We start from the raw sequence: 47,958 nt of genomic DNA on the forward strand, positions 1-47,958 counted from the left end.
GCGCGCAGCTTCAGCCAGGCGTAGCCCTTCTCGGCCGTCTGCAGCAGGTAGGCGCGGACGTCCTCGCCCTCCTTCTTCGGCAGCGTGATCGAGTAGCCGCCCACCTCGCTGATCGCCTCGGTACAGCCCGCGAAGATCTCCGGGTGGTGCTCGATCAGCCAGCGGGACCCGTAGGTGCCGCCCGCCTCCTCGTCGGCGAACATCACGATGACCAGGTCGCGCGGCGGCTTCTGCCCGGTGCGGGCGAGGTGGCGGACGACCGCGAGGATCATCCCGTCCATGTCCTTCATGTCCACGGCGCCGCGGCCGTAGAGCATCCCGTCGATCACCTCGGCGGCGAAGGGATCCACCGACCAGTCCTCCGCCGCGGCGGGCACCACGTCGAGGTGGCCGTGCAGCACGAGCCCGCCGCGCTCGCGGTCCTCGCCCTCGAGGCGCACCACCACGTTGGCGCGGCCCGGCGCGGACTCGAGGATCTGCGGCTCGAGCCCCACCTCCTCGAGCTGGGCGACGACGTAATCGGCCGCCTCCCGCTCCCCCGGGCCCCAGGTCTCCGGGTCGTGCCCGCCGTAGTTCGAGGAGTCGATCCGGATCAGGTCGCGGGTGATGCGCACCGCCTCGTCCTGGACGAGGGCGAGCTGCTCGGGGGTGGGGTCGGCGAGGGTCACGCGGTGGGTCCTTCCAGCGGGGTCGGGGTTGGGGCGGCGGTCAGCTCCGCGAGGAGCCGGCCGACGGGGGTCTGCACGGGGCCGAGGCTGACGGCAGACGCGGCGGTGTCCACCCCCAGCAGAGCACGGATCTGCGCGGCGCGGGAATCGTCCCCGGTCGCGGCGGCGAGCTTCGCGCGGCGGGCGTCGGCCGAGAGCGGGTTTCCGGGGGCACCGTGGGGCCGCTGCACCGAGGCGCGGTGGACGGCGCCGCCTGCGGCGTGCACCTCGACCTCGGCCCAGAAGTCGCGGCGCCCGCCGGGCAGCGGCTCCCCGGGCACGTGCTCGCGGCGCACCCTGGCGGCGAGGGCTGTGACCTGCGGGTCCAGGGGGCTCGGGGACAACTCGGCGAGGTCCGGGGTGCGGCCCAACAGGATCAGGGCGAGGATCGCCTCGGCGCTGAAGCGGGCCTCCTCCCCGGTGACGGGAGCGGTGTGCACCAGGGCGGCATCGGCCCCCGGGCGCACCCGCACGACGACCTCGCGGACGGTCTGCGGGTCGAGCACGGGGACGAGATGCGCAGCGGCATCCGCCATCGACATGGCGGCCGAGCAGAACGGGAACCGCTTCTGCCAGATCCCCGGGCTGAGGGTCGCCCAGCTTTCCCCGAACCCCTCGACGAGCGCCGCCCGCTCCGCCTCCCCCACGCCGAAGGCCGCGAGCAGACCGGAGGGGCCGGTGACCGCGGCGTCGGCCGTGTGCAGACCGGACTGGGCCCACTGCACCGCCTCCACCCCGGCCTGCGCGGCGAGACCCGCGTGCAGCGGCTTGCCGGGGGTGCCGAACTGGGCCCGCACCCCGCCGGAGCGGGACGCGGCGATCGAGAGGGCGGTCGCGGTCTGCTCGGCGTCCAGGCGGAGCAGGTGCGCGCCCGCGGCCGCCGCGGCCACCGCCCCGGCCGTGCCGGTGGGATGCCAGCCGGCGGCGTAGTGCGCCGGGCCGAGGGTGCGGCCGAGGCGCGCCATCACCTCGAGGCCGACTACATAGGCCCCGTAGAGCTCGTCGAGCGGGCGGTCGTCCGCGGCGAGGGCGAGGAGGGTGGGGACGAGCACCGCGGAGGGATGGCCGCGGACGTCCTCGTGGGTGTCGTCGAGGTCCAGCAGATGCGCCTGGAAGCCGCCGACCAGTGCCGCGTGCGCCGCGGTCAGCCCCGGGGTCGCGGGGTCCGTCGCATCCCCGGCACCGATCACGGGGCGGGGCACGGCCGGTGTGCCCTGGGCGCGGGCCCAGGCGAGCAGCCGGTCGCGGTCCGCGAGGGCGGAGGGGTCCTGGGCGACAGCGAGGGAGGCCGCGATGACGTCGCTGAACGCCTCCGCGGCCGCCTCCCGCAGCGCCCCCGCGCCGCCGTCGGCCGCGCCCGCAGGGCCGTCGGCAACCCCGTCGGTCGTACCCGCCCCAGCACCGCCGTCGGCCGCCGCGCTCGCGCGATCGCCGTCGCCGAACGGATCGGCGGCGGTGACCGCGCGGGCGAGGGCGTCGGTCATCAGCCCGGCAGACCGTGCGGGTCCAGCGGCGAGGCGCCCTGCGGGCCGGAATCCGGCTCGTCGGACCCCGTCGGCCGCGACACCCCACCCGTAGCGTGCTCTCGCAGGAACCGGCGCGTGCGCTCCTCGCGCGGCTCCCGGATCACCTGGCGGGCGGGGCCCTCTTCCACGATCCGACCCTCGTCGATGAACACCACCCGATCCGCGACGTCGGCCGCGAAAGCCATCTCGTGCGTGACGATGACCAGGGTGATCTCGCGGTCGGCGAGGTCACGGATCACCGCGAGCACCTCGCCCACGAGCTCGGGATCCAGGGCGCTGGTCGGCTCGTCCAGCAGGATCGCCGCCGGGTGCACGGCGAGCGCCCGCGCGATCGAGACCCGCTGCTGCTGACCGCCGGAGAGGGTCACCGGGTACTGGGTCTGCGTGGCGCCGACGATGCCTACGCGCTCCAGCAGCTCCCGCGCCTCCCGCTCGGCGTCGGCCTTCGCCGTGCCCTTCGCAGTGAGGGGGTCCATGACGTTCGCCAGCGCGGTGCGATTGCGGAACAGGTGGTAGCTCTGGAACACCATCGCGGTCTTCGAGCGCAGCGCCCGCACCTGCTCCCGAGGGATCCGCGGGGCGGTGACGCTCGCGCCATCGATCTCGATGGTGCCGGAGTCCGGGGATTCGAGCAGGTTCAGGCAGCGAAGCAGGGTGGACTTGCCCGAGCCGGACGGCCCGATGATCGCCACCACCTCGCCGCGGCCCACGTGCAGGTCCACACCGTCCAGCACGGTGTTGTCCCCGGACCTCCCGCGGAAGGTCTTCGACAGGCCGGTCACGTCGATCATGCTGCGCTCACCTCACGTACGCGCGGCTGAGCCGCTTCTCGAGTCGGCCCTGCAAGAAGGAGTAGCCCACCACCAGCAGCCAGTACACCAGGCCCACCACCAGGAAGGTCTCGAAGAACCGGAAGCTGGCCGAGGCGATGATCTTCGCCTCCGCGAACAGCTCCGTGAGCCCGAGGGTGAAGGCCACCGACGTCTCCTTGAGCAGAGAGATGAAGATGTTGCCCGTCGCCGGCAGGGCGTTAAACGCCGCCTGCGGGATGATGTAGCGCCGGTACACCTGCGGGGAGGACATGCCGGTCGCGAGACCCGCCTCCAGCTGGCCGCGGTCCACGCTGGTCAGCGCCGCCCGGAAGATCTCCGCGAGATAGCTCGACTCCTTGAGGGAGAAGCCGATGATCGCGGCGGTCAGCGCGTCCATCGTGGACATGGCGGGGATCAGCTGCGGCAGGCCGTAGTAGATGAGGAACAGCTGCACCAGGGTGGGGATGCCGCGGAAGAACGACACGTACACCTGGGCGAGCGGGTCCAGCACCGGCACCCGCAGGAACCGGATCATCGCCACGAGCAGGCCGATGAGGATCGCGAAGGCCATCGAGACCACCGCGATCAGCAGCGTGACCGGCAGGAGCTTGAGCAGCTGGGGCAGGACCTCCAGCATGTACCCCGGATCGAGATCGATACCCATGGATCAGCCTCCGGTGTAGCCCTCGGGCTCGGTCACCACGTCGTCGCCGTAGTACTTCTCCGACAGCTCCAGGAGCGTGCCGGCCTCGCGCAGCGCCGTGATCTGCTCGTTGAACTGGGCGACGAGCTCCGAGCCCTTCTCGAACGGGAAGGCGACGGACTCCCAGGCGATCGGCTCGCCCACGAACTTGAGGTCCGCGCCGGACTTCTGCATCTCCGCGTAGAAAATGCCGGAGGACTGGATGTAGCCGTCGACGCGCCCCGCGAGCAGGTCCTGCATCGCCCCGTCGCGGGTCTCGTAGGTGCGGATCTCGACGTCGACGCCGTTCTCCGCCGCCCAGGTCTCCAGGTGGGTGGTGTTGTTCGAGCCGAGGACGCCCGCGATGGTGTGGCCGGCGATGTCCGCGAGCTCGTTCAGCTCGGTGTTCGAGCCGAGCGCCGCCACGACGGCGCCCATGTACGCGTACGGCTGGGTGAAGTCGTACTGGGCCGAGCGCTCCTCGGTGACCGCGACGTTGTTCGCGACGGTCTCGAGCTTGCGCGCCTCGAGCTGGCCCATCAGACCGGAGAAGTCCGCGTTGGTCCAGGTGACGGAGCGGCCCAGGCCCTCGGCGATGGTCTCGATGAGCTCCACGTCGAAGCCGATCAGGGTGCCGTCCTCCTGGTAGGAGTTCGGGAAGGACTGGCCGGTGGAGCCGGCGCGGATCGCGCCGCTGTCGTCGCCGCCGGAGCAGGCGGCGAGGACCGGCGGGAGGGCCAGGACCGACAGGGCGGAGAGGGCGAAGGTGCGACGCTTCATGAGGTGAGTCCTTCCAGGAGGTCGGCGTGGCGGGTGCGCCAGCCGGCGTAGGCGGGGGGATCGAGGGGGCGGAGGTGGAAGTTCGTGAGGTGGCCGAGGCCGAGGTCCGCGCTGCCGACGGGCTCGAAGCCGAGGCGCTGATAGTAGGCGCCCAGCCACGGATGGTCGGCGGCCGTCCCGAGGGAGACGGCGGGGGCATGCAGCTGCGGGATCAGCACCTGGTCGATCAGGGCCTGGATCAGCAGCGCCCCGGTGCCCTTCGGGGCGAGGGTCGGATGCGCCGCGAGCCAGCCGATGTGCGGCAGGCCCAGGTGCCCCGGGTTCGGCCCCCACGGCAGGCGCAGGGAGATGGAGCCGACGAGGGGTGCCGACGGGGTGGTGCCGGCGGGGGTTGCGGCGGACGGGCTGGCGTCGGCCGGGGCGGAGCCGTCCGGGCCGGCGTCGGCGATGAGCCCGTAGGCGAGGTTCTCCCTCAGGTGGCGGACGATCTGCGTGTCGTCCGCGGTCGCGGCGGCGAAGTGGACGCCCAGCCGCTCCGGCTCCGCATAGGCGGCGTGGAGCAGCTCGCGGTACTCGACGAGGTGGGACTCGTCGAGGAGCACGAGCGTCGGGCTGGAACCGCCGGGCGCGGTCATGCGCTCTCCGGGGCGGGCAGGACGTCGTCGGCCGCAGCGAGCACGGCGTCGATCGCGTCGGCCGTCTCGCCGAGATAGGCGGTCGCCTCGAGCCAGGAGCGGATCGTCGCCGGATCGAAGTGGGCAGAGACCCGCTCGTCCTCGGCGAGGACGTCGGCGAGGTGCCGGCCCTCCTCGACCGCCGTCATCGACGCCGCGTAGACCACGTGGTGCGCGGTCTGCTTGCCGAGCTCGCGGCCGATCTCGAACATCGCCTTCTCGGAGAGGATCAGCCCGCCCTGCAGCTCGAGGTTGCGGCGCATGGCGTCCTCGTGGACCACGAGCCCGCCGAGGATCGTGCCCAGGGTGCGCAACTGCGAGGCGAGGTAGAGGTGGATCTCCGGCAGGGCGATCCACTCGGCGCGCCACGAGATCGCGTCGCGCTCGTGCACGGTCGCGGCCCCGTCGAGGATCAGGGCGTGGGCGTGCTTGATCGGGGCGGTCAGCGCCGCCGCGCCCTCGAGCAGCGCCGGGTTGCGCTTGTGCGGCATCGTGGTCGAGCCGATCTTCCCGGCCGTGAACGGCTCCTCGACCTCGCCGATCTCGCTGTGCATGAGGGAGGACAGCTCGGTCGCGATCTTGCCGAGGGTGGTGGAGATCAGCGCGAGCACGCTCGAGTACTCGCCCATCCGGTCGCGGGCCGCCTGCCAGGAGATCCGCGGCGCCGCGAGGCCCAGGTGGGCGAGGGTGGCGCGCTCGATCTCCCGGCCGCGGCCGTCGAAGCTCGCGTAGGTGCCGACCGCCCCGGAGATGTTTCCGGTGAGGACGTGGGCGGTCGCGACCTCGAGCCGATCCAGGTGGCGCAGCACCTCGTCGAGCCAGATCGCGGTCTTGAAGCCGAAGGTGGTGGGCAGGGCCTGCACGTAGTGGGTGCGGGCCGCCATCGGGGTGTCCCGGTGCGCGATCGTCAGCGCGCGCAGGGCCTGGCCCACGGCGACCAGATCTCGGCGCAGCACCGCGGCGGCCTCGCGGATCTGCAGCACGGCGCCGGTGTCGACCACGTCCTGCGTGGTCACGCCGAAGTGGACCCACTCACCGTGCTCGCCCGCGGCGGCCTGCAGCGCGGAGACGGTGGCGTTCAAGGAGTGCATCGCCTTCGCGCCCTCGGCGGCGATCGCTCCGAGGTCGAAGTCCCCGGCCGCGGCGGCATCGATCGCGGCGGCGGCCTCGGCCGGGATCACGCCCAGCTCCCCCTCGGCGACGGCGAGCGCGGCCTCCACGTCGAGCTGCCGGCGCAGGCGGTTCTCCTCGCTCCAGATCGCCCGCATCTCCGCGGTGCTGAAGCTGTTGCCGATGGTCAGCATGTCCACGACGTGCGATGACACGGAGGGCCTCCCGAGCGTGGGGCGGGTCCGACGGGGCGGGTCGCAGCGCGGCTCGGCCGTCCGCATGCCCTGACCGGCATGTGGACCCGGCGAGATGGTTGATGACGAACATAAGCGTACGTGATGTGGGGGCGGGTGGGTCGGGACGTGAGGCGGCTCATGCGGGGGCGGCGGGGCGACACGGGGCGCGGCGGGGCAGGGCGGCGCAGCACCGCGGGCCGAGGCGGTCATGGACGTCGGTCAGCCGCGTCGACGCTGTCATTGCTGTCGGTATTCGCGCGCCTTCCGACAGCAACGACAGTGTCGCGCCGCGCGGGACGCTCCCGGACCGGGACCTCACGGACGGGAGCTCGCGGGCGGCGGCGGGACGTACCCTGCCGGGATGAGCCTCACCCCCGCGCAGATCCGCTCCCTCCCCACGGCCGTGCTGCACGACCACCTCGATGGCGGGCTGCGCCCGGAGACCGTGCTCGATCTCTGCGCCGAGCTGGGCCTCGAGCCGCCCGCCCGGACCGCCCCCGACGTCGCCGACTGGTTCCACGATGCCGCGGACTCCGGCTCCCTCCCCCGCTACCTCGCGACCTTCGACCGCACCCTCGCGCTCATGCAGCGGCCCGAGGACCTCCGCCGCATCGCCCGCGAGTTCGTGGAGGACATGGCCGCCGACGGGGTCGTCTACGCCGAGACCCGCTGGGCGCCCCACCAGCATCTTGAGCGCGGCCTCACCCTCGAGCAGGCGGTCGAGGCGGTGCAGGCCGGGCTCGAGGAGGGGATGGCCGCGGCGTCGGACGCGGGGACGCCGATCCTCGCCGGGCAGCTGCTCTGCTACCTCCGCCACCTCGAGCCGACCGAGGACCTGGTGCGGCTCGCCGATGCCCACCGCGATCGCGGCGTGTGGGGCGTCGACCTCGCCGGGCCCGAGGCCGGGTACCCCGCCTCCCGCTTCCGAGCGGTGTTCGAGCTCGCCCGCGCGCTCGGGGTGCGGGTGACGATCCACGCCGGGGAGGGCGACGGGCCCGCCTCGATCGCCGACGCCCTCGACTGCGGCGCCGAGCGTCTCGGGCACGGGGTGCGGATCGTGGAGGACCTGGGCGGGAACGACGCAGGGGCCGAGGCTGGTGGGGTCGGCCCCGTCGCTGCGCGGGTGCAGGCCGACGGGATCTGCCTCGAGGTGTGCCCCAGCTCCAACCTCCAGACCGGCATCGCCGCGACGATCGCCGAGCATCCGGTGCGCCGGCTCGACGCCGCCGGCTTCCGCCTCGCCGTCTCCAGCGACAACCGGCTCATGTCCCGTACCTCGACCGGTCGCGAGCTGGCCCTGGTCGCCGAGGTCTGCGACTGGACCGTGCGCGACCTCGAGCGCGTCACCCTCACCGCCCTCGACGCCGGCTTCGCTCCCGCCGCCGACCGGGAGGCGCTGCGACGGGACGTCGTGGTTCCGGCGTACGCCGCCGCGAGGTGAGCTGCGCGGGCGGGGGCCTGGCCCCGGAATAGAACCCCCGCCCCGTCCCCGACCTCGGGGCAGAACCCCCACGAACCCGGCGGAATAAGGCGCTCATTCCCCCAAGTCTGTGGGGTTTCCGGGGCGAGGGGGCGGGGAGGGGCGCGGGAAGAGGTGGCCGGGAGGTGCGCGGGGTAGCCGGGAGGTGGAGACATGCGGCGGGGGCAGTGGCCGTGGGCGGTGGGTGGGAGTTCGGGGGCTGCGGAGCGGCGTCTTCCGGTTCCTCGCCTGAAACACCGCGCGTGGCGTGACCTCAACGCTCCACACGGGCTGAGGTCATGCCAGGCGCGGAGTTTCAGCAGCCGGGCCGGGGGAGGCAGGGGCCAGGCACGCTTCTACTCCACCCGCCGCCCTGCGGGCCCGGGGCGGGTGACCAGGGTCGTGGCGCGGTCGTGCGCCTGCCCGGGGCCGGAGGCACGGTAGCGGGCGAGCCAGTCGGCGGCGAAGGCGTCGGCCCCTGTCGTCGGCACGAGCGCCCACACGCTGCCCCCGAAGCCCGCCCCGAAGGCGGACGCCGCCCGCGCGCCGAGGTTCTCCGCGAGGCGCACCAGCTCGATGGTCTCCGGCACCTGGTTCCCCAGATGCGTCTCGGCGTACCGCTGCGAGGTGCGCGCCGCGGCGGCGAAGGCATCCAGGTCACTGTTCCGCAGCGCCCGGTGCGCCGCGGGCACGAGCTCGACGGACTCGCGCACGAACTGCTCGAGCCGCTCCCGCTCCGCTCCCGGCTCGGCGACCTCGAGCAGCCGGACGAGCCGCGGCTCGTCGTCGACCACCACCGGGACCGCGGAGACCGCCCTGACCTGGCTCGCACCGGCCGCGCCCGCGCCGACCGGTCCCGCGGGATCCTCCCCGAGCAGCGCCCGCAGTGCGGCCTGCAGGCTGGCGTCGGGCCGGCCCGCGCGCCGGTTCCACCGGGCGAGCAGCTCGCCGAGCAGGGCGGGGCCGCGGTTGTACGCCTCCTGCGCGCCGCCCGTCTTCTCCGCGAGCACCCCGCTGACGGCGACGACGAAACTCCACTCCTCCGGCAGCGCGACCCGGTCCAGGATCCGCATCGGATCGAACTCGGCGTAGGAGAGCATCCCCGCTTCGCTCGTGAGCATGCCCGTGTGGTCGAGCGAGCCGCCCGAGGTCCCGACCCCCGTCCGTCCGGCGAGCGTGCCGAAGGTCTTCCCGTTCTCGATCGAGGCCGCGTAGCCGGCGAGCGCGACCCGGTCCGGGATCTGTGCCTGCCAGGTGGAGGTCGAGGGCAGCCCCGCGAGGTCGGCGAGGGCGAGGGCCGTGCCGGTCAGCAGGGCCGAGGAGCTCGACATGCCCGAGGCCGGCGGCAGCGTCGAGGTGATCTCGAGCCGGGCCGCGGGCAGCGCGCCGAAGTTCGCGGTCAGACGGTCCAGGACCGTCTGCAGGTACCGACCCCAATGCCCCGCGGGCAGGCCCGCCTCCTCCCCCGCCCGCAGGCGGAGCGCGCCGTCGACGACGTCGGTCGTGGCCTCGAGCGTCCCGTCGGCCCCCGCGATCACGGCGGCGCGCACCGTCACGCCGCGGTCGACGGCGCACACCAGCACCCGGCCGCCCCCGTAGTCGGTGTGCTTGCCGAGCACCTCGAGCCGGCCGGGCATGTGCCAGGTGACCGGGGCAGAGCTCACAGGGCGACCTCGACGCCGGCCAGACGGCGCTCCACCTCGTCGATGTCGTCGCGGCGCGAGAGGTCCAGCACCCCGCCCGCGAACGGGATGACCTGCACGTGCGCGAGCTCGCGGACCGCGTCGACGATCTCCAGCTCGCCGCGGGCCGACGGCGCGATCCGCGCGCACACCGCGAAGATCTCCTCGGTGAAGGCGAAGGCGTTCATGGAGACGAGGGCGTGCTCGCCCGCGGCCTCGACCGTCGCCGCGTCGGGCTTCTCGACGATCGCCTCGAGGCGGCCGCCCGTCTCCTCGAGCAGGGCGAAGGCGGCGATCCGGTCCTCGGGGATGTTCGACTCGGCGACCAGCGCCGCCCGGTCGAAGCCCAGCAGGGCGTTCCCCTCGGCCGCGAGCAGCGCGCCGATGCCGCCCGTCGGGTACAGGTTGTCGCCGTTGACCATCACGAACGGCTCGGAGCCGACGGCCTCGCGCGCCGCGGCGACCGCGTCGGCCGTGCCCCGCGGCTCCGCCTGGACGGCGAGCTCGACCCGCAACCGCTGCGGCGCGACCCGCTCCAGGTGCCGGGTGAAGTCCTCGTGATCCGGGGCGACGACGAGGATCGCGCGGGTGATGCCCGCGTCGGCGAGCGCGCTCAGCGAGTAGTCGATGAGGCGGTGCGCGCCGATCGGCATGAGCGCCTTGTGCCCGGACGCGGCGGCGGCCGCCTGCTCGGGGGTGAGGGCGGCATCGGCCGACGCGCCGGCGGCGCGCATGCGCGAGCCGAGACCGCGGGCCAAGACGACGGCTGTGGTGATCATGCTGGTCATCGTAGACGCGCGGTGGATCCTCGGTCCCGCCCCCGGACCGCTCGCTCCGCTCCACGCCCCGGCCGGCACTGGTGACGCACAAGACAGTCCACGCAGGGCCCCGGGGCTTGCGCGGAGCCGCGGTGGTGGCAGGATTGCCGCTCGTGTCAGAGCACACCTCGGGCGACTCCCTCCGCGGAGAACCCACCGCCGACCCGTCGGCCGCCGCGGACGAACCGTCCCACCCCACCGAACCCTCCGTCGCGCCCCCGCCCGACCACGACCACCCGCACCGCAACCTCGACCACTCGGGCACCGAGCGTCGGCCGAAGCCGCTGCCGCTGCTGGTCCTGGGCGCGCTGGGCGTCGTCTTCGGCGACATCGGCACGAGCCCGCTGTACGCGCTGCAGACCGTCTTCTCGACCCACCACAACGCGGTCGCCCCCACCGAGGCGGACGTGCTGGGCGTCGTGTCGATGGTGCTGTGGTGCCTGATCCTCATCGTCACCGTCACCTACCTGGGCCTGATCATGAAGGCCGACAACCAGGGTGAGGGCGGGATCCTCGCGCTCACCGCGCTGATCGGCCGCAAGCTGACGGGCCGCGGCTCGGGCCGGGAGCTGAAGGTCGCGCTGGTCCTCGGCGTGGTCGGCGCGGCGCTGTTCTACGGCGACTCCGTGATCACCCCGGCGATCTCCGTGCTCTCCGCCTTCGAGGGCATCGAGACCACCGGTTCGGTCTCCAACGCGGTGATCATCCCCGGCGCGGTCGTGGTGCTGACCTGTCTGTTCGCCGTGCAGCGCTGGGGCACCGGCCGCATCGGCGGCACCTTCGGGCCGATCATGGTGACCTGGTTCGTGGTGCTGATCGCGATGGGTCTGCCGCAGATCGTCGCGAACCCGTCGATCCTCCGCGCGATCTCCCCGCACTACGCGCTCGCCTTCGTCGTCGACCGCCCGGTGATCGCCTTCATCGCCCTCGGCGCCGTGGTCCTCACCATCACCGGCGCGGAGGCGCTGTACGCGGACATGGGGCACTTCGGGCGCCGTCCGATCCTCGTCGCCTGGGCCGCGCTCGTGCTCCCCGCGCTGGTCATCAACTACTTCGGGCAGGGCGCGCTGATCCTCGCCGACCCGACCGCGATCGTGAACCCCTTCTTCTCGCTCGTGCCCGAGGCGCTGCGCCTGCCGCTCGTCGGCCTCGCCGCCGCGGCCACCGTGATCGCCTCCCAGGCCGTGATCTCCGGGGCGTTCTCCGTGTCCCGGCAGGCGACGCGGCTGTCGCTGCTGCCGCGTCTGAAGGTCACACAGACCGACCGCGAGCACGGCGGACAGATCTACATCGGGCTGATCAACCTGATCCTCTTCGCGGGCGTGCTCACGCTCGTGCTGGTCTTCCGCCGCTCCGAGGCGCTCGCCGCCGCATACGGCCTCGCGGTCACCGCGACGATCATCCTGGTCCTCGCCCTGTTCCTGCTGTACGCGCTGAAGATCCGCCGCTGGCCGCTGTGGCGGGTGCTGCTGCTCGCGGTCGTGGTGGGCGGTCTGGAGCTGGTGCTGCTCGCCGCGAACGTCGTCAAGATCCCCGCCGGCGGCTGGCTGCCGCTGGTCATCGCCGCCGCGCTGACCTGCATCATGCTCACCTGGAAGCGCGGCTCGCGGATCATGTTCGGAAGGCGCCGCGAGATGGAAGGCCCGATCCACGAGTTCGTCACCGGACCGGCGCGGCAGGCGCGACGCGTGCCCGGCCTCGCCGTCTACCCGCACGGCGACCCCACCACCGTCCCGCTCGCGCTGCGCACCAACGTCGCGATGAACCAGGTGCTGCACGAGCACGTCGTGATCATGACGATGAAGCATCTCGGCGTCCCGCACGTCCACCGCGACGACCGCGTCCACGTCGACGACCTCGGCGACCCCTCCGACGGCATCGTCCACGTCACCTACCTGGTCGGCTTCCACGACAGCCAGGACGTCCCGGCCGCGCTGCGCACGGCGGTCGAGGAGCTGGGTGCGCCGCATCGGCCGGGTGGGGCGGCCGGGGCCGGGGCCGGGGCCGGTGGGACGGCCAGCGTCGGCGGCGCGGCCGACGGGGCTGGCGGCGCGGCCGGCGTCGAGGCGGTCTGCACCCCGGACTGCACCGCGCACTGCCCCGAGCTGATCGTCGATCCCGAGCAGGCCGTGTACTTCCTGTCCGTCTTCCGCATCGAGCCGGGCAGCGACGACGCCATGCCGCGCTGGCAGCGGGTCCTGTTCCGCCAGCTGGAGAAGGCCTCGGCGAACCGCACCCAGGTGCTGCACCTGCCGCCCGCGCGCACGGTCGTGATGGGCGCGGAGTCGGTGCTGTAGCGCGGGGCGCGCCGCGGCTCAGCGGCGGACGACGCCCTCGAGGATCTCCAGGTACCGGGCGGCGAGCACGTCGTCGTCGGCGTTCTCGGCGATCCAGCGTCGGCCGCCATCCCGCACCGCGCTCCGCGTGCGGTCCGCCGCGAGCTCGCGCCACAGCGCGACGAGCGCTTCCTCGTCCTGCGGCGGCACCACGTCGCCCGCCCCGGCGGCGCGGACCACCCCGGCCGCCTCGCCCGCGAGCAGCGCCGTGATGTGGCGCCCCGTGGCGAGCACCTCGTACAGCTTCGACGGGACCGTCCATGCGAAGGGCGCCCAGTCCCGCAGCGACACGATCACCGAGTCGGCCCACGCGTACAGGGCGTCGACCTCGGAGTGCGGGACCCGCGGCAGCACCTCGACCGGAGCGCCCAGCTCATGCGCGAGCGCGGCCAGAACCGGGGCCTCCACCCCGTGCCCGACCAGCTTGACCTGCACCGGGACCCCCTCGGCCCGCAGGCGCGCGGCGGCGCGGACCACCGTGTCCAGGCCCTGGGAACGACCCATGTTGCCGAGGTAGAGGCAGCGCAGCTCCGCATGGTCGTCGGGCGCATGGTCGCGCTGCCGCGGCACGACGGAAAGGTCGGTCCCGTTCCGCACCACCTGCACGTCCACGATGCCGCGCTCGTGGAGGACGTCGGCGAACAGCTCGGTGGTGGTGACGACCGCGCGCGCCGACCGCTGCCAGCCGGTGACCGCGCGATGCACCCGCTCCTTCGCGAGCGCGACCCCCCAGTCCACGCCGCGGCGCGCGGCCGAGCGACGCGGGGCGTGCGCCACCTCAGCGGGCAGGGCGCCGACCGGTCCGACATGCGTGACCAGATCCGGCCAGGCGTCGCGCATCTCGACCACGAGCGGAACACCCCAGGCCACCGAGAGGATCCTGCCCACCAGCAGCGTCGGGATCGCGGGGGCGGTCGCCACGATCACCTCGGGGCGATGCTCGCGGCGGCCGAAGCGGTGCAGCAGCCGGCGCAGCGCGTCCGCTGCCGCGACGGCATGGTCCGCGGTGCGGCTGCCGACGTCTGCCCGATGCGGCAGATACGCGGTGCGGAGGACCGTCTCCCCCTGCGCTCCCCGCTCCACGGCGCCCAGGCGATGGTCCCGGCGCTGCTGCCGCGTCGGCCGACCCCCGGGATAGTGCGGCACCGGGGTCGCGACCGTCACCTGGTGTCCGACGGCCAGGAACCGTTCCACGAGCGCCGACCAGCGACGCTGCGGGGCGCCGAACTCGGGCGCGTAGTAGTGGGAGAGCAGCAGGATCCTCATCCGGCGGCGGCCTCCTCGAGGCCCAGGGCGCGGGCCGCCTCCTGCAGGGTCGCCGGGTCGGCATGGCCGAGGGCGGGCGGGCGGATCCCCGCGCGGGCGGCGGCGCCGTCGAGCCGCAGGTGCAGCTCGGGTCCGTGCTCGGCCGACGGGGTCAGCTGCGCGGCGATCTCCGCGGTCGACGCGGCGAGGGCCGCGGCGGGCAGCAGCACCGCGCGGGAGCTGAAGTGTCGACGGGTCACGGAGACGGCAGCCAGGTCACCGCTGCGATCGTGGAGGTAGACATCGCGGACACGGCCGACGCGGGCACCGTCGGCGCCATGCACCTCGACCCCGGCGAGCAGCTGCCAGCGGGGATCCGTGGTTGCGGGGGTGGTGGATGAGGGGGAAGGCGACGGGGACGCACCGGGGACGGAGTCGGCCATGCCCTGGTCTCCTGTCCCGCCGCGGGGCGCTCTCACATCGACGTCGTGATTCCGGGCGAACGGACGCTCGATCCCCTCACCCCTGCCGCTGCTCCTCGCCGACCCCGACCCGTCGAAGCGCGCGGAACCGTGTTGTGCAACGGTGGAAACATCCTACTCACCTCGAACACTTCTCTGGCCACCGGCCAGAATGCGCCGCGGGGCCCGCCACCACGGTCCGCGCCCTGGTCAACCCCGCAGACGTGGGGGAGTAAGCGCCGGATTCACCCATATCCGCACGGTTACCGAATGGTTACCTAAAGAGGGCGGGGCGGGGCGGGAGGGGGTCGGGGTGCGGGGACTGGACGCGAGGGGGTCGCGGCGTTGGGCCGGGCCCCACGCTGGTCAACTCCGCAGACTTGGGGGAATAGGCGCCGGATTCCCCCGAGTCTGCGGGGCTACCGAGCGGTAATGGCGAGAGGCGCGGCGCGCGGGAGCGGATCCCCGCGCGCCGGTGGCCTCAGGCGCGGGCGGCGATCAGCTCGGCGATCTGGATGGCGTTCAGCGCGGCGCCCTTGCGCAGGTTGTCGGCGACGGCGAAGAGCACGAGGCCCTTGCCGCCCGGCACGGACTGGTCCTGGCGGATGCGCCCCACGAAGGTGCCGTCCTTCCCGGCCGCGTCGAGCGGGGTGGGCAGGTCCACGAGGGTCACGCCCGGGGTGGCCGCGACGATCTCCTCCGCGCGCTGGGGCGTGATCGGACGGTCGAACTCGGCGTGGATCGACAGCGCGTGGCCGGTCATCACCGGCACCCGCACGCAGGTCCCGGCGACGGGCAGGTCCGGCAGGCCGAGGATCTTACGGGACTCGTTGCGGAGCTTCTGCTCCTCGTCGGTCTCCCCGGAGCCGTCGTCGACCAGGTTGCCGGCCATGGCCAGGACGTTGAAGGCGATCGGCGCGACATAGGTCGAGGGCTCCCCGAGGGAGACCGCCGAGCCGTCCAGCGCGAGCTTCTCCATCTCGTCGGCCCCGGCGCGCACCTGCCCGGCGAGCTCCGCGACCCCGGCGACGCCCGAGCCGGACACCGCCTGGTAGGTGGAGACCTTCAGACGGGCGAGGCCCGCCTCGTCGTGCAGCGCCTTGAGCGCGGGCATCGCGGCCATCGTGGTGCAGTTCGGGTTCGCGATGATGCCGCGGGGTGCGGACTCGATGGCCTGCGGGTTCACCTCGGCGACCACCAGCGGGACCTGCTCGTCGCGGCGCCAGGCGGAGGAGTTGTCGACCACGGTCGCGCCGGCCTCGGCGAAGCGCGGGGCGAGAGCCTTGGAGGTCGAGCCGCCGGCGGAGAAGATCGCGACGTCGACGCGCTTCCCGTCGGACGTGATGTCCGCGGTCTCGGCGTCCTCGACCGTCAGGGGCAGGCCGGCGTACTGCACGGTCGTCCCGGCGCTGCGGGCGCTCGCGAACACGCGGATGTCGCGGTGGGGGACGGCGCGGTCGGCGAGGAGGGCCAGCATCACGCGGCCCACCTGGCCCGTCGCGCCGACGACCGCGATCACCGGGCCGTCGGGGGTGAAGCCGGGGCTGCGCCCCATGTCCACCGCGAGGGCGGGGAAGAGCGGGGTGTTCCGCTCGGTCATCGTCCGGTCCCTCCGTACACCACGGCCTCGGTCTGCTCGGCGTCGAGGCCGAACGCGGAGTGGATCACCCGCACCGCGTCGTCCAGGCGCGACACGTCGGTGACCACCGAGAGGCGGATCTCCGAGGTCGAGATCATGTCAATGTTGATGCCCGCCTCGCCGAGGGAGCGGAACAGGGTCGCCGACACCCCCGGATGCGACTTCATGCCCGCGCCGACGATGCTGACCTTGCCGATCTGGTCGTCGTAGCGGACCTCGGAGTAGCCGATCGTCTCGCGCGCCGCCTCGATCGCGGCGAGCGCGGCCTGCGCGTCGGACTCCGGGAGGGTCAGCGAGATCGCGACCGTATCATCGGTCGTCGAGGTGTTCTGCACGATCATGTCGATGTTCGCGCCGGTCGCGGCGACCACGTCGAACAGCAGCGCGGCCTTGCCCGGCGAGTCCGGCACCTCGACGACGGTGATCTTGCCCTGGCTGCGGTCGTGCGCGACGCCGGAGATGATCGGGGCCTCGAGGCCCGGGGCGGGGACGAAGTCCATGGGGAGCTCCTTGCTCGGATCGGCGGCGTCGCGGCGGACGACGTCGGCGGTGCGGACGGTGACGTCGGGGTCGATGGGGATCACGCGCTCGGGATCGTCGGACACGATCGTGCCGAGGCGCCCGGAGTACGAGGAGCGCACGTGCAGCGGCACTCCGTACCGGCGCGCGTACTCGACGCTGCGGACCATGAGGATCTTCGCGCCGTTCGCGGCGAGGTCCAGCATCTCCTCGCAGGAGATGAACGGCACCCGGCGGGCCGACGGCACGATGCGCGGATCCGCCGTGAACACTCCGTCGACGTCGGAGTAGATCTCGCAGACGTCGGCCTCGAGCGCCGCCGCGAGCGCGACCGCGGTGGTGTCCGAGCCGCCGCGGCCCAGCGTGGTGATGTCCTTCGTGGACTGGGAGACGCCCTGGAAGCCGGCGACGATCGCGACCGACCCCGCCTCGAGCGCGTCCCGGATGCGGCCGGGCGTGACCTTGAGGATGTGGGCGCGGCCGTGCACCTCGTCGGTGATCACGCCTGCCTGCGAGCCGGTGTAGGCGCGGGCGTCGACGCCGTCGGCGTTCAGCGCCATCGACAGCACCGCCATCGAGATCCGCTCCCCCGCGGTCAGCAGCATGTCCAGCTCGCGGGCCGGCGGGGCGGGCGTGACCTGCTCCGCGAGATCGATCAGCTCATCGGTGGTGTCGCCCATCGCCGAGACCACCACGACCACCTGATGGCCCGCCTTGGAGTACTTCGCGATCCGGTCCGCGACGCGCTTGATCGAGGCGGCGTCTGCCACGGAGGATCCTCCGAACTTCTGGACGACCAGGCTCATGGGGCGCGTTCCTTCAGGTGGGCGAGACGGGTGGGGGCGCGAGGGTCGCGCGCGCGGGGGCGCAGGCACGGCCGACGGTGGCGGCCAGTCTACGAGGGGCCCCGCGGCCGACGGCGGCTCGGGCCGCGTGGCGAGACGGGGGCGCAGGTCAGGGGAGGATTCGCAGAGTGACGTGGGGCACGTGGGGTGGGCGGGGCGGGTGGGGCGGCCGGGGCGGCACTGTCCCCGGTCCCGACCCCGTTACCCCCACGAACATGGGGGAATACGCGGCTCATTCCCCCATGTCTGCGGAGGTTCTCGGGGTCCGCCGGCGCCGGGGGCGGCCTGATCTCGGACTCGGCCGCACCGCGCCTTGCCCTGGGACTCTGTGCCCCCTGGGGCCGCGGAGCCCCTGGGGAGGAACGGTCGCCCACGCCGCTGACCTCGACATTGTGTACCGTCCGGGGGCAGCGAGCGCCCACGGGGACACCCTGTGGCCATGCCTCGCCGACCCTCCCCGATCCCGCCCGCTCTCCCCCGCCCCGTCTTCACCGCCTCCGAGGCGCGCGCGGTGGGGGTGAGCACCGATCGACTCCGCGCGCAGGACATCCGCCGCCTGGCCTACGGGCTGTACGCGGTGGCCGACGTCGACCTGTCGGAGCGCTCGGTGCTCACCGCGATCACGCGCACGGATCCCGACGCCGTGGTGAGCGGGTTCAGCGCCGCCCGCCTCCTCGGCCTCCCCCTGCCGTCGTGGGTCGCACCGCCTCGACCTGCCGCCGGCGGGTCCACCGCGCCGAAAGCCGGATACGTCCTGAGCGCGGGCGCCGACTCCGGCCTCCCGCGCGCATCCACCCCGAGTCCCACGTACGTCGCCACCGCGGAACCCGGCGCCCCGATGCTCCATCTGACCTCCCAGCGCACGCGGCGGGATCACTCGTTCATCCGCTGGCGCGAGCAGACGCTCCCGGCGGAGCAGATCATCACCGTCGGCGACCTGCGCCTGACCAACCGCGTGCGGACCTGGCTCGACCTCGGGACGGAGCTGCGCCGCGAGGAGCTCGTGGCGATCGCCGACCATCTCGTCCGCCGGCCGCGGCCCTGGGCCGAGAACCGGAGCGACCCCTATGCGACTCCCGAGCAGCTCGCCGAGGCGGTCGAGGAGCATCCCGGTCGGGGCCGACCCCGTTTGCGGGAGGCGCTGGCGCTGAGCCGGGTCGGCGCCGACTCCGCGGCGGAGACTGCCGTGCGTCTCGCGCTCGGGCGCGCGGGGATCCTTGAGGCGGAACTGAACCGGGAGATCGTCGAGAACGGCGTGCGGCTCGGGGAGCCGGATCTGTCCTGGCCGCAGTGGAGGGTCTGCCTCGAGTACGACGGCGCGCATCATCGCAGCAGGGAGCAGCATCGCTCCGACATCCGCCGCCGTGAGCAGCGGGAACGGCACGGCTGGATCGAGGTCCAGGCGATGGCCGACGACCTCGCCGACGGCTTCCGCTCCACGGTGCGCCGCCTGGAGCGGGCCCTCCGCGAGCACGGATGGAGCCGGGACGGGTGAGGACGAGGTCGCGAAAACGCGCGCCCGGAGACGGGCCCGGAGCCGCACTGCCGGAGACGAGCCCGGACGCGGCGCGCCCTACCCCTCGGCCGGCGGGTCGAGAACGGCGGCCGCGGCGGCGTGATGCTCGGCGTCCCCGGTCTCGAGGGCGTACAGGCCATAGCCGAGGGGGCTGGCGGAGAACATCTCGGTGCAGTGCTCGGCGAGCCCGTCCCACACCTGACCGCCACCGGCGACATATCGCTCGATCGCCACCTCGAACACCTCGGGTGGCGCGCTGACCTGCAGGAACATCAGGTCCTTAGCGGGGTCGCCGATCGCGGCCGTGGTCCAGTCCAGCACCGCCGAGATTGTCTCCCCCTCGACCAGGGTGTGCGCCGGGTAGAGCTCGCCGTGGGTGAGCACGGTGTGCTGGGGCCAGTAACGGTCCTCGCCGATCCACGCCTCCCAGCGCTCCCGCAGCTCCGAGGCGATCCGGAACTCGCCGGCGACGCTCTCGAGGTCGCGGCGCCAGATCTCGCGGACCTGCTCGGGGGTGCGCACGTCGATGCCGGTCGCCTCCGCCTCCGCGGGGTCGAGGCCGTGCAGTTGGGCGACGACGTCCCCGAGGCTCGCCGCGTACACCGTCGAGGTCATGTCCACGCGCCACTCGACCTGGCCGTCCGCCGTCATCTCGAGCCCCGGAAGTCCGGGCAGCAGCGGGTACGCGATGAGTTCCGGTGTGTGGACGCGCCAGTCCGGCACCGCCACGTCGAGCCGTGGGCCGACTATCTGCAGCAGACGCGCCTCGACCTCCGCGCGTGCCAGCACGTCCGGCCGACGGGGGATGCGCAGCACCCAGTCCTCGCCGTCGGCGGCATGGGCGAAGGCGACCCGGAAATCGAGCCCCAGCTCCTCGACGCGCACCGACGAGGGGTCGACGTCGAGCCCGTGCCTCTCGGCGAGCGCGGTGATCCCTGCGGCGTCCGACGGCGGGGTGGCGGTCTGCGGGGCGTCGCTCATCGACCCAGCGTGACAGCCGGGACCGACGGGCGCGAGCGAATTCTGTCGGCCGCCTCCCCACGCCCCGCGCGCACCCGGTATCGCAAGCCGGGTGGCGCGAGCCGGGCCCCATGAGCCGTGCCTTACGAGCCGAGCCTCGCGAGAACCTCCGCACACTTGGGGGAATACCGGCTCTATTCCCCCAAGTCTGCGGGTGTTCTCGCGGAGAAGGGCGCGGGGCCGGGCCCCGCCCTCACCCTCACTCCTCCGGGACGTCCCGCTCGATCTCCGCGAGCCAGGCGGCGGAGGCTGCGTCGGACGGCATCCGCCAGTCACCGCGCGGCGAGAGCGACCCGCCGGCCAGCACCTTCGGGGCGTTCGGTAGGGCGGACCGCTTGAACTGGTTGCTGAAGAAGCGCTTCGTGAACACCGTCAGCCAGTGCTTGATCTCCGCGCGCGAGTACTCGCGATGGTCGGCCTCCGCGTACCCGGCCGGCCACTCCCCCGCCGCCTGATCGCCCCAGGCCTGATGGGCGAGGTAGGCGATCTTGCCCGGGCCGTAGCCGCGGCGCAGCACGTGGTAGAGCGTGAAGTCGTGCAGGGCGTAGGGGCCGATCGAGTCCTCGGTGGACTGCGCCTTCTGCCCCGGGGAGGTGGGGATCAGCTCCGGCGAGATCTCGGTGTCGAGCACAGCACGCAGCACCTCCGCGGTCGCCGCGTCGAAGATCCCCTCGGAGATGACCCAGCGGATCAGGTGCTGGATGAGGGTCTTCGGCACCCCCGCGTTCACGCCGTAGTGGGACATGTGGTCGCCCACGCCGTACGTGCACCAGCCGAGCGCCAGTTCGGAGAGGTCGCCGGTGCCCACCACGATGCCGCCGTGGTGGTTCGCGAGGCGGAACAGGTAGTCGTAGCGCATCCCGGCCTGGACGTTCTCGAAGGTCACGTCGTACACCGGCTCGCCGTCGCCGAAGGGATGCCCCATGTCCTTCAGCATCTGCGTGGAGGCGGGGCGGATGTCGATCGTCTCGAAGGTCGCGCCGATCGCCCGCGAGAGCAGCTCGGCGTTGGAGCGGGTGTGCTCGGTCGTCGCGAAGCCCGGCATCGTGTAGGCGAGGATCTCGGAACGGTCGCGCCCGAGCCGGTCCATCGCGCGGGCACAGACGATCAGGGCGTGCGTCGAGTCGAGGCCCCCGGAGACGCCGATGACGGGCCGCGCGCCGCCGGGCTTGTCGCCGCCGATCTGCTGCAGCCGACGCACGAGCCCCGCGACCTGGATGTTGTACGCCTCGTAGCAGTCCAGGGCGAGGAGCGCCGGGTCATCGGGCACGAAGGGGAAGCGGTCGTGCGGCCGACGCAGCGGCCCGGTCGCGGGCGGAGTCCGCAGGGCAGGCAGGTCGACGCCCGTGGCGGCGGCGCGCGCGTCGTGCTGGGCCTGGGCGGCGCGTCGTCGGCCGCCGAGCAGGATCGGCGCGGGCATTTCGTCGTCGTCGACGTCGTCTGACTCGTCGTCCCAGAGGTCGGCCGGAGCCCACGGCCCGAACAGGTTCGTCTCGTTCCAGGTCTGGTACTTCTCGAGCGCGTCGGCGTGGGTGCGCCGGTTGTCGTCGAAGGTGTTCTGCCGGCGCCGCTCGGCGACGATCCGGTCGAGGTCGACGTCGACGATCGTGTGCCGCACCCCCTGAGGGAACCGCTCGGACTCCCCGAGCAGGTCGCCGCACTCGTACACGAAGGTCTGCCCGTCCCAGGCGAGGTCCGTGGTCGACTCCCCCTCGCCGGCGGCGGCGTAGACGTACGCGCTCTGGGTGCGGGCGGAGGCGGAACGGGCCAGCAGCTTGCGGTCCTCGGCGCGGCCGATGGTGATCGGGGACCCCGAGAGGTTCACGGTCACGGTCGCGCCGGCGAGCGCGGCCTCGGCCGACGGCGGGATCGGGACCCACATGTCCTCGCAGATCTCGACGAAGAGCTTCAGCCCGGGGACGTCCTCGACCGTGATGATGCCGTGCGGGGTGAGCGCGGCGAACTGTCCGCCGAGCCGCACCTGCTCGTTGCAGGCATCGTCGCCGGGCGCGAACCAGCGCCGCTCGTAGAACTCGCGGTAGGTGGGGAGGTTCTGCTTCGGGGTGATGCCGAGGATCTGCCCCCGGTGGATCACGACGGCGCAGTTGAAGACGCGGGAGCGGTCCTTCGCGCGCAGCGGGGCGCCGAGCACGATGATCGGCAGGAGGTCCTCGCTCGCCTCGAGCACGGTGAGCACCGCCTGCTCGGCCGCATCCAGCAGCGGCTCCTGCATGACCAGGTCGTCCAGCGAGTAGCCGGTCAGCGACAGCTCGGGGAAGACCGCGATCCCGACCTGCTGGTCGTGCAGGTCGCGCAGCACCTCGAGGTGGCGCTCGGCATTCGTGGCCGGGTCGGCGAGCGCCACCGGCAGCGTCACCGCGGCGACGCGCACGAAGCCGTGGTCGTAGACCGAGGCATGGGGATGGTCGACGGGGTCGGCGGCGGCTGCGGAGGGGCCGGTGGGCTGGGTCGCTGCGCTCATGGTGCCGAGAGTAGTGGAGGGCGGGAAAGTGGGAGGGGTGGGAGAGGGCGGAAAGGTGGGAGCAGCCGGGAAAGTGGGAGGGGGCGGCGGAGTCGTGTCCGCGAAAGGGACGTCAGCGGCACGAGGCCTGTCATATGCAGGTCTCGTGCCGCTCAGAGCCCTTTCATGGACAACCCTGACCGCTCCTCCCTCTGACGCCCAGCCCACACCCCGTTCCCCCTGGCGCCCAACGCCCGCCCCGCTGCGGTAGCTTGAGCCGGTGCATCACCGCGACAGCGCAGGCAGGAGGGCGAATCGATGAACTCCAGGCGTCCCCTCCTGGGCTGGCTCCTCGTCGCCCCCAGCCTGATCGGGGTCACGGCCTTCCTCATCCTGCCGGTGCTGCTCGCGTTTCTCGTCTCGCTGTTCCGCTGGGACCTGCTGGGCTCCCGCGCGTTCGTCGGCCTCGAGAACTACGCGGCGCTGCTCACCAGCGGCTCCCTCGCCAACTCGCTCCTGGTCACGGCACTGTTCACCCTGATCTCGGTGCCGGTCTCCCTCGCGATCGGGCTGGTGCTGGCCACGCAGCTGGTCCGGGCGTTGCCGGGATCGGCGATCGTGCGGGTGATCGTGGTGATCCCGTGGGTGTGCGCGCCGCTGGCCCTGGGCGTGGTGTGGAAGTGGATCTTCCAGCCGTCGGTCGGCGCGCTGAACCAGATCCTCGGGGTGCGCATCGAGTGGCTGACCGATCCTTCGCTCGCGCTGCCCGCGGTCGCCTTCGTGGCGATCTGGCAGAACGTCGGCTACATCTCGCTGTTCTTCCAGGCCGGGCTCTCGCGGATCCCCGGCTCGATCTACGAGGCGGCGCGCTTGGACGGGGCGGGGCCGGCGCAGCAGCTGTGGCACATGACGATCCCGCTGCTGCGGCCCACGACGTTCTTCCTCGCCGTCACCCAGGTGGTCGCGAGCTTCCAGGTGTTCGACACGGTGTTCGCGCTGACCGGCGGCGGCCCGCAGCATCGCACCGAGGTGATCGCCTCGCTGATCTACCAGGAGGCCTTCGTCTCGAGCCGGCTCGGCCGCGCCAGTGCGATCGCCGTGATCCTGTTCCTGCTGCTGGTGGCGATCACGCTGGTCCAGCAGCGGTGGTTCTCCCGCCGCATCACTTACGACATGAGCTGAGAGGAGGAGCGAGATGACTGCCCACACCGCCCGTCGGCCCCGGAGCGCCACCGCCCTGGGACGCCGCCTCCTTAGCAGCGCCGCCACCTACCTCGTGCTCGCCGTCGCGGCGGCGCTGACCCTCGGCCCGTTCCTGTTCTCGGTGATGACCGCGCTCACCTCGACGCAGCAGTTCGCGCAGCAGGGGCCGCTGTCGATCCCGGCGCCGCCGGTGCTCGACAACATCGTCGCCCTGTTCACGCCGACCTCCACCTCCGACGGCTTCGTCACCCCGGTGGCGGTGACCGTGCAGATGGTCGCCGTGATCCTGGTGGGCCAGATGGTGTTCTCGGTGCTCGCCGCCTATGCCTTCGCCCAGCTCCGGTTCCCCGGCCGTGACCTGCTGTTCTGGGTGTACATCGCGACGCTGATGGTGCCGCAGGTGGTGGTCGTGGTGCCGCTGTACCTGATGCTCAGCGAGGTCGGCCTGCGCAACACCTTCTGGGCGCTCGTGCTGCCCTTCGTGCTCGGCTCCCCGTACGCGATCTTCCTGCTGCGGGAGAACTTCCGCGGCGTCCCCACCGAGCTGATGGACGCGATGCGGATCGACGGCGCGGGGACGCTGCGGCTGCTGTGGCACCTCGTGGTCCCGCTGAACCGGCCCATCATCGTCACGCTCGTGCTGATCACGGTGGTCACGCACTGGAACAGCTTCATGTGGCCGATGGTCATCACCTCGGGGCCGCAATGGCAGACCCTCACCGTCGCCACCTCCGCGCTGCAGTCGCAGTACAACAACAACTGGACCCTGGTCATGGCCGGGACGACGCTCGCGATGCTGCCGCTGGTGCTGTTGATGGTCGTGTTCCAGAAGCAGATCACCCGCTCGATCGGCGACGCGACGCTGCGGTAGGCGGCGGGGAGCGCCCGCCTATACGCCCGCCGAGCCTGCCCCGCCGACGCCAGCGGCCCGGCTCACTCCCGCCAGAAATTCCGCAGACATGGGCTTATTCGCACCTTATTCGCCCCACTCTGCGGGGGTTCTGCCCGAGGGGCGGCGCGACGGAGGTAGGGAGGAGGAGGTGCGGCGCGGGCAGGGAGAAGCGACGAGGACGCACGCCCAGGGGCACGCAACCAGGGACGCACGACCAGGGGCACGCGACCGGGGACGCGCGACCGGTGTCGCGCCACCCGGCCACTCGCGTTCATCCCCGTCCCCCGTGGTGCCGCCGGTACGGGGATACTGGGAGGATCCCCCGGGGCCTCACCTCCCGGGGCGGATCCGCTTCCGGAAGGAACTCCATGCTTCGCCGCATCACCCGCCGCACCGTCCTCTCCTCCCTCGCCGCCGCCGGCCTCCTGACCACTGCCGCGGCCTGCTCGCCTTCTGGCGGCTCGGGCTCCGGCTCAGGCTCGGGCGGCGACGGCTCCGCGAGTGATGCCGGGGGGAGCACCGGGGGCGACCAGGGCACGCTGACCTTCCGCCTCTGGGACCAGAACGCGGTGCCCGCCTATGAGGAGTCGTTCGCGGCGTTCACCGAGGCCAGCGGCTGGAACGTGAACATCGACGTGGTGCCGTGGGCGGACTACTGGACGCAGCTGCCCCTCGACATCGCGAGCGGCGACGCGGCCGACGTCTACTGGCTGAACTCCGCGAACTACATCCAGCTCAAGGACTCCGACGCCCTCCTCGACATCAACGAGATCATCCCCGACGGCGCCGCCCAGTGGGAGCCGTCCGTGGTCGAGCTGTACACGCGCGACGGCGGGCTGTGGGGCGTGCCCCAGATCTGGGACTCGATCGCGCTGTTCTACAACGCGGCGCTGCTGGAGGAGGCGGGGGTGGACCCGTCGGCCCTCGCCTTCGACCCGGCCGCCGCGACCGACTCGCTGCGGGACGCGGCCCGCGCACTGACCGTGGACGGTGCGGGCCTGCACCCGGGCGAGGACGGCTTCGACCCGGACACCCGCGCACAGTTCGGGTTCAACTCGCAGGCGGACCGACAGGCGATCATCGGCCCGATGCTGGCCGCGAACGGCGCCGAGTGGCAGAGCGAGGACCAGTACACCTTCGCCTCCCCCGAGGGCATCGCCGCGTTCCAGTACATGGCCGACCTGATCAACGTCGAGAACGTCGCCCCGAGCGCCGCGGACACCAACGAGAACGGTGACTTCACCCGCGACCTGTTCACCCAGGGCAAGCTCGGCCTGTTCCAGTCCGGCCCGTACAACCTGCTGGCGATCTCCGAGGGCGTCGCGGACTCCTTCGACTGGGCGCTCGCGGCACCGGTCGCCGGTCCGGCGGGTCCGAAGTCGCTGGTCCACGGCGTGGTCGCCGCGGGCAACGCGAAGGCCGACGAGGCACAGCAGGCGGGCATCGCCGAGCTGCTGACCTGGCTCGGCTCGAAGGAGGGGCAGCTGCCGCTCGCCGAGAAGGGCGTCGCCTTCCCGGGGCACGTCGAGGCGCAGGACGCTTTCATCGCGTTCTGGGAGGGCAAGGGCGTGGACGTGAGCGTGTTCGTCGAGGCCGCGAAGAACGCCGCGGAGGCGGACACCGGGGCGCGCGCGAACGCCGGCCTGACCGCCGCGATCCCGATCTTCCAGGAGGTCTTCATCGGCCGGCTCACCGCGGAGGAGGGCATCCCGCAGGCTCAGGAGGAGGGCAACGCGGCGATGGCCGGCTGAGCCGACGGGCGGCCGTCGGCGACGGCGTCCCGAGTCGGCTCCTCCCCGAGCCGGCTCCATCCCGAGCCGGCGGCGCCGCCGGGACCCGGTGCGTCGGCGCCGCCCTCCACGAATCCGCCACAGATCGTGCCCGGAACGTGCCCGCGCGAGGGGCCCGGAGCGCGCCCGCCCGTGCGAGGGTGAGCCCATGACACAGAACACATCCTCGCCCGGGGGCTGGGCGCGAGGATCCCAGGGGGATCAGTCAGGGGTCGGCGCGGCCGACGGATACGGCGGGGCCGGGGGACCGACGTCTGCCGACGGGTACGGCTGGGCCGGGGGACCGACGTCCGCCGGTCCCGCGGCAGCGGCTCCCGGCGTCGGCCCCGAGCCGGGCCCGGCAACGGCCCCCGGCATCGTCGTCGAGCACGTCAGCCGGGCTTTCGGCAGCGTGCAGGCGGTCTCCGACCTGAGCTTCACCGCGCCGCGCGGGGCGGTGACCGCGCTCGTCGGCCCCAACGGCTGCGGCAAGTCGACGCTCATGCTCATGCTCGCCTCGCTCCTCGCCCCGGACTCCGGGCGAGTGCTCGTGGACGGCGTCGACCCGGCGCACGACTCGCCCGCGGTGCGCGCCGCCGTGGGCTGGATGCCGGATCAGTTCGGGGCCTGGGACTCGCTGCGCGTCGGCGAGGTGCTCGAGGTGATGGGCCGCGCGTACTTCCTGCCGGCGGACCGCCTGCGCCGACGGGTCGACGAGCTGCTGCACCTGCTGGACCTCGACACCCTCGCGGCCCAGCCCGCCCACGTCCTCTCACGCGGCCAGAAGCAGCGGCTCGGACTCGCCCGGGCCCTGGTGCACGAGCCGCGGGTGCTGATCCTGGACGAGCCGGCCTCGGGCCTGGACCCCGCCTCGCGCCGACGCCTGCTGCGCGTGGTCCGCTCCCTCGCGGAGTCCGGCACGACTGTGCTGGTCTCCAGCCACATCCTCTCCGAACTCGAGGAGATGGCCGACCACGTGGTGCTGATGGACGCGGGACGTGCCGTGACCTCCTCGTCCGTGAAGGACCTGGCCCGGCTCGCCCGGCCGTGGCGCATCTCCTCGCTCGACGCGGCAGCGCTCGATGGCGCCCTGCGCCGCCTCGGCGTGCACCACGGTGGGGTGACCCCTCCGGATCGCACACCGAGCGGTCACGCCGAGGCCCGCGTGACCCTCCCCGACGAGGCGACGGCGGCGCGTCTGCTCGCGGATCTCGTCGGTGCCGACGCCCGCGTGATCGGCTTCGCCCCGGAGACCGGCCGTCTCGAGGCGGCCTATCTCGCTTCCCATGCCGCCCGCCGCGAAGGAGCCCTGTGATGAGCCAGCCGCAGAACCCCCAGCAGCCCGCGCAGCAGCCCGCCGCGCCGCAGCCGTCGGCCCCGCACCCGGTGGCAGCCCACCCGTCGGCTCCGCAACCGCCCATCGCCCCGACCCCTCCCCGCAGCGCCCCGCTGAACGGCACCCTGTCCCTGCGCCTGCGCGGTCTGCGCCTGGTGACCTCGCTCGAGCTGCGCCAGCGGATCCGCTCGCGGAAGTGGTACGTCGCGCTCGGGGTGTGGACGCTGATCCTGCTCGGCCTCGGCGGGGTCGCGCTGGTGCCGACGATGCTCTCCTCGGAGTGGGGGGAGGTGCGCCTGATCGCCGCGGTCACCTTCAGCCTGCAGGCCATGCTGGTGCTCGCCGCGATGCTGCTGGTGGTGCCGGCGCTGTCCGCCGGATCCCTCAACGGCGACCGCTCCGCCGGGACCCTCGCGATCCTGCAGGCGAGCCTGGTCAGCCCGCTCGAGATCGTGCTCGGCAAACTCATCGCGGGCTGGGTCACGGGGCTCGCCTTCCTCGTGCTCGCCCTGCCGTCGGTGCTGCCGACGATGCTGCTCGGCGGGATCGGCCCCCTCTACGCGCTGCGGCTCGTGGTGGTGATCGCGCTGCTGACCTTGTGCGTCACCGCGGTGGGCCTGGGCCTCTCGGCGATCACGCAGCGCCAGCTCGGCTCGGTCGTGCTCGCCTACGTGATCGTCTTCGGGGTGACCGCGGTGCTGCCGATCGTGTGGGGCACCAGCGCGGCCGTCCTCGCGGAGGAGCGCACCGTGACCACCTGGACGTACGACTACGAGAACTGGCCGGAGGACGGCTCGAGCCCCGCGGAGATGCAGTGCATCGAGCAGGAGGAGGAGCGCACGGTGCTGCGGCTGGACCTCACGATGCCGCTCATGTGGGGCAATCCCGTGGTGCTGCTCGCCGAGGCCGCTCCCACCCTGGACACGGACTGGTGGAACGATGAGGTTCACGGGTCGCGGGCCGACGTGCTCACGCTGACGAAGCTCGGGATGCGCACCGCGGCGACGCCCCTGCATCCGAGCCACTTCGTCAGCTGTTCACCGGACACCCCCGGCTATCCGACCGACCTCGGCACGGCGCAGAACCGGCCGCTGTGGCCGATGGGCTTCGGCCTGTGGATCCTCGCCGCGGCCGCCTCGCTCACCGTCGCGGTGCTCCGGCTGCGGGTGCCGATCCGTCGTCTCGGCGCGGGGACCCGGATCGCCTGAGCGGGTGGGCCCGCGGTCCGGCCGACGGGCCCGCGGCTGGGCCGACGAGCCCGCGGCTCAGAGCTCGCGCAGCCCGGTCGTCGACTCCGGGACCTGGTGCTCGCCGCCGTCGGCGTCCCGCCGGCGCCCGCCCTCCAGCGGTGCTGCCGTGCCGTAGCCCGCGGCGGCGACCCCACCGGACCCCGGCCCGTCCCCCGCCCCGAAGTCGGGCAGCTGGCCCGCGGCGAGATCGGCCGCGCGCACCTCGGTGGGACGGGCGCCGGGGACGGAGTCGTCGACCCACAGCCGCTCCCCCGCGGCGTCCAGGTCGAAGATCTCCAGCGCGTGATCCCCGCCCTCGGCCTGCAGGCGCTTGCGCAGCGCGGCGCGGACGGCCGGATCCTGGGCGCGATCGGTGCGGGTGCCGAGATCGGGGGCGACCAGGGCGTGCGGGGCCTCACGGCGCATGACGTCGCCGGCCGGCCCGTAGAGCACGTACCGCAGCCCCGAGCGCAGCGAGTGCGCGGCGCCGACGCCGAGCAGCGGCACGAGCACGAGCGCCGCCATGACCAGTGCCGTCCAGATCAGCGGGGTGCCGACCCCGAGGAGGGCGACACCCGTGCCGGCGGCGACGAGTCCGAGCAGCGCCACGAGCGCCGCGAGCACCCCCGAGAGCGTGACCGCCCGCGCCTCCCACGGGTTCACGCGGGCGCGATGGACCCACTCGCGATAGGTGCGCTCGTCGATCACCTCGGCCCGCGCCCCCTCGGCGAACCGCACCGCCACACCCGGGACAAGGCTCAGCCCGAGCACGACCAGGCCCAGCAGCGGCGTGCCGAGCGCGATGATCTCCCAGGTCAGGATGGGCTCGAGGGCGGCGAGGTCGTCGATCGAGAGACGGGTGAACATCGAGACGGCGTCGGCGATCCCGAACACCAGCCAGCCCAGCACCCCGGCGGCAGGCAGCACCCAGGTGAGCGTCGAGCGGCCGATCACGGCGAGGGACCGGGCCATGCCGCGCGGGCTGAGCCCGGCGCCCGCCTCGGGGGTGCCGGGGACGGGCGGGAGGTGGCGACGATCCTGCGCGAGGACCCGGCGAGCGGCGGTGCGGCGCGCGCCAGGGTCCCGACCGATCCGCGCGGTGACCTCGATCGCCGCGTACGGCTCGACGCCGAGGAGACGCGGCGCGGAGAGCAGGCGGCGCACCAGCAGCCACGCCCCCATCACGGCGAGCAGGGCGAGGCTCAGCGCGGTCAGCTGCCCGGCGCCGACCCCCGCCCACGGCTGCGGCACGCCCACGGCCGCGAGCAGCGGCGCGAGCAGCAGGGCCAGCACCGGCGGCGCCATCACGGCCGCGGTCGCGAGATCCCGCACGGCCTTCTGGAAGGACTCCTCGGAGAGGAAGCGGCGCGGCTCGAGGGCGGCGATCCGCGAGCTCGCGACCGGCAGCAGCATCGCGCTGGTCAGCGTCGCGATCGGGGGGACGAGCAGCAGCGCCGCCCACAGCCCGCTCGGGCTGAAGCCCAGCCCGAAGAGGGTCGCGCGGAGATAGGCGGCGTCCCCGATCGCGAAGAGGAGCGCGAAGGCCCAGAAGGTCGGCGCCGCCCCCCACACGTACAGCAGCACGAACACCAGCCAGAGCCCCAGCAGCACCAGTCCCGGCGCCCAGGAACGGCGCAGCAGGCGCCCGGTGAGGGCGCGGCGGGACTCGAGCAGGATTTCCGCCGGCGGGAGGAGCGAGGTGTCCTCGCGCGGCAGACGCGGCGGCGGGGGCAGGTCCCGCAGGGGTGGCAGTGCGCGGTCCGACGGCGAGGTCATCGGGGCTCTCAGACGGTGCGGCGGCCGAGGAAGGCGCGCCCCAAGGTCATCTCGTCGGCGTAGTCGAGGTCGCCACCGACCGGCAGGCCGGAGGCGAGGCGGGTGACGGTCAGCTCGAGCGGGGCGAGCAGGCGGGAGAGGTAGGCGGCGGTGGCCTCCCCCTCGATGTTGGGGTCGAGGGCGAGGATGACCTCCTGGGTCTCCCCGGTGCCGAGACGGCTCATCAGCTGGGTGATGCGCAGGTCGTTCGGGCCGACGCCACCGATCGGGTCGATCGCGCCGCCGAGCACGTGGTAGCGGCCGCGGAACTCGCGGATCCGCTCGATGGCCACGATGTCCTTGGACTCCTCGACCACGCAGATCACCTCGTCGCTGCGGCGGGCGTCCGCGCAGATGCGGCAGCGCTCGTCGGCCGAGACGTTCCCGCAGATCTCGCAGAAGCGCACGGTGTCCTTGACCGTGATCAGGACCTCCGCGAGACGGCGCACGGAGGCCTCGTCGGCGTCCAGCAGATGGAATGCGATCCGCTGCGCCGACTTGGGGCCGATGCCCGGCAGCCTGCCGAGCTCGTCGATGAGGTCCTGGACGATGCCTTCGTACACGGCCTCAACTGTAGTCATCGACACCGACGGCGGCGGCCGACGGGGGCCGGGTGTGGATGTGCGGTGCGCGGCATCGGGCGCGACGGTGCCCGGAACGTGCCTGCGTCCTCTCCCCGCGATTTAGTCCATCGCCCGGAGAAAACCGGCTACGCTGGCCGCACCCCGCAGATCCACCGCCCGACGCCGCCCTCCCGGGAGCCGTCGGCCGGAGTGGCCCTGCACCCCGCGGATCGCCCGAGGAGAACCATGGTCCACCTGCCCTCCGCCCTGCTGGACGCCGTGCACGAGCGGGTCCTGTCCGGGCTCGGCGACGCCCCCGCGGGCCGCGAGATCGCCGACCGCGTCGTCGCCTATCTGCGCAACACCTCCGAGACCACGGTGAGTGTCGACGAGGACGGCACCACCTTCGTGATCACCGGGGACATCCCCGCGATGTGGCTGCGGGACTCTGCCGCGCAGCTCACCCCGCTGCTGCGCCTGGTCTCGGCCGGGGTCGGCGCCGAGGAGGACCGTGCGGTGCTGGTGGATCTGCTCGCGGGCCTGCTGCGTCGGCAGTGGCAGCAGATCGTCCTGGACCCGTATGCGAACGCCTTCAACCGTCGGCCGGACGCCTCGCACTGGGACTCCGACGACACCGACCGCGAGAACCCGTGGGCGTGGGAGCGGAAGTTCGAGCTCGACTCGCTCTCCTACGGGCCGGACCTCGCGTGGCGGCTGTGGCGGGCGACGGGCGATACCAGCTGGGCCGGGGAGCAGTTCGTGGCGGCGGCGCGCACGGTCCTGGAGACGGTCCGCACGGAGCAGCACCACGAGGAGCGCTCGACCTACCGCTTCCGCCGCGCCGGGGTGCCCGCCCAGGACACCCTCGCACGGGACGGCCGCGGCTCGCTCACCGCACCGAACGGCATGGTCTGGGCCGGGTTCCGGCCGAGCGACGACGCCTGCACGCTGGGCTACAACATCCCCGGGAACCACTTCCTCGCCCTCGCGCTGGAGCGGCTCGGCGATCTGCTCGAGCAGGTCGCGGGCGAGAGGGACGAGGCCGCGGAGGCGCGGCGGCTGAGCGCGGAGATCCGGGAGGCGCTCGCGGGGCACGGTCAGATCGACGGGCCCGACGGGCGACGGATCTGGGCGTACGAGGTCGACGGTCTCGGGAACCACGTGTTCCTCGACGACGCGAACGTGCCGAGCCTGCTGGGCCTGCCGTACCTGGACTGCGCCGAGGCGTCGGACCCGGTGTACGTCGCCACGCGCGCCGCGGTGCTGTCCGGCGCGAACCCCTACTACTACGAGGGCGCGCAGCTGCGCGGCATCGGCTCCCCGCACACTCCGCCGGACCACGTGTGGCCGATCGCGAAGTGCGTCGAGGGCCTGACCTCAGCGGACGATGCGGAGCGCCTCGCGATCCTGGAGACGCTCATCGCGACCGACGGCGGCACCGGGATGATGCACGAGGGCGTGCACGTGGACGATCCGACGCGGTTCACCCGCGAGTGGTTCTCCTGGTCGAACTCGATGTTCTGCGAGCTCGCGCTGGATCTGGCGGGCGTGCACCGCTGAGCGGCGGGACGACAGGGGGCGCTGGATCCCGGCGCGGGCTCGCCGCGCAGGTGCGGCGCGCTCACGGGGCCGGCCCAGGCGGCCGACGGAGGTCGCGGGGCCGTCGACCGTCGGCTGGTGCGCTCCTCAGCGCAGAGGGGTACGGTCGGTCGCGTCCGTGACTCGGCGCGCCTCAGCCCGAGCCCATCTCCCGAACAGGAACCGCCTCGATGACCCCGCTGCCGCCCCCGTACGACGCCGCCGAGCCGGCCGCCGAGACCCAGGTGACGACCGCGCCGGAGGTCCCGACCGCGGTGGTGCGGCGCCAGGACTTCCCGATGTTCGAGATGCCCGACCTGATGGACGGCACCTTTTCGCACCTGGTGTCGGCGCTCGCCGAAGCGGGGATCTCCCCGATCGGTCCCGCGTTCTCCCTGCACCATCGGGCGCCCGTGCAGACCGCCGACCTCGAGGTGGGGCTGCCCGTGGACCGTCCGCTGACGGAGGGGATCACGCTGCCGAACGGCTTCGAGGTGACCGGGTCGGTGCTGCCGGCGGGACGCATCGGCTGGATCAGCCACGTGGGCAGCTACGGCGGGCTCGCCGAGGCCTGGGGCGCCTTCACCGAGGACATCGGCGAGTCCGAGGAGCAGATGACCTACCCGTTCTGGGAGATGTACGTGACCGAGCCGACGCCGGACACCAACCCGGCGCACCTGCGCACGGACCTGTTCAGCCTGCTCGTTCCCCGCGAGGGCTGAGCTCGCTCCGGCGGAGGCCGCTTCATCGGCGCCTGCCGAGGGCGTGCGCTCCCCCGGGCTGAGCCCGCGGCGGTGGGGTCACATGGGTGGGGTCACATCTGTGGGGTCTCGTCGATGATCTCGAGCACCCGGCCGCCGAGCACGCTCTCGATCACCTCCCGGCCGCTGCGCGAGGTCACCTCCGCGTCCTCGTCGTCGCGCGATGCGCCACCGGTGGGGTCGACCTCCGGCTCGGGCTGAGCGCCGGCCCGGCCGACCCGACCGCGCTGCTGGTTCGCGGTGCGCGAGGCCAATGCCGCCTCCCGCACGAGCGCGGCGCCGCTGCGAGGAGCGGGGGCCCGATCCGCAGGCGCCGACGGTGCCGCCGACGCAGCCGCCGCCTGCGGTTCGGACGTCGCCGGAGGCTGTGCCGCGGGCGTTCTCGCAGGCTGTGCCGCGGGGTCTCCCGCAGCGGCGATCCCAGCCGTGCCCCACGAGGCGGCTGCGCGGGCGGCCGCCGAGGGTGCCTGCGTCGTGGGCGCCGCCTGCGACGCCGCCGCGTCCGACCCCGAATCGTCGGGGCTCTGTGGCGACGCGGGGCTCTGCGGCGACGCGGAGCTGTCGGCACCGAGCGGGCTGTCCGCACCGACGGGGCTGCTCGGGCTCACCGGAGACGGTCCGCTGGACGGTCTCGCGAGGCCGGACGACACGTCGGCCGCGGACTGCGCGTCGACCGAGGACCACGCGTCGGCCGCGGTGCCGCCCCACGAGGCGCCCTCGTCGTCTTCGGCGGGGACCGCGCCGGCGGGTCCGCCGACGGTGGCGCCTCCGGCGGCGGAGCCGCCCGACGGGGGCAGCGAGCGGACCACGCGGCCCTCGGCGAGCGCGCGGCGCAGGGCTGCTTGGCCATGGGTGCGCGGTTCGCCGTCGGGGACGGAGTCGCGTCCCTCGTCCTCGACCTCGAGCACCTCTCCGGCGGGCACCGCGGAGGCAGCGCTCCCCGGGCCGGGCTCCTCGTCGACGTTGCCGCCATGCCGTTCGAGCAGGTCGGCCCACCGCGGCTTGACGGACGTCGAGGCATCAGCCGCCGCTGTCGCGTCCGTCGCCGGGGGCGCGGGACGGCGCTCGCTCAGCCGGGCGTCGTCGGCGTCATGGGGGCGGTAGTCGTCCTCGGGGTCCGGCGGGAAGGGGTCCTCCGGCTCCGGGGGGAAATCCTCTGACGCTGCCGTGGGAGCGGGGCTCCTCCGGGCGTCGGGACGCGAGGGACCGGGCGCCGAGTCGCCCCAGGGGGCGCTGCCGCCGCGAGGACCCTGCGCGGCCGCGGCTTCGCTCCGGGCGCGTGGTGCCTGCCCGGGACCATGCTCATCGCGCGGGGAGGGGGCGGGGCCGGCCGGCTGCGACGGGCCACCCCCGGAGGGACCACCGGCAGAGCCACCGCCAGCAGGTGCGCCGCCAGCCGGACCACCGGCAGAGCCACCGCCAGCGGGCGCGCCCCCGGCCGGGCCGCCGGCCGGACCGCCGCCAGCAGGGCCTCCCTCGGTCGGGCCACCGCCGCCGGGTCCCTCCCCCACCACGGCCTCCACCGCGACGTCGCCCCCGAGCACGCGCCGTGCGGCGTCGGCCAGGTTCTGCGGCGCAGTGCCGCGGTGGTACGCGGCGAGGAGCCCGTCGGTGCGGAAGCCGATCACGAGGGAGCGCCCGCGGACGGCGTTGAGCTGGGCGTTCTGCGCGATGAGCGCCCAGGCCGGCCGACGGATCTGCTGCAGCTCGTCGAGGATCGCGCCCCAACGGCCGCGGACCTCCTGCTCGTCGAGGCCGTCGCCGCTCGCCGCGGCACCCTGCGGCGCCGCGCTCTCCGCGGCCGGCCCCTGCGGCGTCGCCGGCTGCGGGCCCGCGGACCGCGCGGCGCCGGACGGAGCCTCGGCAGGCCGCCCCGCCGCCTCCCCCGGAGTCTTGGATCCCGCAGCGGGCGCCGCCGGGGCCGGGGTCTGCTGCTCGGGACGGGACGCGCCCGCACCGGGTCGCGCGGTCGCGATATCGCCCCATCCGCTGCCGCCCTGCTCGACGGGCCGCTGCTGCGGGGCGGCCGACTGCTCAGTCCGCTGGTCTGGCTCGGGTGTCGGCCGACCCCCGCGGGACTGCCGGGACGCGGTGGCGCGCTCCTGCGCGATGCGCCGCGCCTCCTCCCGACCACCGCCGGCGGGAGCACCGCCTTCGGCGTCGGCCGGACCGGCCCCGGCGGGAGCCCCTGCGCGCGTCGACCCACCGGCGGCACCCTGCCCGCCCGCCGCGCCTCCGCGGGAACCCGTGCCCGCGGGAGCGCCGCCCGTCGGCGCTGCGGCGACCGCACCCGCCCGCTCGTCGCGCAGCACCAGTCGGGCGGCCAGCAGCTCGAGGTGGAGGCGCGGGGAGGTCGCGCCCGACATCGTCGAGAGGGTCTCGTGGACCAGATCGCCGCACAGCGAGAGGTCGGCCGGGGAGAAGAGGGTCGCCTGCTGGCGCATGCGCTCGAGCTCGTCGGCCGGGACCTGCGGCAGGAGATCCGCGCCGCGATCCGGCACGGCGGCGAGGACGATCAGGTCGCGCATCCGCTCCAGGAGGTCCTCGACGAAGCGGCGCGGCTCGTGCCCGGTCGCGAGCACCTGCTCGACCGCTCCGTACAGCGCGGCGGCGTCCCGCTCGGCGACCGCGGTGATCGCGGTGTCCAGCAGCGCCGTGTCGGTGAAGCCGAGCAGCGCGATCGCGGTCGGGAAGTCGAGGCCGTCCTCCCCCGCGCCGGCCATCAGCTGGTCCAGCACCGACATGGAGTCACGGGCCGAGCCGCCTCCCGCTCGGACCACCAGCGGCATCACGCCCTCACCGACCTGCACGGACTCCGTCTGGCAGACCTCCTCGAGGTACGGGCCGAGGATCTGCGGCGGGATCAGCCGGAAGGGATAATGGTGGGTGCGGGAACGGATGGTGCCGATGACCTTGTCCGGCTCCGTGGTCGCGAAGACGAACTTCACGTGGTCCGGCGGCTCCTCGACGAGCTTCAGCAGCGCGTTGAAGCCGGCCGAGGTGACCATGTGGGCCTCGTCGATGATGAACACCTTGAAGCGGTCGCGGACCGGGGCGAAGGAGGCGCGCTCGCGCAGCTCGCGGGCGTCGTCCACACCACCGTGGCTCGCCGCGTCGATCTCCACCACGTCGAGGGAGCCGGAGCCGCCGCGGGCCAGGTCGCGGCATGAGTCGCAGGTGCCGCACGGGGTGTCCGTCGGACCCTCGGCGCAGTTCAGGCAGCGGGCGAGGATGCGGGCGGAGGTCGTCTTGCCGCATCCGCGCGGGCCCGAGAACAGGTAGGCGTGCCCGACCCGTCCCGCGCGCAGCGCACGCCGCAGGGGCGTGGTGACGTGGTCCTGGCCGATCACCTCGGCGAAGGACTCCGGGCGGTAACGACGGTACAGAGCGGTGGCCACCCCGACAGGCTAGTCGAGGCCGCCCACAGCCACGCCCGGATGGGGACGGGCGGGCATCGGGGAGGAACGGTCCTCGTCCACAGTCCCGGCGCGTCCACACTCCCGGTGCGAGCGACTCCGCCCGGGCGCTGCTCATGAAATCATCCTCGGCATGACCCCGCCCTCGCCGCGCACGCCGCCGACCGGGCCCGCGTCCTCAGAGCGCAGGCCCCTGCTCGTGGTGCTGACGGGGCCGATCCTGCTGATCCTGGTCCCCGTCGCGACCTTCCTGATCGCCGCGTCCGCGGGGAACGCGGGAGCGCTACCGTTCGTCGTGATCGCCGTGACGCACCTCCTCGCGCTCGCCGGGGCGGGCTGGCTCGCGCTCCGCGGCCTGCGCGGCAGGGAGCGCTGGCGGGCGGGTGATGTGGTCGGACCGCTCCTGATCGCGATCGGCGTCGGCGGCTCGCTGGTCCTCGACCTCCTCCTCGCCGACGCCCAGGGGGTCCGGCAGGGGGCTCTGTTCCGGGTGCGGCACGCCATGCCCCTGCCCGAGGACACGCCCTTCGTCCTCTCCGTCGCCCTTGCGGCGGCCGCGCTCATCGCTGCGGCCGTGGCCGCCGTCGGCCCCGCGGTGCGCGAGCGGCTGCAGCGGAGGGACCGCGAAGGCCGGAAGTCGCCGTCCCGCCGACCGGTCCGGGAACCGCGCCCCATCCGTTATACGACGGGCCCGAAGGACTCCGGGCTGACGCGTCTCGTCTCCCCGGTGACGCGGGTGCTGATCGTGCTCAGCGGTCTCGCCTCCCTCGTCTGCCTGCTGCTGTTCTCACTGCGTCCGTTCGACCCGGACACGGCGGAGCTGCTGACGATCGCCGTCGTCTTCCTCCCGGCGCTGCCGATGCTGTGGGCGGTCGTCGAGACGCTCTGGCGGCTCGATGCCGAGGTCGGACCGATCATGAACTCGCTGCGGATGACGATCGCGGTGCCGGTCCTGGCGTCCGTGGTCATCTTCGTGCCGCTGATGCTCGTGAGCCTCCTGCCCCCGATCTGGCGCGGCTTCTCGACCCACCACATCACCCTGATCGGCGACGACGGCCTGGTGGCGGCCGACGCCCCGGTGGTCGGCTTCCTGGGGGTCGCCGCGATCGCCGCGATGGGGGTGGGGATGGCGGGCGGCCTGGCGGCGAGCGTCTTCGTGGTGATCCCGGCGGTCGCGATCTTCCGGCCCGAGGTGATGATCGGCGAGAACGAGATGAGCACCGACCCCGAGCACCGACGGGCCAACACCACGGCGGTCCGACTGATAGCGGGTGTGATCGTGATGATATTCGTGGTCTCGATACTGATCGTCCTGGCCGGGAACGGAGAGGTGCCCGGCTGGACCGTGCCGGTCTCGGTGGCCGTCCTCGTGGGCCTCACGGCGAGGACCTACCTGCGGCAGCGCGTGGACCACACGGCACGGGAGCGCTCCGGCACCTCGGCACGGGTGCGCAGCCCGTTCGATCCGAAACCCGCGGAAGTCTCCCCGTCCGAGGAGGAGCCGACGAACGACGCTCCCAACACGTCGCGCTGAACCGCTCCCCGGCAATCGCCGGCGGCGGGGAGTTCTCCCCATGTCCTCCGGGGCAGGGCTCCCCTACTCTTCTCGACCATGACGGGATTCCTGGGGGCCGACACCGAGCAGCTGCGCGAGCAGAGCGAGCTGACCACCACGAGCGCGGAGACGCTCGAGCAGCTGGTCGAGGCCGCGCTCGCGCTCTCCCATCAGGTCACGTGGGTCGGGACCGACGCCGACGCCTTCCGCGCCGACTGCGACCAGGCCCGCCAGCGCCTGCGCGAGGTCCTGCGGACGCTGCGTCAGCGGGCCGACGAGCTCCTCGAGCACGCCGACGAGCAGGACGACAGCTCGTCGGACGGTGGGTCCGGGATCCCCGCGCTCCCCTTCGGTCCCTTCGGCCCGATCGGCGCCCCGTTCGGTCCGTTCTCGCCCTTCGGGCCCGGCGGTCCGTTCGGGCCGGGCGGTCCGCTCGACAAGATCAACCCCTTCCGGGATGGCGGCCCGCTCGATCGGTTCCTCGGCGAGGACGCCCCGTTCCCGCCCTTCGGCCCGATCAACGCCCCGCTGGGGCCGGACAACCCCCTCAACAGGTTCGTCGAGAAGAACCTGGACCTCATCCTCGGCGACAACCCGCTCGAGCGGGCGAAGAACTGGGGCACCGAGGCCCTCTCCACAGGGTGGGAGTGGGGGACCGAGAAGACCGGGGAGTGGCTCTCGAGCTCCAAGGACTGGTTCGACGACTCCAAGTTCGCCAAGAAGGCGTTCGACCTGACCCGGAAGGGGGTCCCTGTGATCCCGGACCTCTACGAGATCGGCAAGGCGGCGAGCGAGGGTAACGCCGAGGCCGTCCTGTGGAAGACGAACCGGGCTGCTTTCGAGGCCATCCCCGGTCTGACCGTGGCGGACCTCATCGGGGGCGAGATCACGTCGCGCCTCGGGGACGAGCACACCGTCTTCGGCACCGACATCACGTGGAACGAGGGCTCTCCGCTCGACGGCGTCGAGAAGTACATGACGCAGAAGACTCGCGAGGCCGGCATCACCGAGCCGGGCGAGCAGCTCGGCACGGACATCGCCGACGCCCACGGCGTCGAGAGCGAACTGGGCCGGAACCTGCTGACGTCCGGCTTCGGGGTCGGGGTGAGTCAGACGATCGGCGGACCCGCCGCCCTGCTCTTCGATCAGGTCACCCCGGGCAACTCGCGGGGCGCTGCCTACAAGTTCCTCCAGGACAACCTCACCTGATCCCGGCGGAGCGGGCGACACCCACCGCGCCCGCCCGGCCCGGACCCCGGTCTCATCGCGAGAAGCCCGGTACATCATGTACATGATGTACGGTCTTTCTCATGAGTACACCGGTCCTCCTGACGGCCGCTCGGGCAGCGGTGAGCAACGCGGTGGTGTCGACCGCGGAGTTCCGTGCGCGCCTGAGCGAATACCTCGAGCGCGCGAACCACCAGCCCGTGAAGATCGTGAGCCGCGGCGCCCGACCGCGCGGCGTGCTCGTCTCCGCGGACTTCTTCGAGCGGGCCTGCGAAGCGCTCGGCGACGAGCCCTACACCCGGCCCCCGAAGTCCCGGGACGAGCAACTCCTGGAGGACGCCCTCGACATCCTCGAGGGCCTCTGATCCCCACCCCCAAAGCGTCTCTAATGTGATCCCCTAGCGATCATGTTGAAAGCGAGCGCACCGATGGGTAGCGTTCTGGGCCGTGAGCACACCCACCACCTCCTCCTCCCCGGCGACCCCGTCGGCCCGGCGCAACCCGCTGGCCGCGATCGCCCGCATCCCCTTCGGCTGGCAGGTCCTCGCAGGCCTCGTCCTCGGCGTGGTCCTCGGACTGACGGCCGCCGCGATCGGTCCCGTCGCCCCCACCGACTCGAACCCCGACGGTGCGAACTGGCTCGCCGTCACCCTGGACACCATCGGCACGATCTTCGTGACGCTGCTGAAGGCCCTGGTCCCGCCGCTGATCTTCCTCGCGATCGTCACCTCGATCGCCAACCTGCGCAATGTCACCAACGCCGCGCGCCTGGCCTGGAAGACCCTGCTCTGGTTCGCGATCACCTCGCTGATCGCCGTCTCCATCGGCATCGCCCTCGGCGCGATCACCTCCCCGGGCGCGAACTCCGGCGTCTCCGCCGACGCCGCCGCGGCCTCCTCCACCCAGGGCGGCTGGCTCGACTTCCTCACTGGCCTGGTTCCCTCGAACTTCCTGGGCATCGCCGGCTCCACCCGTGACGACGGCTCCGTCTCCCTGAGCTTCAACGCCCTGCAGATCCTGGTCATCTCGATCGCGGTGGGCATCGCCGTGCTCAAGGTGGGTGAGAAGGCCGAGCCCTTCCTCAAGGTCACCGGCTCCGCCCTCGAGATCGTGCAGAAGCTGCTGTGGTGGGTCATCCGCCTCGCCCCGATCGGCACCGTCGGCCTGCTCGGCAACGCCGTCGCCTCCTACGGCTGGGACGCGATCGGCCAGCTCGGCCTGTTCACCCTCGACGTCTACGTGGGCATGCTCCTCGTGCTGCTGGTCGTCTATCCGGTGCTGCTGAAGGTCAACGGCCTCTCCATCGCCTCCTTCTTCCGCGGCGTGTGGCCGGCGACCTCCCTCGGCTTCGTCTCCCGCAGCTCGCTGGGCACCATGCCGATGACCCAGACCGTTACCGAGCGCATGGGCGTCCCCCGCCACTACGCCTCCTTCGCCGTGCCGCTCGGCGCCACCACGAAGATGGACGGCTGCGCCGCGATCTACCCCGCGCTCGCCGCGATCTTCGTCGCGAACTTCTACGGCGTACCGCTCGGCATCACCGACTACCTGCTCATCGTGCTCGTCTCCGTGCTGGGCTCGGCCGCGACCGCGGGCATGACCGGCGCGACCGTGATGCTCACCCTGACGCTGTCCACGCTGGGCCTCCCCCTCGAGGGCGTCGGGCTGCTGCTCGCGATCGACCCGATCCTCGACATGGGCCGCACCGCCCTGAACGTCACCGGGCAGTCCCTCGTCGCCGTGATCGTCGCCAAGCGCGAGAAGATCCTCGACCAGCGCGCCTACGACGCCACCCGCCGCACCTCCTTCCAGGCCATCCAGGCAGAGGAAGCCGGGGAGGTGGAGCAGGCCGGGGCCGACGCGGGCGAGTCCGCCGACAGCTCCGACACCGCGGTCCCCGACGCAGGCACCGCTCCCGGCGATCGCCGCTCCGCCTCCGCGGGCGTCTGATCCGGGCGGGGGTGAGTCCGGGCACCGCGCCCTGGCCCACCCCCGCCTGAGCTGGATACACTCGGCGCGTCCCCATCCAGCCCGCCCCCGCGGGCTCCAGGGTGCATCTACCTCGGGTCCGTCACGCGGACCGTCCAAGGCGGCACCACCGTCGAGGAGGTCCCCGACCCATGACCCTGCCGCCCACCGCCGCACACCCCGAGGCCACCGCGCCGCCGACGCGCCCCACCACCCTGCGCGCCGCCGCGGGCTCCTCGTACTTCCCGGTCGCCTTCCTCGCCCGCTTCCCCTTCGCGATGATGGTCGTCGGCACCCTGACGCTGGTCGTCGCCGCCCGCGACTCGATCGCGCTGGGCGGGCTGAACTCGGCGGTCGTCGGACTCGGTGCCGCTCTCGTCGGCCCCCTGCTGGGCGCCGCCGCCGACCGCTACGGGCAGCGCCCCGTCCTGCTGATCTCCGGAATCGTCAACGCGCTCGCCCTGCTGGCCCTCGGCTGGATCGCCTTCAGCCCGCTCCCCAATGCGGTCGTGCTCGCGGCGGGCTTCGTGATCGGCGCCTCGGCCCCGCAGATCGGCCCGTTCTCCCGCAGCCGGTTGGTCGCGCTGATCCTCACCCGTCTACCCGCGGAGCGCCGCGCCCGGGCGATGAACGGCACCATGGGCTACGAGTCCGCGGTCGACGAGACCGCCTTCGTCTTCGGGCCCGTGGTGGTGGGCCTGCTGGCCACGACGCTCTCCCCCGCCGCGCCGATGATCGGTGCCGCCGTGCTGATCCTGGTGTTCGTCACCGCCTTCGCGCTGCACCCGACCGCCCGTAGGCAGCCCAGCGACGACGCCCAGGCCCTCGTCGACCGTGCCCCCGTCGACCAGGCTCCCGCGCGGGAGCTGTTCACGCCCGCGATCCTCGTGGTCGTGGCGGGCGCGCTCGGGGTCGGCCTCTTCTTCGGCACGGTCCTGACCTCGCTGACCGCCTTCCTCGGCGACCTCGGGCGCGGCGAGTCCGCGGGTCTGCTCTACGGGGTGATGGGCGTCGGCTCCACGGTGCTCGCGCTCTCCGTCGGACTCTGGCCGGAGCGGTTCCGGCTGCACGCGAGATGGCTGGTGTCCGCCGCGCTGATGCTCGGGGCGATGCTCCTGTTCGCCTCGGCCGACGGCACGACCGGCGTGGTGGCTGCGATGGCGCTCGCAGGCATCGGCATCGGGCCGACGGTCGTGACCCTCTTCAGCCTCGCCGCCCAGCACAGCCCCCGCGGCCGCTCGGCGACGGTGATGACGATGCTGGGCTCCGCCACGATCGTGGGCCAGTCGGGAGCCTCGGCCCTCACCGGGGCGGTCGCCGAGTCCGCCGGGTCCTCGGTCGCGATGCTGCTGCCCGCGGCCGCGGCGACGCTGGTCCTGCTCGCGGGGGTCGTCAACGCCCTGCTGAGCGGCGGCGCCGGCGCTCGTCAGCGTCGCGGCAGGTGACTCAGCGCCGCCGCAGGTGACTCAGCGCCGCAGCAGATGACTCAGCGTCGCAGCAGGTGACGCAGGGCATCCTCGAGCCGCGCGTGAGCGGGTACGAAACCGCTCTGCTCGAGCCGCGCCGAGGAGACCTGCTGGTCCACCTGGATCAGCTCGTCGGCAGCGGCGCCGCCGAGCGCGAGCCGCGGCCCGAAAGAGGGCACCGGCACCAGCGCGGGGCGATGCAGCACCTCTCCCAGCGTGCGCGCGAACTCGCGGGCGGTGACCGGCTGCGGGGCGACGCCGTTGAGCGGCCCGGCGACATCGGCCGAGAGGGCGGCGTGGGCGAAGACCCGCACGATGTCGTCGAGCGAGATCCATGAGGTCATGGCCCTGCCGTCGGTGAGGCGCCCGCCCACCCCGGCGAGGAACAGCGGCAGCTGGGGCAGCAGGGAGCCGCCCCCGTCGCTCAGCGCCAAGCCGGTGCGCACGTGGGCGACGCGCAGGCCCGCGTCGTCCGCGGCGCGGGTCGACCCCTCCCAGTCCCGCACCAGGTCGGCGAGGAACCCCTCCCCGCCGGGATCGGACTCGGTGAGCGTCTCCCCCGGTCGGCGCGGCCCGTAGAGGCCGATCGCCGAGGCCTGCACGAGGGCCGACGGGCCGTCCCGCATCCCGGCGAGGGTGCGGGCGATCAGCGCCGTGCCGTCGAGGCGGGAGTCGCGGATCTCGCGGCGGGCGGCGGGGGTCCAGCGGGTCGCGATCGAGCGGCCCGCGAGGTTGATGACCACGTCGACGCCCTCGAGGTCGGCCGGATCGAGCTCCCCGGCGCGGGGGTCCCAGGAGATCTCCCCCGGGCCGACCTCGCTTTGTCGGACCATGCGACGCACGGTGTGCCCGCCGGTCTCGAGCAGGGCCGCGAGCTGGGTGCCGATCAGGCCCGAGGAGCCCGTGATCGCGATCGTGCGACGGGGCACGCCGCGGAAGCGGGCGTGGAAGGTGAGATCGTCGCGCAGCTGGCGGGAGCGGAAGGCGAGCAGCCGACGCATCTGCGACTCGGCGACCCGGTCGAGGCGCTCGAGGCCCCGGGGAAGCTCGAACTCGATGCTGTCGCGGATCGTGGTGCTGTTCTCACCCGCGGCGCCGTCGGCCTCGAGGCGATGCTCGTGCCGCCAGGTACGCCAGGGGCCGCTCACCTGCTGGTCCACGAAGTGACCCGCGGGATCGCTCTCCGCGTGGCGCAGCACCCACCGCGGACGCAGAGGGGCCGGCAGCGGCGCGGGGCCCAGACGGGCGCCGACCAGCCGCCCGGTCCGCATGCCGCCGACCGACGGGTCCTCCACGGAGGCGAGTCCGGGCGGAGTGAGCCGGACCAGCGCGCCGGGTCTGTCGTACCAGGCCAGGACGTCGGACTGCGCATGCGCGACCCGGTGGACAGTCTCGATCCTCACTGCGGCTCCCTGCCTCGGGGATGTGGTCCGGTGCCCGGTGGGCGCGGCGCGCGGTCTCGCGGATGCGGCCGCGCCCTCATGGACGTGGACCAGCCACGTTACGCATCCCGGGGCCGCGGGGGAAGGGGCGGGCCGGGTCGGGCCATGCCACCGGCGACGGGAGCACCCGGGGCGAGCGAGGCGCCGACGCGCAGGACCAGCCAGGCCACGCCGATCCACAGCGCCCAGGAGGCCAGGTCCAGCAGCCAGGCGGTGCCGGGGTCGAGCGGCCCGAGCACGTTCTGCTCGATGGCGACCCGGACGCTGTTCAGCAGGCCATGGCCGAACACGGCCGCCCAGGCCGTACCGGAGATCTCGCGCAGCGCGCCGAGCAGCGGCGCGACGGCCAGGATCGTGCCGAGATAGCCAACGGCCTCCCGCGGCGCAAGACCCAGGGCGAGCACGATCGGCAGATGCCAGAGCGCCCACATCGCCCCGACGAGCAGGGACGACCCCCAGAAGCCGACGGGAGCGAGCTGCGTGTGCAGCCAGCCGCGCCAGCCCGCCTCCTCGCCGATCGCGAAGACCGCCTGCATCACCAGCACCACCGGCACGGCGAGCAGCAGGGCGGAGAGCGAGGTGGCGTCGGCCGCGAGCGGCACCCCGGCGACGACCCCGATCAGCACCCGGGCGAAGGGCACGAGGGCGAAGGCCGCGGCGCCTCCGAGCACGGCGACCAGCAGCAGCGGCCAGGACGGCACCGACAGTGCCAGCGAGCGCCACCAAGGCTCGCCGCGGCGTCGCACGATCAGCGCCGCGACCAGGGGGGACAGCTGAGCGAGGGGCACGACGAGGCCCAACAGCGCGACCGGCAGGACGCCGAGGGCGATGGGGAGCGACAGCCCCGTGGTCACGGCGAGCGAGATCGCGAAGAAGAGGCCGACGCGGCGCAGGTCCGGTGGGGCGCCCGCGGAGTGGCCGCCGGCAATGGAGGGAGCCGAGGCGTTCGCCGGAATCGGAGGAGTCGAGGAGGACGGGGAGGCGGCGGGGAGCGAGGCCAACGGGAGCTCCTGGGGGCGGGCGCCTCGCCTGCTGCGCTGCGCGTCGCCGCCCACGCTAGGAGCGGGGACAGCGGGCCGGGAACGGGGGTGTCCGCCTCCGCGACGTGGGGAAAACCCCCGGGACGAGTAACGACCCCTCGTGCACCTGCCAGAGCCCACCTGCCCTTGCTGCCGTCAGGCCCTGGGGGAGTTCAGCGAGATGACACCGCACGAGGGGTCGTGGACCAGTGTAGCCGTCCACCCCGCGGATCCTCGACCTGGTCGGGGGCGATCCCGCTCACGGGTCGGCGCGCGCCGCCGGCCGGGCGGAGCAGCGCGACGCCGGCCGGGTGGGCGCAGCGCCCCGTCGGCCGGTCGGGGCAGCGCCCCGTCGGCCGGCTCCCGGGGTAACGACCCGGCAACGAGCCCTCGATTGCGCGGTCGGCACCCCGGACGTCCGGTATGTTCCTCCCAGCACCGATCGGTGACCCCGGTCACCTCGGACCCGTGGTGACAAGGGTGTCACCGCTTCCCTATCCCCAGGAGTTTTCATGATCGCCGATCTCATCTCCGGCGCGAACGGGCTCATCTGGTCGATCCCCCTGATCGCCCTCTGCCTGCTCGCCGGGCTCTACTTCTCCCTGCGCACCGGCTTCCTCCAGATCCGCCACATCCCCGACATGCTCAACCAGCTCAAGAAGGGCGAGAAGTCCGAGGACGGCACCTCCTCCTTCCAGTCGCTGATGATGTCCCTCGCCGGACGCGTCGGCATGGGCAACATCGGCGGCGTCGCCACCGCGATCGCCTTCGGCGGCCCCGGTGCCGTGTTCTGGATGTGGACCTCCGCCTTCCTCGGCGCCGCGACCTCCTTCGTCGAGTGCACCCTCGGCCAGATCTACAAGGAGAAGGACCCGGACACCGGCGAGTACCGCGGCGGCCCGGCCTACTACTTCGAGAAGGCGTACAAGCACAAGGCGCGCGGCCTGTCGATCTTCTACGGCATCCTCTTCGCGGCCGTCACCATCCTCGCGATGAGCTTCTTCCTCCCCGGCGTGCAGGCCAACGGCGTCGCCTCCGCGATGGACAACGCCTGGGGCATCCCCGCCTGGGTCACCGCCATCGCGATCGTGATCCTGCTGGGCTTCATCGTGATCGGCGGCGTCAAGCGCATCGCCCAGTTCGCCGTGATCGTGGTCCCCGCGATGGCGATCATCTACATCCTCATCGCGCTGATCGTGTTCTTCGCGAACTTCACCCAGATCCCTGAGGTGTTCGGGATGATCTTCGCGAGCGCCTTCGGCATCCAGCCCGTGTTCGGCGCGATCATCGGCCTCGCCGTCAAGTGGGGCGTCCAGCGCGGCATCTACTCCAACGAAGCGGGCCAGGGCACCGGCCCCCACGCCGCCGCCGCGGCTGAGGTCTCCCACCCCGCCAAACAGGGCTTCGCCCAGGCCTTCGCGGTGTACATCGACACCCTGTTCGTCTGCTCCGCGACGGCGTTCATCATCCTGTCCACCGGGATGTACAACAGCTTCCAGAACGAGGAGTGGGCCGACGGCACCTCGCCGCTCATCCCCGGCAGCGACACCGGCCTGCTCGACCCCTCGGTCGAGCCGGGCCCGGGCTACGTCCAGGCGGGCCTCGACTCCTTCGCCCCCGGCCTCGGCCCGGGCTTCGTCGCCGTGGCCCTCGCGTTCTTCGCCTTCACCACGATCGTGGCGTACTACTACATGGCGGAGACCAACCTGAACTACCTCACCCGCAAGATGAAGAACCGCACCGCGGCCCGCGCCCTGACGCGCCTGCTGCAGGCGCTCGTGCTGATCTCCGTCGCCTACGGCGCGGTGACCACCGCCGGCGCCGCCTGGGGTCTCGGCGACATCGGCGTGGGTTCCATGGCCTGGCTGAACATCATCGGCATCCTCTTCCTCCAGGGCCCGGCCCTGAAGGCGCTCAAGGACTACCGCGAGCAGAAGAAACAGGGCCTGGATCCGGAGTTCGATCCCCGCAAGCTCGGGATCGAGAACGCGACCTTCTGGGAACTGCGGGCCGACGGCCACACGCTCCAGGGCAAGGCCGGCGGGGAGCTCCCGCCGGAGGCGCTCGGGGTCGACGCCAAGAGCTGAGTCCGCTCAGCCCGGCCCGGCGCCGACCGCCGAGTCGGCTCCCGAACGATCCCTGCTCTCGTCTGGTTCGCTCGACTCCACGACGAGCACATTGACCGCCCCCG

The 47,958-nt window shown here is 73.2% G+C and carries 36 protein-coding genes and 1 other RNA gene; 16 read left to right on the top strand and 21 right to left on the bottom strand.

Going from position 1 to position 47,958, the window contains the following annotated elements; translation table 11 throughout:
* The 7 genes from ACZCAH_RS14255 to purB form a co-directional block, all read right to left on the bottom strand.
* A partial coding sequence (locus ACZCAH_RS14255) for a M20/M25/M40 family metallo-hydrolase (protein ID WP_464341716.1) occupies positions 1–668 on the bottom strand: 668 nt, incomplete at its 3' end.
* Positions 665–2,191, bottom strand: a complete 1,527-nt coding sequence (locus tag ACZCAH_RS14260) for an MmgE/PrpD family protein (RefSeq protein ID WP_464341717.1) — start codon at positions 2,189–2,191, stop codon at positions 665–667. The genes ACZCAH_RS14260 and ACZCAH_RS14255, both read right to left, overlap by 4 nt.
* A complete protein-coding gene (locus tag ACZCAH_RS14265) occupies positions 2,191–3,024 on the bottom strand; it encodes an amino acid ABC transporter ATP-binding protein (RefSeq protein ID WP_464341718.1) in 834 nt (277 codons plus the stop codon). The genes ACZCAH_RS14260 and ACZCAH_RS14265 overlap by 1 nt, the downstream gene beginning before the upstream one ends.
* Positions 3,025–3,031: 7 nt before the next feature.
* On the bottom strand, positions 3,032–3,709 hold the full coding sequence (locus ACZCAH_RS14270; RefSeq protein ID WP_329746267.1) for an amino acid ABC transporter permease: 678 nt from the start codon (positions 3,707–3,709) through the stop codon (positions 3,032–3,034).
* A 3-nt stretch (positions 3,710–3,712) separates the two neighbouring features.
* Positions 3,713–4,507, bottom strand: a complete 795-nt coding sequence (locus tag ACZCAH_RS14275; protein WP_464341719.1) for a transporter substrate-binding domain-containing protein — start codon at positions 4,505–4,507, stop codon at positions 3,713–3,715.
* Positions 4,504–5,142 carry a GNAT family N-acetyltransferase gene (locus ACZCAH_RS14280; protein WP_464341720.1) on the bottom strand — a complete coding sequence of 213 codons (639 nt, stop codon included), beginning with the start codon at positions 5,140–5,142 and terminating at the stop codon, positions 4,504–4,506. Before ACZCAH_RS14280 ends, ACZCAH_RS14275 begins: the two co-directional genes overlap by 4 nt.
* Positions 5,139–6,506, bottom strand: a complete 1,368-nt coding sequence (purB, locus tag ACZCAH_RS14285) for an adenylosuccinate lyase (RefSeq protein WP_464341721.1) — start codon at positions 6,504–6,506, stop codon at positions 5,139–5,141. The genes ACZCAH_RS14280 and purB overlap by 4 nt, the downstream gene beginning before the upstream one ends.
* 382 nt (positions 6,507–6,888) lie before the next feature.
* Here purB and ACZCAH_RS14290 point away from each other — a divergent pair, with 382 nt between their 5' ends.
* Positions 6,889–7,968 (top strand): adenosine deaminase, encoded by a 1,080-nt coding sequence (locus tag ACZCAH_RS14290; RefSeq protein ID WP_464341722.1) that lies wholly within the window; start codon positions 6,889–6,891, stop codon positions 7,966–7,968.
* Positions 7,969–8,342: 374 nt separating this feature from the next.
* On the opposite strand, the gene ACZCAH_RS14295 is transcribed toward ACZCAH_RS14290, so the two are convergent.
* Positions 8,343–9,650, bottom strand: coding sequence for a galactokinase family protein (locus ACZCAH_RS14295; RefSeq protein WP_464341723.1), 1,308 nt, complete (start codon positions 9,648–9,650; stop codon positions 8,343–8,345).
* Positions 9,647–10,447, bottom strand: a complete 801-nt coding sequence (locus ACZCAH_RS14300) for a sugar phosphate nucleotidyltransferase (RefSeq protein WP_464341724.1) — start codon at positions 10,445–10,447, stop codon at positions 9,647–9,649. Before ACZCAH_RS14300 ends, ACZCAH_RS14295 begins: the two co-directional genes overlap by 4 nt.
* Positions 10,448–10,599: 152 nt before the next feature.
* On the opposite strand from ACZCAH_RS14300, the gene ACZCAH_RS14305 reads away from it, so the two are divergent.
* A complete protein-coding gene (locus tag ACZCAH_RS14305) occupies positions 10,600–12,783 on the top strand; it encodes a potassium transporter Kup (protein WP_464341725.1) in 2,184 nt (727 codons plus the stop codon).
* A gap of 18 nt (positions 12,784–12,801) precedes the next feature.
* Here ACZCAH_RS14305 and ACZCAH_RS14310 read toward each other — a convergent pair whose 3' ends face one another.
* The 4 genes from ACZCAH_RS14310 to ACZCAH_RS14325 form a co-directional block, all read right to left on the bottom strand.
* Entirely contained in the window at positions 12,802–14,088 is a 1,287-nt protein-coding gene (locus ACZCAH_RS14310) for a glycosyltransferase family 4 protein (protein ID WP_464341726.1), read from the bottom strand.
* Complete coding sequence (locus ACZCAH_RS14315) at positions 14,085–14,510, bottom strand: PRC-barrel domain-containing protein (protein WP_464341727.1); 426 nt, start codon at positions 14,508–14,510, stop codon at positions 14,085–14,087. Before ACZCAH_RS14315 ends, ACZCAH_RS14310 begins: the two co-directional genes overlap by 4 nt.
* Positions 14,511–15,009: 499 nt before the next feature.
* Positions 15,010–16,083: an aspartate-semialdehyde dehydrogenase gene (locus ACZCAH_RS14320; RefSeq protein WP_464341751.1), complete on the bottom strand. Its 1,074-nt coding sequence runs from the start codon at positions 16,081–16,083 to the stop codon at positions 15,010–15,012.
* Between the two features lie 41 nt (positions 16,084–16,124).
* Positions 16,125–17,492: an aspartate kinase gene (locus ACZCAH_RS14325; RefSeq protein WP_464341728.1), complete on the bottom strand. Its 1,368-nt coding sequence runs from the start codon at positions 17,490–17,492 to the stop codon at positions 16,125–16,127.
* A 478-nt stretch (positions 17,493–17,970) separates the two neighbouring features.
* Here ACZCAH_RS14325 and ACZCAH_RS14330 point away from each other — a divergent pair, with 478 nt between their 5' ends.
* On the top strand, positions 17,971–19,026 hold the full coding sequence (locus ACZCAH_RS14330; RefSeq protein ID WP_464341729.1) for a hypothetical protein: 1,056 nt from the start codon (positions 17,971–17,973) through the stop codon (positions 19,024–19,026).
* Between the two features lie 78 nt (positions 19,027–19,104).
* Here ACZCAH_RS14330 and ACZCAH_RS14335 read toward each other — a convergent pair whose 3' ends face one another.
* Positions 19,105–20,028 carry a macrolide 2'-phosphotransferase gene (locus ACZCAH_RS14335; protein WP_464341730.1) on the bottom strand — a complete coding sequence of 308 codons (924 nt, stop codon included), beginning with the start codon at positions 20,026–20,028 and terminating at the stop codon, positions 19,105–19,107.
* Positions 20,029–20,266: 238 nt separating this feature from the next.
* Positions 20,267–22,549, bottom strand: coding sequence for an NAD(+) synthase (locus ACZCAH_RS14340; RefSeq protein WP_464341731.1), 2,283 nt, complete (start codon positions 22,547–22,549; stop codon positions 20,267–20,269).
* A 297-nt stretch (positions 22,550–22,846) separates the two neighbouring features.
* Between ACZCAH_RS14340 and ACZCAH_RS14345 the strand changes: the two genes are divergently transcribed.
* The 5 genes from ACZCAH_RS14345 to ACZCAH_RS14365 all read left to right on the top strand — a co-directional run bounded on the left by ACZCAH_RS14345 (position 22,847) and on the right by ACZCAH_RS14365 (position 28,936).
* Entirely contained in the window at positions 22,847–23,710 is an 864-nt protein-coding gene (locus ACZCAH_RS14345) for a carbohydrate ABC transporter permease (RefSeq protein WP_464341732.1), read from the top strand.
* A 13-nt stretch (positions 23,711–23,723) separates the two neighbouring features.
* The gene (locus ACZCAH_RS14350) at positions 23,724–24,602 is read left to right on the top strand and encodes a carbohydrate ABC transporter permease (RefSeq protein WP_464341733.1); all 879 of its coding nucleotides are present in this window, start codon (positions 23,724–23,726) and stop codon (positions 24,600–24,602) included.
* A 389-nt stretch (positions 24,603–24,991) separates the two neighbouring features.
* Positions 24,992–26,374, top strand: coding sequence for an ABC transporter substrate-binding protein (locus ACZCAH_RS14355; RefSeq protein WP_464341734.1), 1,383 nt, complete (start codon positions 24,992–24,994; stop codon positions 26,372–26,374).
* 187 nt (positions 26,375–26,561) lie between these two features.
* Entirely contained in the window at positions 26,562–27,707 is a 1,146-nt protein-coding gene (locus tag ACZCAH_RS14360; protein WP_464341735.1) for an ABC transporter ATP-binding protein, read from the top strand.
* Positions 27,707–28,936 carry an ABC transporter permease gene (locus tag ACZCAH_RS14365; RefSeq protein WP_464341736.1) on the top strand — a complete coding sequence of 410 codons (1,230 nt, stop codon included), beginning with the start codon at positions 27,707–27,709 and terminating at the stop codon, positions 28,934–28,936. Before ACZCAH_RS14360 ends, ACZCAH_RS14365 begins: the two co-directional genes overlap by 1 nt.
* 57 nt (positions 28,937–28,993) lie before the next feature.
* Here the strand turns inward: ACZCAH_RS14365 and ACZCAH_RS14370 are convergent, their stop codons facing one another.
* The gene (locus ACZCAH_RS14370) at positions 28,994–30,733 is read right to left on the bottom strand and encodes a hypothetical protein (protein WP_464341737.1); all 1,740 of its coding nucleotides are present in this window, start codon (positions 30,731–30,733) and stop codon (positions 28,994–28,996) included.
* A gap of 8 nt (positions 30,734–30,741) precedes the next feature.
* Positions 30,742–31,335, bottom strand: coding sequence for a recombination mediator RecR (gene recR / locus ACZCAH_RS14375; protein ID WP_464341738.1), 594 nt, complete (start codon positions 31,333–31,335; stop codon positions 30,742–30,744).
* Between the two features lie 246 nt (positions 31,336–31,581).
* Here recR and ACZCAH_RS14380 point away from each other — a divergent pair, with 246 nt between their 5' ends.
* A complete protein-coding gene (locus ACZCAH_RS14380; RefSeq protein ID WP_464341739.1) occupies positions 31,582–32,895 on the top strand; it encodes a glycoside hydrolase family 125 protein in 1,314 nt (437 codons plus the stop codon).
* A gap of 209 nt (positions 32,896–33,104) precedes the next feature.
* Positions 33,105–33,635 carry a GyrI-like domain-containing protein gene (locus tag ACZCAH_RS14385; protein WP_464341740.1) on the top strand — a complete coding sequence of 177 codons (531 nt, stop codon included), beginning with the start codon at positions 33,105–33,107 and terminating at the stop codon, positions 33,633–33,635.
* A 92-nt stretch (positions 33,636–33,727) separates the two neighbouring features.
* Here ACZCAH_RS14385 and ACZCAH_RS14390 read toward each other — a convergent pair whose 3' ends face one another.
* Entirely contained in the window at positions 33,728–37,072 is a 3,345-nt protein-coding gene (locus ACZCAH_RS14390) for a DNA polymerase III subunit gamma and tau (RefSeq protein ID WP_464341741.1), read from the bottom strand.
* Positions 37,073–37,223: 151 nt separating this feature from the next.
* On the opposite strand from ACZCAH_RS14390, the gene ACZCAH_RS14395 reads away from it, so the two are divergent.
* From ACZCAH_RS14395 to ACZCAH_RS14415, 5 genes are all read left to right on the top strand, one after another.
* Positions 37,224–38,624, top strand: a complete 1,401-nt coding sequence (locus tag ACZCAH_RS14395; protein ID WP_464341742.1) for a hypothetical protein — start codon at positions 37,224–37,226, stop codon at positions 38,622–38,624.
* 78 nt (positions 38,625–38,702) lie between these two features.
* On the top strand, positions 38,703–39,854 hold the full coding sequence (locus ACZCAH_RS14400) for a WXG100 family type VII secretion target (protein ID WP_464341743.1): 1,152 nt from the start codon (positions 38,703–38,705) through the stop codon (positions 39,852–39,854).
* Between the two features lie 101 nt (positions 39,855–39,955).
* Positions 39,956–40,237 carry a type II toxin-antitoxin system prevent-host-death family antitoxin gene (locus tag ACZCAH_RS14405; protein WP_464341744.1) on the top strand — a complete coding sequence of 94 codons (282 nt, stop codon included), beginning with the start codon at positions 39,956–39,958 and terminating at the stop codon, positions 40,235–40,237.
* Between the two features lie 82 nt (positions 40,238–40,319).
* Positions 40,320–41,822 carry a dicarboxylate/amino acid:cation symporter gene (locus ACZCAH_RS14410; protein ID WP_464341745.1) on the top strand — a complete coding sequence of 501 codons (1,503 nt, stop codon included), beginning with the start codon at positions 40,320–40,322 and terminating at the stop codon, positions 41,820–41,822.
* A gap of 170 nt (positions 41,823–41,992) precedes the next feature.
* Positions 41,993–43,285, top strand: a complete 1,293-nt coding sequence (locus tag ACZCAH_RS14415; RefSeq protein WP_464341746.1) for an MFS transporter — start codon at positions 41,993–41,995, stop codon at positions 43,283–43,285.
* A 41-nt stretch (positions 43,286–43,326) separates the two neighbouring features.
* On the opposite strand, the gene ACZCAH_RS14420 is transcribed toward ACZCAH_RS14415, so the two are convergent.
* From ACZCAH_RS14420 to ffs, 3 genes are all read right to left on the bottom strand, one after another.
* On the bottom strand, positions 43,327–44,709 hold the full coding sequence (locus tag ACZCAH_RS14420) for a TIGR01777 family oxidoreductase (RefSeq protein ID WP_464341747.1): 1,383 nt from the start codon (positions 44,707–44,709) through the stop codon (positions 43,327–43,329).
* Between the two features lie 98 nt (positions 44,710–44,807).
* Positions 44,808–45,749 carry a CPBP family glutamic-type intramembrane protease gene (locus ACZCAH_RS14425; protein ID WP_464341748.1) on the bottom strand — a complete coding sequence of 314 codons (942 nt, stop codon included), beginning with the start codon at positions 45,747–45,749 and terminating at the stop codon, positions 44,808–44,810.
* A 125-nt stretch (positions 45,750–45,874) separates the two neighbouring features.
* An RNA gene (gene ffs / locus ACZCAH_RS14430) (signal recognition particle sRNA small type) lies at positions 45,875–45,971 on the bottom strand.
* 308 nt (positions 45,972–46,279) lie between these two features.
* On the opposite strand from ffs, the gene ACZCAH_RS14435 reads away from it, so the two are divergent.
* Positions 46,280–47,854 (top strand): alanine/glycine:cation symporter family protein, encoded by a 1,575-nt coding sequence (locus ACZCAH_RS14435; RefSeq protein WP_464341749.1) that lies wholly within the window; start codon positions 46,280–46,282, stop codon positions 47,852–47,854.
* The last annotated feature ends 104 nt before the right edge of the window (positions 47,855–47,958 follow it).

The organism is Brachybacterium sp. B718/18 (assembly GCF_055454375.1).

Coding starts and splice junctions, on each gene's coding strand:
- ACZCAH_RS14260 (WP_464341717.1), bottom strand. CDS start 2,191: ATGACCGACGCCCTCGCCCGCGCGGTCACCGCCGCCGATCCGTTCGGC.
- ACZCAH_RS14265 (WP_464341718.1), bottom strand. CDS start 3,024: ATGATCGACGTGACCGGCCTGTCGAAGACCTTCCGCGGGAGGTCCGGG.
- ACZCAH_RS14270 (WP_329746267.1), bottom strand. CDS start 3,709: ATGGGTATCGATCTCGATCCGGGGTACATGCTGGAGGTCCTGCCCCAG.
- ACZCAH_RS14275 (WP_464341719.1), bottom strand. CDS start 4,507: ATGAAGCGTCGCACCTTCGCCCTCTCCGCCCTGTCGGTCCTGGCCCTC.
- ACZCAH_RS14280 (WP_464341720.1), bottom strand. CDS start 5,142: ATGACCGCGCCCGGCGGTTCCAGCCCGACGCTCGTGCTCCTCGACGAG.
- ACZCAH_RS14290 (WP_464341722.1), top strand. CDS start 6,889: ATGAGCCTCACCCCCGCGCAGATCCGCTCCCTCCCCACGGCCGTGCTG.
- ACZCAH_RS14300 (WP_464341724.1), bottom strand. CDS start 10,447: ATGATCACCACAGCCGTCGTCTTGGCCCGCGGTCTCGGCTCGCGCATG.
- ACZCAH_RS14310 (WP_464341726.1), bottom strand. CDS start 14,088: ATGAGGATCCTGCTGCTCTCCCACTACTACGCGCCCGAGTTCGGCGCC.
- ACZCAH_RS14315 (WP_464341727.1), bottom strand. CDS start 14,510: ATGGCCGACTCCGTCCCCGGTGCGTCCCCGTCGCCTTCCCCCTCATCC.
- ACZCAH_RS14320 (WP_464341751.1), bottom strand. CDS start 16,083: ATGGGGCGCAGCCCCGGCTTCACCCCCGACGGCCCGGTGATCGCGGTC.
- ACZCAH_RS14325 (WP_464341728.1), bottom strand. CDS start 17,492: ATGAGCCTGGTCGTCCAGAAGTTCGGAGGATCCTCCGTGGCAGACGCC.
- ACZCAH_RS14330 (WP_464341729.1), top strand. CDS start 17,971: ATGCCTCGCCGACCCTCCCCGATCCCGCCCGCTCTCCCCCGCCCCGTC.
- ACZCAH_RS14335 (WP_464341730.1), bottom strand. CDS start 20,028: ATGAGCGACGCCCCGCAGACCGCCACCCCGCCGTCGGACGCCGCAGGG.
- ACZCAH_RS14340 (WP_464341731.1), bottom strand. CDS start 22,549: ATGAGCGCAGCGACCCAGCCCACCGGCCCCTCCGCAGCCGCCGCCGAC.
- ACZCAH_RS14345 (WP_464341732.1), top strand. CDS start 22,847: ATGAACTCCAGGCGTCCCCTCCTGGGCTGGCTCCTCGTCGCCCCCAGC.
- ACZCAH_RS14350 (WP_464341733.1), top strand. CDS start 23,724: ATGACTGCCCACACCGCCCGTCGGCCCCGGAGCGCCACCGCCCTGGGA.
- ACZCAH_RS14355 (WP_464341734.1), top strand. CDS start 24,992: ATGCTTCGCCGCATCACCCGCCGCACCGTCCTCTCCTCCCTCGCCGCC.
- ACZCAH_RS14360 (WP_464341735.1), top strand. CDS start 26,562: ATGACACAGAACACATCCTCGCCCGGGGGCTGGGCGCGAGGATCCCAG.
- ACZCAH_RS14365 (WP_464341736.1), top strand. CDS start 27,707: ATGAGCCAGCCGCAGAACCCCCAGCAGCCCGCGCAGCAGCCCGCCGCG.
- ACZCAH_RS14370 (WP_464341737.1), bottom strand. CDS start 30,733: ATGACCTCGCCGTCGGACCGCGCACTGCCACCCCTGCGGGACCTGCCC.
- ACZCAH_RS14380 (WP_464341739.1), top strand. CDS start 31,582: ATGGTCCACCTGCCCTCCGCCCTGCTGGACGCCGTGCACGAGCGGGTC.
- ACZCAH_RS14385 (WP_464341740.1), top strand. CDS start 33,105: ATGACCCCGCTGCCGCCCCCGTACGACGCCGCCGAGCCGGCCGCCGAG.
- ACZCAH_RS14395 (WP_464341742.1), top strand. CDS start 37,224: ATGACCCCGCCCTCGCCGCGCACGCCGCCGACCGGGCCCGCGTCCTCA.
- ACZCAH_RS14400 (WP_464341743.1), top strand. CDS start 38,703: ATGACGGGATTCCTGGGGGCCGACACCGAGCAGCTGCGCGAGCAGAGC.
- ACZCAH_RS14405 (WP_464341744.1), top strand. CDS start 39,956: ATGAGTACACCGGTCCTCCTGACGGCCGCTCGGGCAGCGGTGAGCAAC.
- ACZCAH_RS14415 (WP_464341746.1), top strand. CDS start 41,993: ATGACCCTGCCGCCCACCGCCGCACACCCCGAGGCCACCGCGCCGCCG.
- ACZCAH_RS14435 (WP_464341749.1), top strand. CDS start 46,280: ATGATCGCCGATCTCATCTCCGGCGCGAACGGGCTCATCTGGTCGATC.